The following is a 57671-nucleotide window of genomic DNA, read 5'->3' as shown; positions in this document are numbered from 1 at the left end:
ATTCTCTAGCAAGCCTCAAATATTGCTGTCGTCAAGCCGTACCAGTATTTGAGGTGAGCGTTTTCTACTGAGTCTGCCGTATAACGGCTGAAGTGAGGTGGAACAGAGATAACTGGCGCAGAGAGTGCAGTAGGATAGATGGAGCGTATTTTCTTAGCCGTTCTGGACTTTGGCTTGATACTTGTTGATAAAATCTAAAAGAATCATTTCCCCTGATATTCCAACTTTCTCAGCTTTGAAGCATTCGTATATGGCCGTCTCATGCTCGGCGATTAATCGGAAACTGTCGGTTTCTATTCTGGCTTCATCAGCCCAGTCACGATATTTCTTCTCGTAAGGTTCAACCCAGTTGACTAGGGTATCGACTAGCTCTGCCCATGGTAGATGGCACCATTTCTGGGCATCACTGTTGCCCTTGTTGATCATTGCACCGTTATTACAATCGTACTCAAATTGATGCTCAGCTAATGTATTTTCGAGGAGGTTAGCGGTTAGCGTCTCAACTTGAATTAAGGTTTTCCACAATGTTTTTGAGGATGCTTTGAACTGATAGTTGTTGTCTAAATAGCTGAAAAAAGAGATGCCATAAATTTCGCCATCGTAAGCATTTTGGATGCGCTCTATCATAAGTTAGGTTTCTTCAGCTTCTTAGTGGGTATGATAGTAAATGTTTAAGCTTAGGGATAAAAGCGCTTTTTATGGGCTTAGTGGACAATGATGAGTAGGTAATAATGAGTGGGTAATGATGAATGGCTTAAACTCAAGAGCGACTCCATCATGTGAGTCACCTTTACCCGTGTTGTCGCTGCTTTATAACAATAAAAAACGCAGCTTTTATTAAGCTGCGTTTTATTTACTCGCTCTATCAAATTGCACTTTAGGCTTGTTTTATCGGCTCGCTTTATCGAACGGCTTGTCGTTAAAAGCTCATCTCTGGCACATATTCTGGCACCACAAGCCTACCGGCTATTAATTGGCCTGTTAACTACAATGTAATTAGACGCTTAAAGTATTAATCAGTATAGATTTTTAAATTATCAGGTAAACTTTCTAATCCATTCTTATCTAACAGTTGGCACTCTTTAATCTCTAAAGTTCGGAGTTTTTGTAAATTCATTATTGCCGTCAAGTCAGTAACATTAGTATTGTTAATGCAAAGGCTCGTAAGCTCTATTAAGTTTGTCAAAGGCTTTAAGTCAGAAATAATCGTATTATTGAGCCAAAGCACACCGAGTTTTTTTAATCTTGCAATTGGGCCTAGCTCTGCAATTTCAGTCCCGTCTAAATCTAGGTACTCTAGTTGTGTCAAATTACTGAGTGGACTAAGGTCTGAAACTAACGTATAGCTAGCGAAAAGAGAATCTAATTCTACTAGTTTAGCTAATGGAGTTAAGTCCTTCACTGAAGTTTGCCCAAAATCCAAATATTTTAATCTTGTCATTCCTTCCAAAACCGCCAAGTCGGAAACTCCTGAATTTTTAAGTGTTAAGTTTTCAATATTTTTTAACCTTTCCAAAGGAGCCAAGTCTGTAACATTAGTATTGTTCAAATAGAGTGATCGCAATTTTAATAATTTAGCTATGGGCTCCAAATCTACCAGAGGAGTGTTTGAAATCGCTAGAAGTCGAAGATTTTTTAAATTTGCTAATGGCGAAAAATCAGACACATGAATGTTAGTTAGCTCTAAAATCCCTAAGTGTTTTAAACATGCTAGTGGGCGTAAGCTATTAATCAGAATGTTGTTCAATTTTAATTGAAATAATTCTGGAAAGAGCTTCAATGGCCGTAGGTCTGCAGATTTCTCACCAGTTAAATCCAGAGTAATTAAATTTTGTTTATCATACAGTTTGATAGCAGTATCGACTGCTCTACGACTAAAGCTGTCATGATTGTTGAAGTCTTTGCTAAGTTCTGGCCACAATGTAGAGATGGAAGTTGATCCATGATTAGAGTCAAGGTTGAGGTTAAATAACCATAAGTTAGAGAGCTGTTCTTGACGGTAGTTTGGAGGTAGTTTTACTGCTGGATTAAGTATTATTTTACTTAATAGGTGAACAGCATAATCTTGTTTTTCTCGATAAGTTACACCTGTATAACCTAATTTTTGAGTAAGCTTGTCAACAGGACCAAATAATTGATCCAAAAAACGAGTGTGTTGTTGGCGGTTATTACCATTGTGTGAAAAGTCTTCAAATACTAACTGCCAGCATTCAAACCAGCTTTGAGTATCGCAGCTTTGTGTTAATGAATTCACCAGCTTGTCATTTATACTCAGTTGCGACCACTGTTGGCTAATGAAGTGTGCTGCAAAGTATTCTTGAAATGATAAATGGCTGAATGCAAATAGGGTTTCATTGTCGTGCTCGGCATCTTGTCCTCTGTCAATCAAAAATCCAGTGCGGCGCTTGATGTAATCAATCAGTTTTTCGGCGGTGTATTGGCACTTATTTTTGTCTTCATAGACTTCTTCTAGTTCACGTGAAAAGAAGGTCAATAGCTGAGACTCTGTTAGGCTAGTACTGCGGGAAGCCTGAGTTTCAAATAGCAGGTCTTCAATTTGAGAAGTACTATCAGCATTACTCAGTAATACAGCAAGCTTACCTAATTGCATTGCATAGGCTAATTTAGCAAGCCAGTTGCGAATATCTGTATAATCGAAGTCTTCACTGTCAATAAAGTTATTATCGATGCCTCTTGCTCTGTCCATGCTGACCAAGTAGGTTTCGATGATCTTTTGATACAGCTCAGCACGACCATTCGGAAGACGGCCTCGACGGTGCTGAATAAAGCAAATCATGTTCAGTAATACAGGAGTTCGGGACAAGTTGTTGAGTGAATTATTATCGCTGAAAGCAGCTTGTAGATCCTCGAGAAATCTAGCTTGATCGTCGTTGTTTTTTACATAAATACGGCACCATTTCTGACTGAATTGCAGTCGTTGCTCGTTATTAAGCGGTTGAATGAAATAGGTTGAAAAATCATGTAGTTGTGACGAATGGTCTTTATGAAAGTACAAATCTGAACAGGCCGTATTATCTTTATAAGTACTGTTTAATTCACTTGGCTCATTCGTTAGTTTGATTTCTATTTTTTTCTTAGCATGTTCTTCATCTGGCCAAAGCAGAGCGGCATCAAAGCCTACTACTCTAGCTGTCATAATACATTTTATGGAAGGAAATCGGTTAAATAGCGTTGCAAGCGAACGTCCTAAATTTTGGATCTCTGTGTTACCGATTTCATCAAGTCCATCGACTAAAAGCAAAACTTGACCATTATCCATAGCTTGGGTCAATAGTTCTAGTTTTAGTAACTCACCTAAGGAGCCAAGATAGTGCTTAAGGTTGGCTATAAATTGCTCTGAATCGCATGCTGTCGCTAGGTAAGATTTAAAGTCTCTGACGCGCAATAATATCGGTAGTAACGGCCCTATGGACTGCTTGACATAATTGCTTCTATGATGAGCTAGACTAATCGCTAACCAATGCAGATAAGTTGTTTTACCGATCCCTGGATCACCTAATATGAACTGTCGAGGTCTACTGGCTAACAGTTTAGCCACACTGATATTATTCTTTATCTGTAATGCTTGCTGCTCTGTATCGTAGTTCTCGGCACTTGTACCACTGGTGTTAAAGCTCGGTAGAATGAATAGGTCATCGATGAAGGCACTATCTTGTTCGATATCTGCATCATCATCGAGCAGCGCAAGACCTTGGTTATTTAAACAACCATAATGTTCTGCTAATTTTCGGCAGTAACGCTCAAAGCCTTGACGGTAGAGGTCTATGTAAATGGAGTCTTCTGTAGCTTTGTACTCTGGAAAGTACTTCATTCTGCTTGTCCTCGGCCCTCAGGGGGAATCGGTGAATTATAGAATTGAATGAGCTGATGTAAATAGTCCCCCCAAGCCGTTAATTTGTCATTTTTTTCCATTTCAATTAGTAGTTCTGCACAGCGGAACTCTGAGATTTTATTAGGGTGTACAAATATACCCTGTGCTTCGGTATTTTTGGTTGTTAAGCTTTGCAAAGCAGGGATGTCAGATTTTCCATTTTCAGCAAACTTAAATAAATCGTTAATCGCTTCAGGACATACACTTATCATTTCATACACTTCCCGGTAGCTGACATAAGTGCTTGCGAGGAAAAGTAATGACTGAGCATGATATTGGTCTTGCTCTTTGCTAGATGTCTTTCTGATAAAAGAAGCTAGGCGGTTGCATATCATCTTTAGACGACGTGGGTTTGCTGGCAGGTAGCTTTGTCGTTCAAGTTCAGTTTTAATCAATGCGATTATGTCTATATATTTTTGATGTTCATCCTGAAAAATTTTATTAAGACTTTTACTTATAAAATCAGCAATATGCTGCTGGCTAGCAATGGGGAGCCTATGCGCATCTTGGCAAAGCTTCTCAAGATATTCTGTTGCGTGATGGCAGGATTGATCTTGATTTTTTGCAGAATTGACAAGTTGTGCGTGATCGAGTTTAAAGCTTGATTCAAGCTGTTCAGGGTCGATAGCGATGACAAAAATACAGTTCTCCAGATTTAGGTGAACCTTGATACCTTCTAGAAGCTTTTTTGCCGTTTTTGCATCACAGCGGTCGAGATCGTCAATGAAAATAATACATTTTCTGTCGATCTCATTAAATTTTACTTTGTTTGTAAGCATATGGTCGATAGCAGTGCTGAGAGCATTATTGATTTGATCGGTAGACAATTGACTCAGTAGATTATCTTTTTCATATTTTTCGCCAATTTTTTGAATTTTATCTAAGCCAGAAACAGTACCTGCGCTGAGTGTTTTTATCACACCGTCGAATATACTGAGACCTGCGACAGTACTGACATTAAGAATTTTTCCGGTTTGGTCAAAAAGCTTTCTTTTTTGGCTGAAGGACTGACGCATGGTATGCATAAGAGCAATAATGGGCTGAGATTCATGTTGATAGCGCCATGCTTCAAACCACACACCTTGATAGTTTTTGTTAATAGTATCTTTCTTACCATCAGTTGACTTATTGAAAATAGGCGGGTGTTCACCTAGTAGGCTTGTATATATCTGGGCTAATACGCTAGTTTTTCCACTGCCCCAATATCCAGTAACTGCAATGGTTTTTGGAGCTTGGCTGTGGCGTATATCCTCAACGATACTTTCGACGAAAGTTGTGTAGAGGTCTAAGTCGTCAATTAAGACCGGAGAGTCATTTAAACTTTTATAAGCCATGTGGTATCCGTATCGGGCGATGTGATTTAGCCGTGTAAGTGGTGATATATTACGGCTTTTTTAGTTTACTTTCTATTGCCTTATTATCAATTTAGGGGAATCTGTTTTTGATAGACTCCAAAGTCGCAATACTAAGTTTTTGGGATAAGACATTCGAAAATTATATGGTGCAAGCGACCATCGGAAAAAGGGACTTTTTCGTTAAGTCCCCATGGATGGGTTAATGGCGAGTCGCCTGAACTATAAAATTTTAAAGATGAGGAAGATATAGGCTCGCGTACAAAAAGCCCAGATAATGCTTCTGGGATATCAAAAGATTTAAATCAAATATGTACAGTATCTTTAAAGGATTAAAAGCTCATCTCTGGCACATATTCTGGCACCACAAGCCTACCAGCCGTTTTAGAGACAATCTCCTCTACCGATACGCCGGGTGCACGCTCTAGTAGATGAAAGGCGCCATCTTTGATTTCTAGAAAGGCTAAGTCAGTCAATACCCGCTTGATACAGCCATAGCCAGTTAATGGCAGCTCGCACTTAGGCAATAGTTTAGAATTACCTTTCTTATCGGCGTGCATCATGGTGACGATGATATTGTCAGCGCCAGCCACCAAGTCCATTGCGCCGCCCATGCCTTTAATCAGCTTAGCGGGGATCATCCATGAAGCGATAGAGCCTTGCTCGTCCACTTCAAATGCGCCCAATACAGTGAGATCCACATGACCGCCACGGATCATGGCAAAGCTCTCGCTTGATGAGAAAAATGATGCGCCATCGACCGCGGTAACCGTTTGTTTACCGGCGTTAATTAGGTCGGCGTCGATGGTCTCTTCGGTGGGGAACTCGCCCATGCCCAGTAAACCATTTTCTGACTGCAACATGACATCAATGCCTTCAGGGATATAGTTGGCCACTAAGGTTGGAATACCGATACCTAAGTTGACGTAAAAGCCATCTTGGAGCTCTTGAGCGACACGTTGTGCCAGTTGTTCTCTTGATAATGCCATCGTGCTGCCTCCTTAAGCTTTGTCTGTTGCAGTGGTTGGTTTAACTGTGCGTTGCTCGATACGTTTCTCGAACTTGCCTTGAATCACACGGTTAACGTAAATGCCTGGTGTGTGAATATGGTCAGGATCCAGCTCTCCAGGCTGGACGATATGCTCAGCTTCTACCACGGTGATTTTACCTGCGGTTGCCATCATAGGGTTGAAGTTAGCTGCAGTCTTACGGAACACCAAGTTACCCATGGTGTCGGCTTTCCATGCACGAATCAGTGCAAAGTCTGCTTTGAGTGCAGGTTCTAATACATAGTGACGACCATCAATTTCACGGGTTTCCTTGTCTTCCGCTACTGGCGTGCCGTAACCCGTTGCGGTAAAGAACGCGGGGATACCTGCACCACCGGCGCGAATTTTCTCGGCCAAGGTGCCTTGCGGGGTCAAGATAACGTTAAGCTCACCGGATAACATTTGCTGTTCAAAGGTGGCGTTTTCACCTACGTACGAGGCGATCATGGTATCGATTTGACGGCTCTTTAATAACAGGCCTAAACCAAAGTCATCGACGCCGGCATTATTCGAGATTGCGGTTAACCCCGTGACACCAGTTTTGACCATCTGCGCAATTAAGCCTTCAGGTATACCACATAAACCGAAACCACCGACCATGACGGTCATATCATTACTTAGGCCTGCGAGTGCCTCATCGTAACTTGTGACGACCTTATTTAGTCCTGCCATTATTGTTATCTCCTTATTCCTATATTTAGGAGTGAGTTAAGCCTGTTCTAATCAGTTAGAAGCTAAACGCAGACCTAAGGGGGATCACATCTGCGTTTACAGGCTTATGTTTTGTCCATTGTTAAATCATGCTAGAACCTAGAACCTAGAACCTAGAACCTAGAACCTAGAACCTAGAACCTTCTTTTATTCGCTGAGGGCTCTTTATTCGCTGAGGGCTCTAGCTACTTTAGAGCCCGACTGGCGGCCGAGTGCGTGGCTTATCTTATTGCCTGCATTAACGAGTTTAGTTAAGTCGATACCCGTTTCGATGCCAAGCCCGTGTAACATATAAACTAAGTCTTCGGTGGCTAAGTTACCGGATGCGCCTTTGGCGTAGGGGCAACCGCCAAGGCCTGCGACCGATGAGTCAATTACGCTGACACCAGTTTCTAAGCAGGCCAGAATGTTGACCAGTGCTTGGCCATAGGTATCGTGAAAATGCAGTGCCAGTTTGTCTTTTGGCACCACTTCTGCTACCGCTTCAACCATTCTACGGGCATTAAGTGGCGTGCCAACGCCTATGGTGTCGCCAAGGGAGATCTCATAACAGCCCATTTTGTAAAGTAATTCAGACACCCGAGCCACTTCACTAACGGCTATCTCCCCCTCATAAGGGCAGCCTAAAGTACAAGATACATAACCTCTAACCGGGACATTCTTGGCCTTAGCTAGCTCCATTACTGGGATAAAGCGCTCAATCGATTCCTCTATCGAGCAGTTGATATTCTTCAGGCTAAAGCTTTCTGAGGCGGCACCAAAAATGGCGACTTCATCGGCGCCAGCGTCAAGTGCGAGTTCCAAACCTTTTAAATTTGGAGTGAGCGCACTGTAGGTTACGCCCTTGTGACGAGTGATCCCCGCGAGCACATCAGCTGAATCTGCCATTTGTGGCACCCATTTAGGTGACACAAAGCTGGCGGCTTCAATTCGCTTAACTCCCGCCGCCGCTAAGTCCTCTATCAAGACTATTTTATCTTGGGTCGTGACCGGTTTTTCGTTCTGTAGACCATCACGGGCGCCGACTTCAAAGATACTGACTTGTTGTGGGTAAGAGATTGCCATTTATGCGCTTTCCTCCGCAGCCACAGTTGCTGTTGGCTCAACTTCAGCTTCAACTTCAGCCTCAACCTCGGCTAACAGCTCGCCATCACTAACGAGTTCGCCGGGTTTGAAGAAGAATGCACTGACAACACCGTCAAAGGGGGACTCTATGGTGTATTCCATTTTCATCGCTTCCATCACCATAATGCCTTGGCCCGCTTTTACCACATCGCCAACGCTGACAAGTTGAGTGACGATAGTGCCGTTCATTGGTGCTTTGAGCTTATCTTCAAGATTGTCTTGCTCTTCAATCACTTCTGATTCTAGGGCGCGATAGTGGTAGCTTTTTGAGTTGATAAACAGGGTAAAGTCATCGCCGACTTGGCTAACTGGGAGCTTGATTTTATGGCCGTTAGCTTTACTGGCTTGCTCAGTTTGGCTATCGCTCAGCTTGTGTTGAACAATTTCAGCATGCAGGATCTCGTCAATTAGCTCGCCAGAAAGGGTGAGTAAGTTTTCACTCAGCTGCAGCTGATATTGTGGCTTTCCAGCGACTTGCGTCTCGATTAGCTCAAGGTGATTAATCTCATGATTATCATCGAGTAACGCCACTTGATGTTGGCTAGCACTGTTGAGCCTAAAGCCGCTCACTTCGCCCCAAGGTGAGTAGGGATCATGGCTGGTCAATGTGTCGTTTTTAGCTTGTTGTTTACGGGCACATAGCTGGTACAGCGCGGCTAAGGCTAAAGCGGTTTTGCACTCATCTGATTGGTCATCACTGAGGCCTTGTTGAATTAGCGCATCACCATAACGCTCAATAAAATCGGTGCTAAAGTTGGCATCCTTAAAAGCAGGGTGCTTAGCAATATTAGCGAGGAACTCGATATTATGTTTAAGGCCACTGATCTGATAATCCTCTAATGCATGCACTAAGCGTTGCAGTGCTCGAGGGCGTGATTCATCCCAAGTGATAAGCTTTGAGATCATCGGGTCGTAAAAATTACTGATCACGTCATTTTCACGTACGCCTGAGTCGATACGTACAAATTGGCTCTGCGTGGGTTCGCGTAAAAAATCGAGCTTACCACTGGCGGGCAGAAAATCATTGTGCGGATCTTCAGCATAAATTCGTACTTCAAAAGCATGACCTTTAATCGTCACTTCATCCTGTTTAAGGGGTAACGGACTGCCACTGGCAACCATCAGTTGCCATTTGACTAAGTCTTGGCCCGTGACTAACTCTGTGACCGGGTGCTCTACCTGCAGACGAGTGTTCATCTCCATAAAGTAGAAGCTGTCATCGGTATCAAGCAAAAACTCAACTGTCCCCGCGCCTTCATAGTTAATCGCTTTAGCTGCGGCAACGGCGGCTTCGCCCATCTTGACTCTAAGTGCATCGCTAAGTCCTGGTGCAGGCGCTTCCTCAACCACCTTTTGATGACGGCGTTGAATTGAGCAGTCCCTGTCAGAGAGATAGATGCAGTTGCCATGGCTATCGGCAAAGACTTGGACCTCAACATGACGAGGTTGACGCAGGTAGCGCTCCATTAACAACTTATCGTTACCAAATGAGCTAATGGCTTCACGTCTGGCTGAATTAATTGCATCGAGCACTTCGCTGCTATTTTCAACGATGCGCATGCCTTTACCACCGCCACCAAAGGCGGCCTTAATCAGCAGAGGAAAGCCCATCTTGTTGGCTTCACTGACAAGTAAATTATCGTCTTGAGCATCACCATGATAGCCCGGCACTAGTGGTACATGAGCCGCGCCCATGATCTCTTTGGCGGCACTCTTGCTGCCCATCGAATCAATTGCAGCGGCGCTTGGGCCAACGAAGGCAATATTGGCCTGCTCGCATTTGAGGGCAAAATCGGCATTTTCCGATAGGAAACCATAACCCGGGTGTATCGCCTGAGCGCCAGATTGTTTGGCGATCTCGATAATCAAATCGCCCTTAAGGTAGGAGTCGGCAGGCGCGCTGCCACCTAAATAAAATGCCTCATCGGCCATGGCGACATGGCGAGCATCGATATCGGCATCGGAATATAGAGCAACGGTACGAACGCCCATGGCCTTGGCAGTGTTGATGATGCGGCAGGCGATTTCACCGCGATTGGCAATTAGCAATTTAGTAAACATGTTATTTGGCTCCTTGCCCGCTGGCGTCATTATTATTTTTGTTAGTACGAGAGTGACTCGTTCTGGGCCATTGTGGGCTGCGTTTTTCGAAGAAGGCGTTGAGACCCTCTTGGCCTTCATCTGATACGCGAATACGCGCGATGCGCTCGCTGGTATAGTCCAAGGTGCTTTGGTCTATTACGCCACCTTCGAGCGAGGACAGTAAGGTTTTAACCCAAGCCATTCCCTGTGGGCTGTTGCTGAGCAGCGCATCTATGATTGGCTGAGCCGCAGCCTCTAGATCGTCATGTACCTCGTGGACTATCTGTAGTTGCAGCGCCTTTTGAACATCGAAGCGTTCAGCGGTCAGCATGTAGCGGCGAGCCGCTCGCTGCCCCATAGCGCGAGTGACATAAGGACTAATAACGGCAGGAATAAGCCCGAGTTTGACTTCACTTAAACAAAAGCTGGCGCGCTGATTAGCGATGGCGATATCACTACAGCAGATAAGCCCGAGTGCGCCGCCAAATGCCGCCCCTTGCACCAAGGCAATGGTTGGTTTTGAGAATTTATCCAGCATTGACATCAGCTTAGCAAGCTCGTTGGCATCACTCAGGTTTTGCTCAAAGTCCATCTTGGCTTGCTTGCGCATCCAGTTAAGATCGGCGCCAGCGCTGAAGTTTTTACCGTTGGCTTTTAGTACTAACACTTGGCACTGAATATTGGCACTGAAATGTTCCAGCACCTTAATCATCTCGCTTATCATCACTTCATCGAAGGCGTTGTGCTTGTCGGCTCGGTCCAGCACCATCTGGGCTACGCCGCCATCGAGTGTACAACTCACGTATTGTAATTGTTGAGATAGCTGTTCTATCTCGGTTGTGGCTGAATTATTCATTGTTGTCGATCCATTGTGTTATCTAAGTCGATGTTCCATTTTTAATGCCTTTAGGCATCACATTCGGAATACACCAAACTTAGTCTCTTCAATCGGGGCGTTCAGCGCGGCAGATAGCGCTAAACCAACAACGTCACGAGTTTGAGCCGGATCGATAATGCCGTCATCCCATAACCGGGCGCTGGCGTGGTAGGGGTGTCCCTCCTGCTCATACTTATCGACAATCGGCTGACGGAAATCCTGCTCCTCATCCGCTGACCACTCTATGCCTTTGCGAGCTAAGCCATCGCGCTTAACTGTCGCCAATACACCAGCAGCTTGCTCTCCGCCCATCACAGAAATGCGGGCATTGGGCCACATCCACATCATAGTGGGCTCGAATGCGCGGCCGCACATACCATAGTTACCTGCGCCATAACTGCCGCCAATAATCACGGTGAACTTAGGTACATTGGCACAAGAAACAGCCGTTACCATCTTAGCGCCGTGTTTGGCTATGCCTTCATGTTCGTACTTTTTACCAACCATAAAGCCGGTGATATTTTGTAGGAACAGTAGTGGGATTTTGCGTTGGCAGCACAGCTCGATGAAGTGAGCGCCTTTTTGCGCCGATTCAGAGAACAAAATACCATTGTTGGCCACAATCCCAACGGGATAGCCATGAATACGGGCAAAGCCACACACCAAGGTGTTACCGTAGTTAGCTTTAAACTCATCGAAATCAGAGTCATCGACTAGGCGGGCAATCACCTCTTTCACATCGAACGGTTTTTTAAGGTCGGTGCCCACAATGCCGTAAAGCTCGTTGATATCAAATTTTGGTGGTTTTACAGGGCTAAGTTGAGCGCGAATCTCTTTTTGGTGATTAAGGCGTGTCACGGCTTTGCGGGCAAGCTCTAGTGCGTGCTCATCATTTTGCGCCATATGATCGGCTACGCCGGAAATTTTGGTGTGCACCTCGGCGCCGCCGAGCTCCTCAGCTGTGACCTCTTCACCGGTTGCAGCTTTGACCAATGGCGGACCCGCTAAGAAGATGGTGCCTTGCTCTTTTACGATAATCGACTCATCGGCCATCGCTGGTACATACGCGCCACCTGCGGTGCAAAGCCCCATTACTACGGCAATCTGTGGGATACCTTTGGCAGACATCTGCGCCTGGTTATAGAAGATGCGACCAAAATGATCTCTATCGGGGAAGACTTCATCTTGGCGAGGTAGGTTTGCGCCGCCAGAGTCCACCAAATAGATACAGGGCAGGTGGCAACGGCTGGCAATATCTTGAGCGCGTAGATGCTTTTTAACGGTAACCGGGTAGTAGGTACCGCCTTTTACCGTGGCATCGTTAGCGATAATCATGCATTCGACGCCACTGACACGACCAATGCCGGCGATAACACCTGCTGCGGGTACTACATCTTCATACAACTCGAAGGCGGCAAACTGTGAAATTTCAAGAAAAGGTGAGCCGGGATCAAGTAGCTTTTCGACACGCTGGCGTGGCAGCAACTTGCCCCTTGAAAGATGACGGTTACGAGCAACTTCTCCGCCGCCTTGTTCAATCTGATGTAATTTTAATTTTAAGTCTTGAACCACGGTAGCCATGTCATCAAATTTAGCTTTAAACTCATCGCTACGTGCATTAATACGGCTGCTTAGTTGCGTCACAATTTCAATCCTTTTGAAGCGGTCAGAGTGAGGCGGCTAATGGCGGGCCGCCTTTATGCATTGCTTATAACCCTGAGAGACGGGTATAGGCTTTACTTTGATTCGTTAAACAGCTCGCGGCCAATCAGCATGCGGCGAATTTCAGATGTGCCAGCACCAATTTCATAGAGTTTGGCATCACGCAGTAGTCGGCCTGTGGCGTATTCGTTGACATAACCGTTACCGCCAAGAAGTTGAATCGCATCGAGAGCCATCTTGGTGGCAAGTTCAGCTGAATAGAGGATGGCGCCGGCTGCATCTTTACGGGTGGTTTCCCCACGGTCACAAGATTTAGCCACGTTGTAGATATAAGATTTAGCAGCGTTCATGCCAGTATACATGTCAGCAAGCTTGCCCTGTACGAGCTGGAATTGACCGATAGATTTACCAAACTGCTCACGCTCATGAATATAAGGGACGACGATATCCATACAGGCGGTCATGATCCCAAGTGGGCCACCTGAGAGCACGACACGCTCGTAATCTAGGCCACTCATCAACACCTTTACACCATTGTTGAGGCCGCCAAGAATGTTCTCTTCTGGTACTTCGCAATCTTCAAACACCAGCTCACAGGTGTTGGAGCCACGCATACCTAGCTTGTCGAGCTTCTGAGCTGTACTAAAGCCTTTAGAACCGCGCTCAACAATAAATGCAGTAATGCCGTGGGCACCCTTATCGAGATCGGTTTTGGCGTAAATCACATAGGTGTGAGCGTCAGGCCCGTTGGTGATCCACATCTTGTTGCCGTTGAGTATGTATCTGTCGCCCTCTTTACGAGCGTGCAACTTCATCGATACCACATCTGAGCCCGCATTAGGCTCACTCATGGCAAGTGCGCCAATGTGCTCGCCACTGATAAGCTTTGGTAAGTATTTGGCTTTTTGCTCACTGTTACCGTTGCGGTTGATTTGGTTAACACACAGATTAGAGTGGGCGCCATAACTTAGACCTATGGACGCCGAAGCTCGTGAGATCTCCTCCATGGCGACCACATGGGCAAGGTAGCCCATATCGGCTCCACCATACTCCTCTGAAACCGTTACGCCCAGCAGCCCCATGTCACCAAGTACCGGCCAGAGTTCGTTGGGAAAGGCATTATCGAGATCGGTTTTTGCGGCGATAGGCGCGATTTCGTTGGCGGCGAAGCTTTGAACCGCATCGCGTAACATATCGACCTCTTCACCGAGGCCGAAGTTTAGAGAGCTGTAGAGTTGAGTCATCTGCTTGTGTCCTGTCAATTTTATTTGTATTCAAGTTCAGCGATCTTTGCCGTGATACTTGGGAAGTCCGTTTAATTATCTGTCTAAGTTCTACTTTTTAAATCAGTGCTTAACCTTATTGCTGGGGAGATGTTTTATTGTGCAGTGCTCTATTGTGCATTGTTGGCTAACGCATCGCGGCATTGCTGCTCCGCCGAGTTAAGCTCCATCAGCACGACCTTGATGTCATCCATCTGTTGCTGAAGCGATACCTTTTTCTCTTCGACTAGCTCAAGCATGGTGTGCAGTTGGCTACTACTGTTCTTATCGGCATCGTAAAGCTCGAATAAGCGCCTTGTTTCGGCCAGTGAAAAGCCTAAACGCTTGCCACGCAGAATAAGCTTGAGCCTGACTCTGTCTTTAAGGCTGTATATACGTGTTTGGCCACGGCGCTTAGGTTTTAAAAGCCCCTGGTCTTCATAGAAACGAATACTTCGAGTCGTGATATCAAACTCTTTAGAGAGATCACTGATTGAGTATGTCGTCTGTGGGAGTTGATTCTCTACCATCAAAAAACACCAAAATTGTTCACATTTACTGCACGATATATGAAGTTTACGTAAAGGTAAAGTTTGCAGCCCTCGCCGATAATGACTTTTATGTCAATCGCGCTTGCCACTAGGGCCAATTCAGCTAGGGCAATAAAGAGGCTTGCTCTATCTATATTCCTTTAAAACAATTAGTTAACTCATTTGGCTTCAGTGTTAGCTCTGCAGATTAATCACAGCTTGCTACCTATTCTAAGGTCTAATGGGGATTTTTTGTGCGCGGTAGCATAATGCGCTTAAGAAAGAAGTGAACAAAATATGCTCGTATTTAGGGCTGTTAGGCAGAGTTTTAGCAAATGGAGTCAGCATTGTGATCGATAAAAATAAGCAGCTACATGCCAAATCCATCGCTCAACCCGAAAGCTTTTGGGCCGAGGCGGCAAGCAAAATTGATTGGTGCTCGTCATGGGATAAGGTCTTAGATGACAGTGAAGCGCCTTTTTACCATTGGTTTAAAGGCGGCAAAATGAACACCTGTTATAACGCCGTAGACAGGCATGTTGAAGCCGGACGTGGCGATCAAATCGCTTTGCAATACGTTAGCCCCGTTACCGAGAGTGAGTACGGGATCTCCTATCGTGAGCTGCAAGCGCAAGTGAGTAGGCTCGCAGGCTACATGGACTCCGTCGGAGTAAAGAAAGGTGACAGGGTGGTGATCTATATGCCAATGGTGCCGGAAACAGCATTTGCTATGTTGGCCTGTGCGCGTATTGGCGCGATTCACTCTGTGGTATTTGGTGGTTTTGCGGCAAATGAGCTAGCCACCCGCATTAACGATGCTAAACCTAAGCTTGTGCTTTCCGCCTCTTGTGGCATCGAGCCTTCAGGCGTTATCGCTTACAAGCCTTTGCTCGATGATGCGCTTGAGCAAGCGACTCATAAGGTGGATCGCTGCTTAATATTAAACAGGAGTCAGTTAGAGGCTAAGTTACAGCCTGAACGTGATTATGACTGGCAGTCGGCAATGGCTACAGCGCCTAATATCGATTGCCTGCCCGTCGATGCTACCGATCCACTCTATGTGCTGTATACCTCGGGAACCACGGGTCAGCCTAAAGGGGTGGTGCGTGATAACGGCGGTCATGCGGTGGCACTCGCTTGGTCGATGAAGCATATCTATGACATTAATGCTGGAGATACATTTTGGGCGGCATCAGATGTTGGTTGGGTGGTGGGGCACTCCTATATCGTTTATGGCCCATTGCTGGTGGGTGCGACCAGTATTCTGTATGAAGGCAAGCCTGTTGGCACACCTGATCCCGGGGCATTTTGGCGCACCATTGCTAAATATAGGGTGAAGAGTTTCTTCACAGCCCCTACGGCCATACGTGCAATTAAGCGTGATGATCCCGATGGTGACTATTTACAGAATGTTGACCTCGCTTGCCTAAAGAACGTGTTCTTGGCTGGTGAGCGCTGCGATCCCGACACTTTGCACTGGGCTGAAGACAAGCTACAAAAGCCAGTTATCGATCACTGGTGGCAGACAGAAACGGGCTGGCCAGTGGCGGCTAATTTGATGGGATATGCTCCGGTTGTGGTCAAAGCGGGTTCGCCCGCTTTAGCGGTGCCCGGTTATCAAATTGATGTAGTCGATGTCATGGGAGATGAAGTCGAGCCTAACGAGTCCGGCAATGTGGTGATTAAATTGCCATTGCCACCGGGAACATTAACCACCCTTTGGCAAAATGAGCAGCGTTTTCAAGATAGCTACCTTTCTATGTATCCCGGGTATTACCTGACGGGTGATGCAGGCTATAAGGATGAAGATGGTTATCTTTATATTATGAGTCGCATCGATGACATTATTAATGTGGCGGGGCACAGACTCTCAACAGGTCGTTTTGAAGAGGTGCTCTGCCAACATGAGGCAGTTGCTGAAGCTGCGGTAATTGGCGTTAAAGACGTACTTAAGGGGCAAGTGCCTTTAGGGCTGGTGGTATTGAAGAAAGGCGCTAACTTAAGTGATGATGAACTTAACAGCGAGCTGATGAGCTTAGTACGTCAAGAGATAGGGCCGGTGGCATCTTTCAGGCTGGTAAGCGCGGTGCAGAAGCTGCCTAAAACACGAAGCGGCAAAATTTTGCGCGGTACCATGCGCAATATCGCCGACAATCAAAGCTACAAGGTGCCAGCAACCATCGAAGATCCTGCCACACTCGATATCGTACGTAACACCTTAACCCGTATGGGCTATGCCGATGCGCATGTTTGAAGAAGGTCCTAGGAAAAGCAGGTTCTAGGAACGAGGAAAGCTAAGACGATACAGGCAGGAAAAGCAAAGCTGAGACGGTATAAGCAGGAAAACCAAAGCCAGGTTCTAGGAAAAATAGGTCCTAGGGACGAGGGAAGCTGAGACGATACAAGCTGCAAAAGCAAAGGTAGAGATTTATGCCGTCAGGGGGAGCATGCTTGTTGAAGGGCTATTTCTATCAAAGAGCCATACCGATTGATATAACTGCAAGCGTAGAGAAAAAGCTGAAGCTTAGGTTTCAGCTTTTTTGTTTTTGAACTAAATTTATTGTTCATTATTAATAGCTAATTGTTAACTCATTTGGCTTTTTCTAGTAATTAAGTTACCAAAGTCTGTATAATCACTAACAAAATTAAACCTGTCATCCCAATAAGCAGCACCAGTTATTGTTGCCTATATAAAATAATAGACGGGTAATTCTCTGTGACCTACGGAAGAAATCTACATGAATAACCAATCAAATCTTTACGATATCGGCGTTATTGGCTTAGGTGTAATGGGTAAGAACCTTGCACTTAATATAGCCGACAATCAATATCGTGTAGCAGCATTCGATCTTGATGAACTCAAGGTACAAGACACTGTTCTGCAAGAAGAACTAGAACGTAAGCGATACTTAAAAAAGATAACTGAGCCACGAATAGAAGGCTGTAACAATTTTTCTGAAATGTTATCTAAATTAGAAAAACCGCGTGTATTACTTCTTTCTGTCCCCGCAGGTGCTCCCGTTGATGGGGTGTGTCAGTCGCTGATTGAAGCCGGGATCGACAGTGATGATATCGTGATTGATACTGGCAACAGTTTATGGACCGATACGGTTGAGCGCGAGCAGCGCTACGCTAATGATTTCCTTTTCTTTAGCTGCGCGGTCTCTGGTGGTGAAGTCGGTGCTCGTTTTGGTCCATCTTTGATGCCTAGTGGTAGCTTAAAAGCCTGGAATAGAATTGAACCAATCTGGCAAGCGATCGCAGCTAAAGTTGATGCTAAAACGGGTCTACCTATCGAACGTTTCGAGCCGGGCAACCCGGTGAAAGAGGGCGAGCCTTGCACCACCTATATTGGCCCAGCGGGTTCTGGCCATTACGTTAAGATGGTGCATAACGGTATCGAATATGCCGATATGCAACTTATCTGCGAGGCGTACCAGCTATTGACTCAAGGTTTAGGCTTAACGGCCAGTGAAGTCGGGGAGGTATTTGAACGCTGGAACAAAGGCAGTTTGAATAGTTACCTAATGGAGATCAGTGCCGATATCCTTAAACAGGCCGATCCATTAACGGGGGCGCCGTTAGTGGAGATGATTCTTGATAAGGCGGGGCAGAAGGGCACGGGTCTTTGGACGGCAGTAAGCAGTCTGCAAATAGGTTGTCCTGCTCCTACCATTGCTGAAGCGGTATATGCTAGAGCGCTCAGTACTCAAAAGACTCAGCGTCAGCAGCTAAGTCAGCGGTTATTAGGGCCGACTAAGAACCTAGTCAGTATCGATAAACAAGCTTTTATCGAACAGCTGGAAAGTGCACTCTATTGTGCCAAAGTGTCTTGTTACGCCCAAGGTTTTCAGCTCATGACGATGCAAGCTAAAGAGCAAGGCTGGCAGTTAGATTTTGCCGAGATAGCTAAGATCTGGCGCGCAGGCTGTATTATTCGCGCGAAATTTCTGCAGTCGATTACTCAGGCTTATCAGCAAGATGGTGAACTTGAAAACCTGCTGATGGCCGATACTTTTGCTAAAGCTTTGTCTGAAAAGCAGCAAGATTGGCGAGTGGCTGTCTCGCAAGCGGTTCTGAGTGGTATACCTGCACCCTGTATCAGTTCGGCTTTGGCTTATTACGACAGTTATCGCTGTAAAACCTTGCCAGCGAGTTTACTACAAGGGCAGCGAGACTATTTTGGCGCCCATACCTTTGAGCGCATAGATAAGCCTGTAGGTGAGAAGTATCACCTGAACTGGAGCGGCGATCGCAGCTTAAACAAGGTGTAGCCGACCCCTGCTAGCTGATGTGTATTGTCTATTTATCTCAAGGCTATTTATCTCAAGAGTCTTATTTCAAGATTATTATTTAAAAATAGGCACTCAAAACGAGATGCACAGGACAATACCCGAAAACAAAAAAGCCTATCAATTTTGATAGGCTTTTTTGCTTGTTAGAGTTTAGCAAGTGGCAAGACTAGGACACTAACAGATAGGTATCGATAAGCAGACCAAGGCTGAACAGCGCGCTGAAAATCATGGTCAGCTTAGCGGTGCGACCAAGTAATGGGTTGAGAGCTACGCCTGTTACCTCATTAAAATCACGGCTTAACTTTCTTGCCATAATAAATGCGAGTCCAGCCAAAAGCACCGGCAGACCAGGTAGTGCACCCATAAAGAAACCAGCAATGATGATGGCAAACGGAAGGAACACAAAGCTTTGGTAGAAAATACGCGATTGCTCTAACCCCATACGAACCGCTAGTGTCTTTTTCCCAGCTTTGATGTCTGTTTCCATATCACGGGTGTTATTCACTAGCATAATTGCTGCATTCAAAAAGCCGATAGCACAGCCTAGCAACCAAGCACTGGTTGCGGTTTCACCCGCTTGTAAAAAATAACTTCCCACAACCGCCACAAGGCCGAAGAACACGAATGCAGCCACTTCGCCAAGGCCGTGAGAGGCGAGTGGGTATGGGCCGCCGCTATAACCTAAGGCGCCAAGAACCGCAGCCAAGGCTAAAAAGGCGATAGGTAGACCACCATGATAGATAAGGAACGAGCCGACAAGCAGGGCTAACACTAGACATAAGATCATGGCGTTACGCACTGCTGTTGGACTTAACATACCACTTTGGGTGACACGAACAGGCCCTAGGCGTTCTTCGGTATCGACACCACTTTTAAAGTCAAAATAATCATTAGCTAGGTTTACGGCAATTTGCAGTAGCAGGGCACAGAGCATTGAAACAGCCGCGATGAATAGGCTGAACTGCTCAAGTTGCAGTGCGAGTACGTTACCGACCAGCAGTGGTCCAATCGCCGCGGGCAAGGTGCGAGGGCGGATGGCAAGTATCCAAGGATTCATGGTTTATATTTACTTACAGAGGTTTACGTCAGAGAAAACAGACATAAAGGTAAAAAAAGTTGGCATAGCATAGCAAATTTAACAACTTCTAAAAAGTGGATTTTATAGCAGCAAAAGTGGTTAGCTTAACACTTTGCTAAGCATTACTATTTTTCAGTTTGGCTTATTGAATAAGTTTGAACTAGCGCACAACTGTTAGGCAGGAGTGTATGCAATATTACACCTCTAAAGTGAACCCAGAATATGAGCGATTGTTTTCGCTTTAGATTCGAAACTGCTGTATTAGCAGTTAACGACTACATTTGTATTGAACGAATTTGCTTAGGGGTCAAAAACTATGCGTTTTGAGGGACAAGTCGCAGTAGTGACAGGCGCGGCATCAGGCTTAGGTAGAGCCTATGCAATCGCCTTAGCTGAGCGAGGAGCAAGGGTCGTTTTGGTGGATAATGAAACGAGTCAAACAAAGGATGTTAGCTCCAGCATGACAAACATAGAACCCGATTCTGGCCTGCAAGCCTGTGGCGCTGCAATAAATGCCTTAGGAGGGGAGTTTAAGTCCTACATCCTGGACGTCACCAGTGTTGATGACATCAATGCGATGGTTGATGATCTGGTGCAAAGTTGGGGCCGAGTCGATATTTTAATTAATAATGCGGGTATTCATAAGCCCTGTCCATTTGAGCAGATGAGTGCCTCGAGTTGGAAGCATCATCTGGATGTGGATCTCAACGGTACTTTTTACATGACTAAGGCCGTTTGGCCCTTGATGAAGCGCCAGAGCTATGGTCGGATCGTGATGAGCAGTGCTAGCTCCATCTATGGCGATATGTACGAGACCAGCTTTAGTGCCAGCAAGATGGCAGTGATGGGCCTCGTTAACAGCCTTCACCATGAGGGCGCAGAGCACGGGATTAAAGTTAACAGTATTATTCCCCATGCTGTCACATCAATGACCGCAGATCATTTAGCCCCAACAGTTAGGCCACTTTTTACCAAAACAACCGTTACCGCCACTATGTTGTACCTGTGTAGCTCTAAAAGCCCATCGGGTGAACACTTGCTCGCGGCGGCTGGCGGAATTAGTCATGCGGCCTTAGTCGAGTTTAATCCTAGGCGGTTTAAAGCCGAAGAGTGCACTCCTGAGGTGATCACCGAGCGCTGGCATGAACTCTACCACGCAAAACCCGTTACTGCTCACCGAAGTGGTGAGGCACAGGTGCTTGCTTGGGCAAAGGCGTCGGCAAATCAGCGTCGTATCGTGTTGGAATAGCACTGAATAGCGTAGAACTGGCGAGACTAGGGGATCTTGAGTTAAGCTTATGGCTTTACTGTCAGAGTTTTAAGTTGTAATGAGCCAAGTATTAGATGATCTTTTAGCATTACTTTCTTTAGAGCGGATCGAAGAAGGGCTGTTTCGTGGCCAAAGCCAAGATCTAGGTTTTGGACATGTCTTTGGTGGTCAAGTCATGGGGCAAGCCTTAAGTGCGGCAAAACAGACCGTCTGCCCAGACCGTAAAGTGCACTCTTTACACTCCTACTTTTTACGCGCCGGTGATGAGAAGTTGCCGATTGTGTATGACGTTGAAATCATGCGTGATGGTGGTAGTTTCAGTGCCCGCAGAGTAAAGGCTATTCAGAAAGGCCGTCCCATCTTCTATATGACTTGTTCTTTTCAAACTGCTGAAGAGGGCTATGACCATCAAGCGGTGATGCCTGATGTGCCAGGGCCTGATGGTCTGCTAAACCAACAAGAACTAGCGATGACATTAAGAGATAAAGTGCCATCTAAAGTGCTAGAAAAGTTTATGGCAGATACACCAATTGAGATGCGCTTGGTCAACCCAAGCGATCCTATCGCACCTAAAGCCCGTGAACCGATTCGTCACGTGTGGATCCGTGCTAATGGCCAAGTGCCAGATAATTTCTGTGTTCATGATTACTTGCTCGCTTATGCGTCAGATTTTAACTTCTTAGTCACTGCGGCGCAGCCACATGGAGTCTCATTTTTGACGCCGGGCATGCGTATGGCCACTATCGATCATGCGATGTGGTTCCACCGCCCGTTCGACTTGAGTCAGTGGCTTTTGTATAGCATAGACAGTCCTAATGCCAGTGGCGGAAGAGGTTTTGTAAGGGGCCAATTCTTCAATCAGCAAGGTGAGCTGGTGGCGTCTGCAACCCAAGAAGGACTTATTCGCATGACTAAAAAATCATAGTCAGCGTTGATAACCATTACTATTTGATACTCAGGATTAGAATCATGATCTCATTGATGAAAAAAAGCATTGTTCTCGTATGCATGTTGCTATTAACGGCATGTGTGACCGTGGAAGAGAAGCCACCTGTGGTGGTTAATGGCGCGGCGGGTTATTTAGAGAAGTTACCTTTGCCTCAAGGTAGCTCGATTACGATTGCGATTATCGACCTCGATACACCGGGCGTGATTGTGGCACAAAAGAGCTTCAATATAGTCAGAGCGCCCGTGCCGTTTAAGTTTTTGCTACCGGCCGATAGCATAGATAGCAGCATCAATTATGGCGTGGTGGCGATGATCCAATATCAAGGACAGGTAATATTTCAGACCTATGATCGCTTTGCGGTGATTAACAATAACAAGTACACCACCGAAGTGCTGATGAAAGCCGTGCCAGCACCAAGATAGAAGAAAAGATTGATAGAAAGGAGCTTCGGCTCCTTTTTTACTGCCCGGTATAAGCCATATATTTGGGAGCGATATAGGATGAATAAATCCGAGAACGACTCTTTACCCGCGCAAATAGATTATCAAGAGCTGTTGAAGCGGTGGTTACTCGAAGATGAGTACCGACTTCAAGCCCTGTTAGCCGCCCAGCAGTTAAACCTTAACGATTGGATGCTAGCGGCAGGTTTTGTGCGTAACTTAGTTTGGGATAAGTTACATGGTCTGCAAACGCCGCTTAATGATATCGACCTTATCTATTTTGACTCGAGTGACCTGTCTGTTGATAGGGATGTGGCAATCGAAGCGGAGTTAAATCGGATCGCCCCAATCTACCCTTGGTCTGTTAAGAATCAAGCGAGAATGCATCTGCGTAATCAGCATCAAGGATATATATCAAGCCTAGATGCCATGAGTTACTGGCCTGAGAAACAAACGGCAGTGGGGGTGAGCAGTGTGTTAGCAGTAAAATCAACTCGCTCAATAGGGTCTAGCTCTTTGATTTTACATAGTCCGTTCGATTTAGCTTGCCTGTTTGATCTAACGCTACAACGTAATCCCAAGGTAAAGTGTGCGTTGTTTGAGCAGAGAGTGAAAAGTAAGCGGTGGTTGCAAACCTACCCTAAGCTACGAGATAATGGTGGTTGATGAACTTTTGAGCAGGATTTTCCAAAACGTTAGAACCTAGCTAGAGAACGATGATGCTATCGCTCGCTGGCGTTTTTCGTGTTGATTGCTGTCGATTGTTATAAATTTATTTTGTTGTTAAATGGTGGCTTAGTCGATGGAACCTTATCTTGATGCGATAAAAGAGATTAAAGAGTTAGCGAAGGCAGAGGAGATCCATCGAGTCGATGATGTGTCGATCTATCTAGAGCGCTTTACTGATCTTGATTTAATCGCTACAGGCATCTACGCCGAGGTGTACGAACTGCCTGGAGAGCCAGACAAAGTCGTTAAGCTGTGTAACAGTAAGATCGATGGTTACTACCTGTTTGCCCGCTGGTGCATGCGCCCAGAAAATCAAGACAACCCCCATGTTCCAACAATCCACCGTGAAGACTCGATTGAATTGAGTAGCGGTCGGGTGGTGCGCTTTTATGTGATGGAGCGGCTTGAAGATATCACCGATGACGGTAAAGAACCAACTCGCCCCAGCCATTTTCACGATTATGACTTTGGTAAACTCTGGGGCACCTTGCGTACCATGACCTTACCCTTTGCCGATCCTGAGAAGCCTTTTAGCGATGAGGTCCAAAGTGTTGATGAGTTTGTCGAGCAGATCCAAGAACCTCGAGCGCACTTCTATATGAATGCCGCTGAACGTAAGCCTGTGGTGATTGATGATGAGATTATCGATGAGCATGAAGAGCTGCTGAAAACCTTGTTCAAAGTACTGAGTTTTATTGATGACCATGGGGTGATGGACTTGCATGGCGGTAACTATATGCTTCGGGGGGATACCATAGTGATTACCGATCCTATCTCCCACAAATACGCCAATTGATACATCAATAAGGCTCGATGCAGTTAAAGAAAAAGGGCTGAAAAACAGCCCTTTTTGATGTTAATAAACATTGGATTATTGAGCTTTCACTATACAGGTGTGGGCTGAATGCCATCACTCGCTGCATTTGGCTGTTCATCAAATCCTTCATGGTATTTATGATTACTTGCGATATACGTGTACATCACTGGTAGAACAAACAGGGTGAACAGTGTCCCAACCGCAAGGCCTGCAACAATCACTAAACCGATATTGTAGCGCGAAGCGGCGCCCGCTCCACTTGCAAATAATAATGGAATAAGTCCTGCTATCATCGCAGAGGTTGTCATCAGAATTGGGCGAAGTCTGACTGTGGCGGCTTCAACGATGGCATCATGTTTTGAAGCCCCTTTTAATATCTGCTCCTCTTTGGCGACCTCACACATTAAAATACCGTGTTTGGTTATCAGCCCCACTAGCGTAATTAACCCTACCTGTGAGTATATATTTAGTGATGTCTCACCAGAGACATGTGTCCAACCAAGAGCGATTAACGCACCGCTAATAGCCAGAGGCACGGTGAACATGATCACTAATGGATCGCGTACACTCTCAAATTGACTGGCTAATACCAAAAAGATGATGGCAAGCGCGAGAGCAAAGGTGACATACAATGAGCTGCCTTCCTCAACAAATTGACGAGCCTCCCCCATAAATGTGTATGTAAATCCTGGAGGTAAATCTGTTTTCGCGAGTTGCTCGAAATAAGCTATAGCATCTCCCATTGCGACGTTGGGAGCTGGTACTGCCTCAACCGATATGGAGTTCATTTGATTGAAATGGGGTAAGGATTTAGCGTTACCATTGACGCTATAGCTGACTAGGCTAGACAAAGGGATAGCGGTGCCATTTTGCGCAGTAACATAAAACTGGTCAATTAACTTAGGGTTAGCTCTATAGACGCGTTCCACTTGGGGGATGACCTCGTAAGAGCGGCCATCAATATTAACTCTATTGATGTAGCCTCCTCCCATCATGGTGCCGAGTGTCGAGCCGATTTCTTGCATAGTTACACCATAAGCACCAGCAGCCTCACGATCTATTTTTAGCTGTACCAAACCAGAATCATATTTAAGGTTCAAATCGGTATAAACGAGCAGTGGGCTCTTCTTTGCTTTTTCCAGTAACTTATTACCAATACTATAAAGGGTTTCAAAGCTTGCAGGGCTAGTGATAACAAACTGAATAGGTAAGCCTCCTGATGCGCCAGGAAGTGATGGCATTTGGTAAGCGGTTGCAGTAATACCGGGGATTTTTTTAGCTTGTTTATTCACGTTTGCAGAGATCTGTTTTTGGCTGAGGTCTCTATCACTCCAAGGGACTAGGGGAGCGATGGCAAGGCCTTGGTTGCTTGTTGGCACACCAATCAAGGCGAGTGACGCTTCTACTTGCGGTTGCTTAGAGACAATCTGAGTAATGAGCTCCATGTTGGCTTGGATATAGTCATTATTCGATGTTGATGGCGTAGTACCTATCACGACCACAACCCCTTGGTCTTCATCGGGCGCGAGTTGAGAAGGAATAAAACTAAAAATGATGGGGAGCGATACGAGTACGATGACCGCAAATAAAACGATGGCCCGCTTATGATCGAGTACAGTAAGAAGCATTTTGTGATAGCGGGCAGTTAAGCCGCCGAGAACACGTTCAACTGTCTCTTCAAACTTACTAGGTTGAGTGTGGGGTTTGAGCATCTTTGAACACATCATTGGAGACAGAGTCAGTGCGACAAAGCCTGATATAACCACCGAACCTGCGAGCGTAAGGGCAAACTCTTTGAATAGTGATCCTGTAATGCCTCCCATTAATGCTATCGGGGCATAGACGGCCGCTAACGTGATGGTCATCGATATGACAGGGACGGCAATTTCACGGGTCGCAACCAATGCCGCTTCTAACGGTTTGCTGCCCATTTTGATATGCCGATCGACATTTTCGACCACCACAATCGCATCATCAACCACTAAACCAATTGCTAAAACCATGGCAAGCAAGGTCATCAGGTTAAGGGTAAAGCCGAAAACTTGCATAACGGCTATCACGCCAATTAATGAAAGTGGGATAGTGATAATAGGAATGATGACCGCTCGAAAGGAACCAAGAAATAGCAAGATCACTACAATGACAATGACTGCAGCTTCAGCAATGGTCTTCACCACTTCCTCAATGGAGTCTGTAATGGCTAAGGTAGAGTCATAGATGAGGGTTGATTGAACGGTGGTTGGAAGATTCTTCTCTATCAAAGCAAACTTGGCACGTATCCCCTTTGCCACATCGAGTGGGTTGGCCGTTGGAGTGGCATTAATACCGATAATAACCGCTTCTCGGCCGTTAGCCAGAGCTCGAGTGCTGTCACTGCTTTTTCCGAGGCTAATATCTGCCACATCTTGCAGCTGAACCACTTGGCCGTTGTCACTTTTAATGACTAACTTTTTGAGCCCGTCAACTGTGTCTACCTGACTGTTAATTGTGCCGTTAAGAATGGTTAAACTGCTATTAAACTGACCGACTGCAGACTGATAGTTATTTTGTTGTAACACACTGATTAAATCGGCAGTGGTTAGATTATATTGCCCTAACTTTAAAGGATTAGGCCATATGCGTAGCGCGAAAGGGGTACCGCCCATCATTTGAATGTTGGAGACGCCGTTAACAGTTGATAATTGGGGGTTAACCACTCTTTCAAGGTAATCGACGATTTGACTGGAGTCGAGTTCTTTACTGAAAAAAGAGATATACATGATGGATGTTGTCGCCCCTGTCGATGAGGTGACTGATGGATTATATGCTTCTTTAGGTAGCTGGTTTGTCACAGAGTTTATTTGAGATAATACGTTTGCTAGCGCCTCCTCAGGATTAGTATTGAGTCGCATGTTTAAGATGATCGTCGAGGTGCCAAGTTGGCTTGATGAAGTCATAAAATCAAGGTTGTCTACTTGGGACAAGGCTTGCTCTAAGGGTTGAGTGATGAATCCCTCAATTAATTCTGCATCGGCGCCAGGGTAGGGTGTCGTTACGGTAATGACCGTATTGGTCATCTCTGGATATTGTCTGACCTGCAGATCTTTCATCGCATTGAGGCCAAGAATAAAAAGTAAAATACTCAGTGAAGCGGCCATGACTGGACGATGAATAAACGTGTCGGTGAAATTCATATATCGCTCCTACAGCTTCGGCATTTTATCTGAGGGCGTAATCGGGTTCGGTGTCACGCTGACTTTAGTGTTGTTACCAAGATTGAGAATACCGGTTGTGACCACTTCCTGACCAAACTTTAAGTCACCTTTTATTAACGCGTAGTTACCATTTCTTTGTAATATGTCAACGGTTACCTGATCAACTCGTGTGTCATCACCTTGTTTATCGATCACAAATACAGAGTTGCCATATAAAGCAAATACAATGGCTGTTTGCGGTACTACAAATTGCTGCTCTAGGCTACTTAAGGCAACACTGACCTCAGCAAACATACCACCGCGCAATGTTTGATCATCATTAGGTAGCTCTGCTTGAAGCATCACTAAGCCCGTTTTGTAATTTATCACAGGCTCAATGGCGTTAATTTTTCCTGGGTATACTCGATCAGGGTAGGGGTCAACGGTTAATGAAATAGGCTGACCAACACTCAGTTTACCTATTTGAGATTGGGGGACGCTGAAACGCACTCGCATTACTGACAAGTCTTCTAGACGAACAATATTAGTGCCTGCTGAAAGGAATTGTCCAAGGTTGATATTTCTAATACCAAGTACGCCGTTAAATGGGGCTTTGATTTGGCGAAGATCGATATTTGCTTGAAGGCTTTCTATGTTGGCCTGTAACGCTTCGTATTTCGCCTGGGCTGCCTGTAAACTTTGCTGTGAAATGGATTTGTCACGATAAAGCCTAAGCTGTCTGTTGTAATCATCTCTTACTGCTGGTAATTGTACTTCTTGCTCTTTAAGCTGTGCGGCTTGCACGGATGAGTTGATATTGACTAAGGTTGTATTGGCTTTGGCTACATCACCATTTTCAAAATTAATCGCAGTAACCAAGCCAGCCACTTCATTAGAGATATTGACCCCTTGATTAGGTTCAATATAACCAATGGCTTTAATGTTTTGGTCCCAAGTATTAGGGGTTAATTTCTCAACTGTCACGGGATACACAGGTTCAGGGAGGTTGGCGAGGGTGGTCGCTATTTTCTTATTAACAAAAAGGTTAAAACCAATCACGCTTCCAAAGGCGAGTACAGCAACAGTTACTATCCCTATGCCCCATTTGTTCATATCCCAATCTCCAGTAGTAAAGTGTTTTTCTTAACAATAAATATAGTGATTCATATAAAACATAGGATTAATTGATACGACCAGCAAGAATATAACGATGATTTAAGTTAGAGAGCCTTATGGAATGCCTTTGGCTTAAATTTTTACCTTACTCTCACTCACCATATCCCGTTCAACATAATGAGTCCGACGATTTATTCACTTCCCGTTACAAGCCTTTATTACGGACTATCTACAGGTGTTCATCTGTGACCGAGATAGCGAATCTAAAGAAATGATTAAACCTTATTGGTTGTTGTATCGGATGTTGCGAACAATCTTGCTACTCCTAATTTACTCGGCGGATTTAAGGCATAAAAATCCGCGGATAAGTCGATTAGTCTTTATCATCCCTCTTTACTTTTATGTCGGATTATTAAATGTGCTAAGCGTGCATTTATCACAAAATTCAAAGGTGTAACATCAATGAATGTTCTGTAGGTGTGATCTAGATCGCTTTTAGCTATCACTAAATAGGTATTCGACTCCCGCATTGATCTGGATCAAAATTTAACCTTGTTAGATCAGGCAGGATGCGTTCAATTGTAAGGATATTGATAATAAAAGCAGCGTTAAGTGTTGTATTAATGGAGTAGTATGATGAACAAAAAAATCGTTTCTAGCTTAATTGCCACCGCCCTTCTAACAACAGGTTTCACCTCTTCTGCATTAGCTCACCAAGCAGGCGATATCATCGTCCGTGCAGGTGTTGCTGTTGTTGCACCAAATGAATCTAGCCAAGATGTTCTTGGGCTCGGTGAATTCGGTGTAGAGGATAATACCCAGCTAGGTTTAAATTTTGGCTATATGCTGACTGACAACATTGGTATCGAATTGTTAGCAGCTACGCCATTTTCTCACGATATTACATTGGGCGAACTCGGTAAGATTGCTGAAACTAAGCACTTGCCGCCAACGCTAGTTGCACAGTACTACTTCGGTGACGCACAATCTAAACTCCGCCCTTATATCGGTGCAGGTGTTAACTTCACTAATTTCTTCGATAACGAATTCACCAATGACTTAAATGGTGCTTTGACTGATCTGAGCATGAGTAACTCATGGGGCTTAGCAGCACAAGTAGGTTTAGATTATCAAATCAATGATAGCTGGTTGGTTAACGCATCTGTTTGGTATGCACAGATCAGTACAGACGTTAAGTTTAACTTTGTTGGCGATGCTCAGAAAGTTGAAACAGATATCGACCCATGGGTTTATATGATTAGCGTAGGTTATACCTTCTAATCTTCGACAGATAAGTTGGACCGTTCCCACCCATAAAAAAGGAGCCGTTTGGCTCCTTTTTTATGTTTGTATAATACAATGACTCTAGGCGTTCTATTTAGACGCTTTCTTTGCTGCACGCTCAGCTTTCTTCTGCGCTTTAGTTTTCCAGTGGCGAGTATTGTAAACAAATTCAGGTAAGCCTTTAGTTAGCCATGCCACTAGACGCCAGCGCTTAGTCACGTAAGCTCGACGCTTACCCGCTTTCATCGCTTTAATAATTTGACCAGCTACGACCGGAAGTGGCGATAACCACAGACGGTTTTGCTGCATAGCCGCTTTATCTAGCATGCCTAACTGAATATCGGTGATAGTGATTGGCAACTTCAAACGCTGGGCATGCATGCTCAAACCTTCGAAGTAGTTCTGCGCATAAGCTTTTGAAGCATGATAGGCCACACTTGGGCCGCCTCGCAGACCGGCAATAGAGTTAATCGCGGCTAATTGACCATAGCCTTGATCACGAAATAGTCTAAAGGCCGTATTGCAAATGGCCGAAAAGCCTTGCACATTAACTGTGATGATATCTTGCTCTGGCTGCCAAGGCAGTTCTGGATCGTAATGGGTTAACCCAGTATTGACCAAAATAAGGTGAGCACCGCCAAGGGATTGCCAAACGGCATTCAGGGTACTGATAATGGCTTCTGGCTCATCGATTTGTAGTGGGAAAACTTGCGCCTTAGTGGGCAAGGATTGGCTAAACTCGATAAGAGATTGTGGATCTTGTGCTAATAGGGCCAGTTCAACGCCTTCATCTGCAAGTTGTTTTGCAATTTCACGGCTAAGTAATGAGCTAGCGCCCACAATTATTGCAGTTGCTTGTGTCATATGGGTATTCGACTTCGAATAGGTAACTTATCATAGAAAGATAAGTGTATTAGAACAAGATTAATTGTCTGTTGCTGTGATGCGGATAGTGAGAATGCACTTTCTTGATTAAGCATCTGTGTGGATGCGTGAAAGACTTTTTGATCAACTGATATAAAATTCAAGTACGGACATATAGACTTCTAGAAGTCTTAATGTATTATTAGGAGCGTAAATATGAAACAGTGGTTTAAGCCTTTATTACCTTTAGCGGTAGCAGCAAGCATGTTGACTGGTTGTGCAACATCCAATGCTGTGGTGGAGATCCATGGTGAGGTTTGGTACAAGGAGCGAATGGCGCTACCAGAAGATGCAGTGATCAGCGTTCAGGTTCAAGATGTGTCGCGAATGGATGCACCTGCTGAAGTGATTGCCGAATTCGAGCGTAATGATGTTAGTACCCCGATTCCATTCCAGTTTTTAATTAATAGAGATCAATTTGAAGATGGCCACACCTACAACATAGGTGCCCGTATCACGCTAGATGACAAATTGATGTTTATTAATACCCAGGCTTACCGAATCGATCTGGACTCGAGTGAGCCAATGTCTGTATTAGTACAGAGGGTGGCACGTTAACTAAATTAGCTGTGAGTTAGTCTAGCTGGCGCGTCTCTTTCTGATAGGTTAAATAATTAGAATAAAGAGGCGCGTTATGCCGGTTAAAATCCCCGACGATCTGCCCGCTGCAGAGATCTTGGAGTCAGAGAATATCTTCGTTATGTCCGAAACTCGGGCGGCGCATCAAGATATTCGTCCAATGAAGGTATTAATCCTTAACTTAATGCCTAATAAGATTGAGACCGAAACCCAACTGCTACGCCTCTTAGGTAATACTCCCCTGCAAGTCGATGTGGATCTGCTACGTATTCACGATAAAGCCTCCAAGCATACTTCTATCGATCATATGAATAACTTCTATCGAGACTTTGAGCAGGTCAGGCAGAAAAATTACGATGGCCTGATCATTACCGGCGCCCCTCTCGGGCAGATAGAATTTGAAGAGGTATCGTACTGGGACCATATCCGCGAGATCATCGATTGGTCGCAGCAGCATGTTACCTCGGTACTGTTTTTGTGCTGGGCGGCGCATGCGGCGCTGTACCACCTATTCGGTCTAAACCGCTCACTGCTAACAACAAAACGCTCTGGAGTATTTACCCATAAGCGCACCTGTGAGCATTATCCCCTGCTGCGTGGCTTCGATGATGAATTTTTTGCGCCGCATTCCCGCTTTGCTGAGATGGATATCGAAAAGCTAAAGGCGCACCCAGAGCTTCAGGTTTTGACCGAGTCAGAGGCCGCTGGTGCCTATATGGTGCTCAGCAAAAGCAATCGTAACCTGTTCGTGATGGGGCATCCCGAGTATCAGAAATCGACCTTAAAAGATGAGTACCTGCGGGATTTAGCCCAAGGGTTAACGCCGGAAATACCACAAAACTATTTTACAAATGACGATCCCGAGCAAGCGCCAATAGCCCGTTGGCATAGCCATGGCAGTTTATTAGTGAGTAACTGGCTTAACTACTATGTCTATCAGCTGACGCCCTATAATCTCGATGATATGACGGGCATAACCCCTTGGGAGTCCAAGGAGTTATAGCTTTAGTCATCACTAATAAGCCGATACAGCAACAGCGTATCGGCTTTTTTGTTTCTGACAACCGTGACTCAATACCTCTGTCATTACTTAGTCGATACTGCTCATCTTTGTGTAAATTCTATGTGACATCTCAACCCTATACTTTGGTAGATATTTGACCAATAACTGCTTGCTTTACGTTCGCGTAAACGTCAGAGTGTTAAATGTTGAGCAAGATCACACTTATGTTAGCTAGGCGATAGCCTGAGAACGGTCAACAAACTATGTCGCACAATCCTACACCCGCGCGACTTTGGACGGTTTCTAATAGAGGTTAACTAGCGTATTACCGGAGTAATTATGAGTTCAGTTCAGTCAAACCAAGATATTGTTATTGTTGCAGCAAAGCGTACCCCCATGGGGGGATTCCAAGGCGCGTTGTCCACTGTTAGCTCTCCTAAATTAGCGGCGACGGCAATTCAGGGCGTGATTGCGCAAACAGAACTTGCCGGTGAGTTGGTAGATGAAGTCTTGATGGGCTGTGTATTGCCAGCAGGTCTAGGTCAGGCACCAGCAAGGCAAGCGACACTGGGGGCAGAGCTGCCACTATCGGTAGGTGCAACCACAGTCAATAAGGTATGTGGCTCGGGTATGAAAACCGTGATGCTAGCCCATGACTTAATTAAAGCGGGCAGTGCAAATATTGTGATTGCTGGTGGCATGGAAAGCATGAGTCAAGCGCCTTATTTGCTTGATAAAGCCCGTGGCGGTATGCGCATGGGCCATGGCAAGGTGATGGACCATATGTTCCTTGACGGTCTCGAAGATGCCTATACGGGGGGGGCCATGGGGACATTCGCACAAAATACTGCCGATGACTTTAAACTTACCCGCGAGCAGATGGACAGCTTCGCGCTGAGTTCACTGGAAAAAGCTAATGCTGCTATCGGCTCGGGGGCGTTTAGCAATGAAATTACCCCTGTTACCGTATCGAACCGCCGCGGCGATGTCGTGGTCGATATCGATGAGCAACCCGGTAATGCACGCCCTGATAAAATTCCTACCCTGCGACCAGCCTTTGCTAAAGACGGCACGATTACCGCCGCGAACTCAAGCTCTATCTCCGACGGCGCAGCCGCATTGATGCTAATGACTCGTGGCCAAGCAAATGACTTAGGGCTTGATGTGCTAGCCACGATTAAGGGCCACACCACCCATGCACAAGAGCCATCAATGTTCACTACTGCGCCAGTGGGCGCCATGAATAAACTGCTTGAAAAAGTGAGTTGGAGTAAGGATGAGGTAGATCTTTACGAGATCAACGAAGCCTTCGCCATGGTGACCATGTTGGCTATTTCCGAACTTGGGCTCGATGCCGGCAAAGTCAATGTGAATGGTGGTGCCTGCGCACTGGGTCATCCTATTGGTTGCTCGGGGGCACGTCTACTCGTCACCTTGATTTACGCCCTAAAAGCCCGTGGCCTTAAGCGCGGTGTAGCGTCACTTTGTATTGGCGGCGGTGAAGCAACGGCGATGGCTCTTGAGCTATAGGGCTTCTTATTAAAGGTAAACAAGCGATAAGCGACAGTATTCAACAAGACTAATTCAACAAGACAGGGTCGAACTTAGGACCAAGGCCTTAACGGCAGTATTGCAGTTAAGGCCAATATAAAAATCTGGCCAAGTTTAATCATCATTTTGCAATAGCCCTAAAAACGGCATTGCCAAAGTAGGAAGCGATATGACAACTCAAGTGAAGCATTACATCGACGGTGAATGGGTATTAGGCCAAGGCGAAAAGCAGATAGCGGTAACCAATCCAGCTAATAATGAAACCATTGCAGTGGTTAATGCTGCAGTCGATGCCGAAGTATTAACGGCTGTTGCTAGCGCAAAACAGGCCTTTCAAACTTGGAAAGAGGTGCCAGTTTCTGAGCGTGCTCGGGTCATGCTGAGATACCAGTACTTGCTAAAAGAACATCACGATGAGATAGCAACTATTCTTGCCCAAGAAACCGGTAAGACATTCGATGATGCCAAAGGGGATGTTTGGCGTGGTATTGAAGTTGCTGAGCATGCCTGCAATATCGCCTCGATGATGATGGGCGAAACTGTTGAAAATGTCGCTCGTTCAATCGACACCTACAGCTACACTCAGCCACTTGGTGTATGCGCGGGTATTACCCCGTTTAATTTCCCGGCGATGATTCCGTTGTGGATGTTCCCTCTAGCCATTGCTTGCGGTAACACCTTCGTGCTTAAACCGTCAGAGCAAGATCCTATGACGCCGCAGCGCCTGATTGAATTGTTTGAAGAGGCCGGCGCGCCAAAAGGTGTAGTACAGCTGATTCATGGTGATAAAACTGCGGTGGATATTCTGCTTTCTCATCCAGATATCAAAGCCATCTCATTCGTCGGCTCGGTGAATGTGGGTCAATACATTTATAAAACCGGTACCGATAACCTAAAGCGTGTACAGGCCTTTGCAGGCGCGAAAAACCACTGCGTGATCATGCCAGATGCCAACAAGCAGCAGGTGATCAATAACTTAGTTGGTGCTTCTGTTGGCGCGGCGGGTCAACGCTGTATGGCGCTGTCTGTTGCAGTATTTGTCGGCGCGGCGAAAGAGTGGATCCCAGAGCTTAAAGACGCGATTGCTAAGGTAAAACCTGGTCTTTGGAATGATAAAGATGCCGCCTACGGTCCTGTGATCAGCCCCGCAGCTAAGCAGCGTATCCTTGGCCTAATCGCTAGAGGTAAGCAAGAGGGGGCAGATTGCCTACTCGATGGCACAGACTTTACCGTTGAAGGTTATGAGTCGGGTAACTGGGTTGGCCCGACTATGTTCGATAAGGTCACTACCGACATGAGCATCTATCAAGAGGAGATCTTCGGCCCCGTGCTTTGCTGTATGAATGCCGAGTCTCTTGAAGAAGCGATTGCAATTGTAAATGACAGCCCTTACGGCAATGGTACCTCTATCTTTACTGCCAGCGGCGCTGCGGCGCGTAAATATCAGCATGAAATAGAGGTGGGGCAGGTTGGGATTAACGTGCCAATTCCTGTACCGCTACCTTTCTTCTCATTTACTGGCTGGAAAGGCAGCTTCTATGGCGATCAGCACGCCTACGGAAAGCAAGCGGTGCGTTTTTATACCGAGACGAAAACCATCACAGCCCGTTGGTTTGAGTCCGATATTGCAGTGGCTTCCGCGCCGAATATGACAATCGAGCTTAAGTAAGGCATTAGACGGTTTACGCTCCGGCAACCTCTTTGAAGAGGGAGATTGTTGGAGTGCAAAATCTCATTCAAAAATTAATAGAGGTCAGCAGCAATAGATGCCTGCTTAAGACCCACAGTCTGCAGACCTAGAACCTAGGCTGAGGCAATAGATAGCACAACAGGAGTACCCAGATGGATTTCAACCTGAATGAAGACCAACGCCAATTTAGCGATCTTGCGCAGCAGTTTGCTGCAGAAGAGTTAGCACCGTTTGCTGGCAAGTGGGATGAAGAGCATCACTTTCCAAAAGATGTGATCCAAAAGGCGGGAGAGCTAGGTTTTTGCTCACTGTATTCGCCAGAATCTGAAGGTGGAATGGGACTATCGCGTTTAGATTCATCGATTATTTTTGAGCAGCTGTCCATGGGCTGTACAGCAACCACAGCCATGCTCACTATTCATAATATGGCCACTTGGATGGTGACCAGCTTTGGTGGTGAAACATTGCGTCAAGAGTGGTCAGAGTCACTGACCACAGGAGAGAAGTTAGCATCATATTGCTTAACAGAGCCAGGGGCGGGTAGTGATGCCGCCGCGCTGCAGACCAAGGCGGTACGTGATGGTGATGAGTACGTGATTTCTGGCTCAAAAGTCTTTATCTCTGGCGCCGGAGCTACCGAGCTATTAGTGGTGATGTGCCGCACCGGAGGCGCAGGAGCTAAAGGGATCTCGGCGATTGCGGTTCCAGCCGATGCAGCAGGCATTATCTATGGCAAGGCGGAAGATAAGATGGGCTGGAACGCTCAGCCAACTCGTGAAATTACCTTTGAAAATGTGCGTGTTCCAGTCGCTTATCTATTAGGTGAAGAGGGACAAGGTTTTACCTTCGCCATGAAAGGGCTTGATGGCGGCCGCATTAATATCGCCACCTGTTCAATCGGTACCGCTCAAGCGGCACTCGAACGTGCGACTCAATATATGAATGAGCGTAAGCAGTTCGGTAAGCCTTTGGCGGCATTTCAGGCGCTGCAGTTTAAGCTTGCCGATATGGCAACCGAGCTGGTAGCCGCCCGTCAGCTAGTGCGTCTAGCCGCTTTTAAACTCGATCAACAAGATCCAGAAGCCACCGCATACTGCGCCATGGCAAAACGCTTTGCCACCGATATCGGATTCCAAGTCTGTGATGCGGCACTGCAAATTCATGGCGGCTATGGTTACATTCGAGAGTACCCACTAGAGCGCCACGTGCGTGATGTGCGAGTACACCAAATATTAGAGGGAACCAACGAAATCATGCGATTGATTATCTCTCGCCGTTTATTGGATGAAAATGCGGGCACGATTCTTTAGGCCGTTTTCGTCAGCTTTAAATTGATTTTAGCTTTATAAAAGGAGTTATCTATGTCTCTTGAGAATGACAACACGTTAGCGACAGAGAAGTCTCTGTTAATTGAACAGATTGTTGGTCACACAGCAGTGATTAGCATGAACAATCCACCTGCCAATACTTGGACCGCACAAAGCCTGCAGGAGCTAAAGCAAAAAGTCATCGCCCTCAATGAAAACAAAGAGGTATATGCCTTAGTGATCACCGCCGAAGGTGACAAGTTCTTCTCAGCGGGTGCGGATCTAAAACTGTTTGCCGACGGTGATAAGCAAAATGCCGCCGATATGGCGCGATATTTTGGTGAAGCCTTTGAAACCTTGAGTACCTTTCGCGGCGTTTCTATCGCGGCCATTAACGGTTACGCCATGGGCGGTGGCTTAGAGGTGGCGTTAGCTTGTGACCTACGTATTTGTGAAGAGCAGGCGCAAATGGCACTACCAGAGGCCACCGTTGGCCTACTGCCTTGTGCGGGCGGCACCCAAAATCTCACCGCGCTGGTGGGGGAGGGCTGGGCTAAGCGGATGATTCTATGTGGTGAGCGTATTAGTGCAGAAAAAGCTGAGCAGATAGGCCTAGTCGAAGAGGTAGTTGTGCAGGGCAATGCCTTTAACGCAGCTATGGCGCTGGCTGAGAAAGTGGCGAATCAGAGTCCAAGCAGTGTTAAGGCGTGTAAGCAGTTGGTTCAAGCGGGCCGCAGCATGCCAAGATCGCAAGTGCTACCATTAGAGCGAGAATATTTCGTCAATCTATTTGATACGCAAGATCAGGCCGAAGGGGTGAATGCCTTCTTAAACAAGCGTAAAGCGAATTGGAAGAATGGTTAATGAGTGGAGCTAATTTGAACGCTGCAGTGATAAATGCTGCAGCCGAACAAGTGCTATTTAGCACTTTAGCGACTGACAGTGGCAAGCGAGTCGGTGTTGCGACACTCAATATTGAAAAGGCCCTCAATGCGCTAAATCTAAACATGGTGCAGCTGTTAACCGCTCAGCTCACGGCGTGGCGTGATGATGACAATATTGTTGCCGTGGTACTCGATGGTGCGGGCGAGAAAGCCTTTTGTGCTGGCGGTGATGTGCGCGCTATTTATCAAGCGTCAGTGACGACACAGGGGGAAGTAACCGAGGCGGCAACAGAATTCTTTAAGCAGGAGTACGAGCTAGATTATTTGCTGCATCGCTTTGGTAAACCTGTGGCTGTTTGGGGCGATGGTATCGTCATGGGCGGCGGCTTAGGTTTGATGATAGGTGCGAGCCACCGCATTGTTACCGAATGCTCGCGTATCGCCATGCCTGAAGTGACGATAGGTTTATATCCTGATGTGGGCGGTAGTTATTTCCTCAATCGCATGCCAGGTAAGAGTGGCCAATTTTTGGGGATGACGGCCTATAACATGAGCGGCGCCGATGCACTTTATGTGGGCATAGGTAATCACTACCTCAACCATGATGATAGAGCGGCATTTTTTGATGCATTAGTTGGCGTTAATTGGTGCGATAGCCAAGCGGGTAACCATCAAGCCTTACATGACGTGCTCGATAAGATGCGAAACCAATGTAGCGTGCCTGTCGCTGTGAGCGTGATCGAGCAAAACCAAGGGCTTATCGATGAGCTAATGGCAGGCTCGCTCGATGAGATCATGTCTCAGGTGAGTAGTTTAGATGAGCAAATAACGACAACACATCCTTGGTTAGCGAAAGCGATTAAGACCCTATTAGCAGGCAGTCCAATCAGCTTAAGTCTGGTGCATCTGCAGTCAGGACTGGGTGAAGATCTGAGCCTAGCCGATTGTTTTAAGCTAGAGCTTGGCTTAAGCGTTAACTGCTGTGCTAAAGCCGACTTTGCCGAAGGGGTTCGTGCGCTGCTTATCGATAAAGACCGTAATCCACAGTGGCGCTTTGCCGATATTGCATCGATCCCACAGGGCTATGCACAAGAGCTGCTGCAGTCGCCTTGGGATGATAAAAATCACCCGCTTAAGGCTATGGGCTAACGAATAGATTAACTCTGTGCAGAGGCGATGCCTCGATAGAAGATAAACGCGAGCGGTGAGTCATATTGCCGCTATAAGGGATTAAGTACCAAGCACTCACAGGGTGAGTTGGAGCGAATAATGAGTACTGTTGCATTTATTGGTTTGGGAAACATGGGCGGCCCGATGGCAGCCAATCTAATTAAAGCGGGCTTTACCGTTAAAGTATTCGATCTGGTGTCAGCAGCAATGCAGGCATTAGCCGAGCAAGGTGCGCTCACGGCGACAAGTGCCTGCGGCGCAGCAGCCGGGGCTGACATCGTGGTGACCATGCTACCAGCAGGTAAGCATGTGCGTAGTCTTTACGTGACTGATGCTACAAGCACTGATGACACAAATAAAGGCCTTATCGATGTGGTAGCGCCAGGAACCTTGCTTATCGATTGCTCAACCATAGATGCAGACAGTGCACGCTTTGTGGCAGAGCATGCGGCCAACAAGGGTCTTGAGTTTATCGATGCGCCAGTTTCAGGGGGCACCGCAGGTGCGGCCGCTGGCACACTGACCTTTATTTGTGGCGGCAGCGATAAGGCATTTGAGCAGGCGCAGGGCGCACTGAATGCTATGGGGGCGAATATCTTCCATGCAGGCGGCCCCGGTGCTGGGCAAGTTGCTAAAATATGTAATAATATGCTGCTTTCGGTCTTGATGGTTGCCACATCGGAATCGCTACAGATGGGAGTCGATCATGGACTCGATCCTAAGGTGTTATCCGATATCATGAAAGTCAGTAGTGGTGGCAATTGGACGTTAGATAAATATAATCCTTGTCCAGGAGTGATGGAATCGGTTCCTTCTTCAAACGATTATCAAGGCGGCTTTATGGTCGACTTGATGGTGAAAGATTTAGGGCTTTCACAAGAGGCGGCATTGTTATCTAATTCAAGCACACCTATGGGCGCATTAGCGCGTAGCCTCTATGTGAATCATGCGAAGCAGGGTAACGGTAAACGAGATTTTTCGAGTATTTTTGAGCAGTTTGCTCAGTCAAAGCAGATAAAAAAATAAAGGGTGTTCCAATGGATTTAAAAGATAAGGTTGTTGTTATTACTGGTGGTGCAGGTGGACTAGGTTACGCCATGGCGGAGAATTTAGCGGCTGCAGGAGCCAAACTAGCACTTATCGACGTTGACCAAGAGAAGTTGGAAAAAGCCTGTGCCAATATAGGCGCAACTACCGAAGTTCAAGGCTACGCCGTTGATATTACCGATGAAGAAGATGTGTTTGCCACTTTCCAATTCATTAAAGAAGATTTTGGTCAGGTTAATGTGTTGGTGAACAATGCGGGTATTTTGCGTGATGGTCTGCTGCTAAAGGCAAAAGAGGGTCAGGTATTCGACCGTATGTCGTTCGATCAATTCCAATCGGTGATCAACGTTAACCTAACGGGGTCATTCCTATGTGGTCGTGAAGCGGCTGCGGCTATGATTGAGACCAAGCAGGAAGGGGTGATTATTAACATCTCTAGCCTTGCTAAAGCGGGCAACGTGGGTCAGACCAACTACGCAGCATCGAAAGCGGGCGTGGCGGCAATGAGCGTGGGTTGGGCGAAAGAGCTTGCCCGTTATAATATCCGTAGCGCGGCAGTGGCACCGGGTGTGATTGAAACTGAGATGACGGCGGCGATGAAGCCTGAAGCACTCGAGCGTCTAGAAAAAATGGTACCAGTAGGACGTTTAGGCCAAGCAGAAGAGATCGCATCGACGGTTCGTTTTATCATTGAAAATGACTATGTTAACGGCCGCGTCTTTGAAATCGATGGTGGCATTCGCTTGTAGGTTTAGGTTTGGTGCAAGAGATCGTATCGACAGTACGTTCGTTTGTAAGCACTGACTGAAAACGACAAATAACGGGCTTAGGCCCGTTTTTTTATGTGAGAATACAGCGATTTGAACAATCGCTTAGCAATAGGTCATAATAGCTTCATTGTAGAAGGAGTATGGCAGTAAAATGGATAAGCTAGAAAGAGCGACAAAATTGATGATGCTGGTCGTAGGTTGTGTCGGTCTATTGGTGATCTATTTTGGTTTTTTTTATCTTCTTTTTACGGGCAGAAGCACAGCGGCTACTCCTTGGTATATCCTGTTATCACCTTGGGTTTGTATCTTTTTTGGTTTAAGCCAGAAAAAGCAGTTGGCTGTTATTCGATGGTTTGTGAGTAAATGGAGCCGAAAGTGAGCCGTTTGCTTCATGTGCCATCATTGAGTTCGTCGAGTGAATTTGAGTTTTTAGGGACGCAATTTTTAGGTATAAAAATGAAAGCCATTAAAACTACATTGTTAGCGTTAGCCAGTCTATTAAGCCTAATAGGCTGTGACAATGCACCTAAACAGAGTGAAGCCATTACTCCAAAAACGGCTATTGAAGGGGGGCGTGTAGCCGAATTCGGTAGCTGGGCTTCTCCGGTAACACCGGAAGATGTGTATGATCTCACCGATGATATCACTGATGTGCGCGCGACATCTCAAGGCATTTATTTCGTTCAATCTAATGCCAATAATGAAGATAAGAAAGGCGTATATCGGTTAGAGCTCGATGGCAGTGCCAGTAAGGTGATATCGTCAAACTTCGATATCCGTAGTCGTGTCCATGAGTATGGGGGCTCGCCCTTTGCCGCAATAGGAAATAGCTTGTTTGCGACAAAGTTTTCTGACCAAATTTTATATCGAATTGCGCCGAATCAAGCGCCCTTTCCCCTAACACCCAATGGCACTCGCCATGCTGGCTGTATCTCAAACCCAAAAGCCTCACGACTCATCTGTATTCGTGAAGACCATCGCGGCAAAGGTGAGCCGGTAAATAGCTTAGTTGGTATTAACTTAAGCTATGCCGATGAAGGCGTCACACTGGTGTCTGGCGCCGATTTTTACTCTATGCCAGTGCTCTCTCCCGACCAAAGTCAGCTGGCGTGGGTATCGTGGCAGCACCCGAATATGCAATGGGACCAAACTCAGTTGTGGATCGCCGATATCGATGCTAAAGGGGCGATTCAAAATCCTCGGCAGATAAAAACCGAGCAGAAAGGGGCCATTACACAACCTCTATATAGCCCGACAGGTCAGCTCTACTTTATCGCCGATTTCAATAATTGGTGGAATATTTATCGGTTAGATGAGGCGCTTGAGGTTGAGATTGTTTTAGAGAAGCAAGCCGAGTTTGCCGATGCAGACTGGCGAGTCGGCAAGTATAGCTACGCCTTTGAAAATGAACACTCACTAGTGGCAAGTTTTAGTCATGAAGGCCAAGCAAACCTAGTTCGTATCGATACCATGAGTGGCACAATCGACCCGATAGCGGTGGACTTTGCCGAGATAGGTTACGTAACTCAGCATGAAAGTGAAGTGTTGTTTGTCGGTGCCAAGGAGACGCCAGAGAAGGGCATTTATAAGATTCAGGGCCGGTCTGCACAGCTTGTTTATGCTCCAGAACTGCCGGTGATGGATCCTAACTTTATCTCAAGAGCCCAGAGTTTGAGTTTTAAAACCGCGGGTGGGCAGACAGCCTATGGCTACCTTTATCAGCCCAAGAACCCAAACTTTCAAGGCCCTCGAAATCAAGAACCGCCATTGGTGATGATGATGCATCCTGGTCCGACGGCAAAAGCAAGCCGCGCCTTTAGACGGGATATTCAGTACTGGACTAGCCGAGGTTTTGCGGTATTTGATGTGAATTACCGTGGCAGTACTGGTTTTGGTCGGGATTATCGCAACAGCCTCTATGGTAATTGGGGCAAGTCAGATGTCGAAGATGCGGTACGAGCCGCAGGCTTCTTGGTCAACAGTGGCTATGTCGATGGCCGTAAGCTGGCGATAAGAGGTAACCGTGCTGGTGGCTTTACCGCACTGTCGGCTGTGGCCTTTTATAGTACCTTCGGCGCGGGCGTGAGTTACTCTGGGATCAGCGATATGGAGGAGTTTAAGCGCCACTCCCATAAGTTTGAGTCGCACTACTTAATGCGATTGCTTGGCAATATGGACAAATATCATCAGCGCTCAGCCATGTCCAACATTAAAGGCGTGAACGAGCCTTTACTGCTAATTCAGGGGGTGAATGACTCGCTTATTCCTGCCGAACAGTCATTGATAATTTATCAAGCGGTAAAAAACAAAGGTGTGCCTGTTGCCTATCTTGAGTTTAATGAAGATGCAGCAAATAGGGTTTCTGCCAAGAGTAAGAAGCGAGCACTGGAAGCCGAACTCTCTTTCTATGGCCAGATCTTTGGCTTTACTCCCGCAGGCAGCTTGCCGGCTTTAGCGATAGAGAATATCGATAATTTACGTCGCCGATAGTTTGTAAATAGTTTGAGGTAGGTAGTGGGTAGGTTCGGCTGTGAGTATGGACACTGCAAACCGACCATAACGATAGAGAATATCGACAGTATTGAGAAACTTACGTCGTAGATAGGTTCGGCAGTGAGTATGGGCACTGCAAGCTGACCATGGCGATAAAGAGTTTTGTATTGAATGACTTACGTTACAGATGGCTTAGGCTGTGAGTATGCTACAGCCAGCCGACCTTAGCGATAGATAAGCTCGGCAGCATTGATTACTCGTGTCCTAGGTAAGCGACGATAGCGAGAGATATTAGTCTGTTCTGTGATGACTCAGACCTGTAAGAATGGCGCAATCGGGCTGTTCTCCACCATGGCAATCATGGATTAACTGTGAGAGTTGTTCTTGTAACACGGTGAGTTTGTTAATGCGTAACTCGATATCCTGCAGGTGATGTGAGACGAGCTCTTTTACATCTTCTGCATTACGATGGGTGTTATTTTGAAGTTTAAGTAGGGTTTTGCAATCTTCGAGTGTAAAACCTAATTCTCGACAGTGTTGAATAAACTGCAACGCGTCAACTGCACTGGCACTGTATTCTCGATAGCCATTCTCTCCTCTGTTAGCTACGACTAAATCAATATCATGGTAGTAACGGATGCTCTTTACCGATAAACCTGTGAGCTTTGCCACTTCACCTATTTTCATCAATATATTCCTGATAATAAAAAATATTAATAAACTTTCCCTTTGACTCTCCCCTTATGGGAGACATTACTCTTAGTTTCATCAAGAAACAAATCGGGGAATACTCATGGCTAATATTAATCTATACGTGCCAAAAATGAGCTGTGCTAGTTGCGTCGCAAAGATTGAATCAGCATTCGATAAGGTTAATAAAGATCTGCCAGATGGCAAAAGTCATCACTTATCGGCGCGGGTGAATTTAGCCGATAAGCTCGTATTAGTGTCGGGTGAAATCACAGCAAAACAAGCGATAGCAATCGTCAGTAGTGTTGGCTACGACAGTGAGCTCGTTATTGATGCTCAAACTGCCGCGATGCAAAAAAATGATGATGAACATAAAGAGTATCGACTTAGATTAATACAAGCTGCCATTGGCCTAGGGCTTGGTGTGCCGTTAATGTTGTGGGGCTTACTCGGTGGTGAAATGATGGTGAACAATGCCACGCAACAATTTGCGTGGGGCATTGTGGGAATTATTACCTTGTTGGTGATGGTGCTGACCGGCCGACATTTTTTTCAAGGCATGTGGCGTGCGATTAAAGCCAAAACAGCCAATATGGATACGCTTATAGCTTTAGGTACGAGCGCTGCTTGGATCTACTCGATGATGGTAGTGATTGAGCCGCAGTGGTTCCCTGCCGATACGCGCCATGTGTACTTTGAGGCCAGTGTGATGATTTTAGGTTTAATCAACCTCGGTCACGCATTAGAGCTGCGCGCGCGGGGCAAAACCAGTGAAGCCGTTCAGCGTCTGCTGGGGCTGCAGGCCACAACCGCAATCCGAGTCTCGGACAGGGGGGATGAAGAGGTTGAGATCAATCAGTTAAAAGTTGGCGATCGTTTACGTCTACGTCCGGGCGACAGAGTTGCGCTAGATGGTGAAGTACTCAACGGCGAGACCTTTATTAATGAGTCGATGTTGACCGGTGAGCCTATTCCTGTTCATAAAGTCGTTGGTGACATCATTAACGCGGGAACCGTCAACGGTAACGGCGCACTTATCTACAGAGCTACCGCGAGCGCTCAAGATACTAAGCTATCCAAGATCATCGAATTAGTGCAGCAGGCTCAGACCTCAAAGATGCCCATAGGCCGCCTGACCGATAAGATCTCTGCTTACTTTGTACCAGTAGTTGTCGTTATTGCGTTGCTAAGCTCATCACTTTGGTATCTGTTTGGCCCTGAGCCTGCGTTATCTCACGCATTAGTGGTGTTAACCAGTGTGCTGATTATTGCCTGCCCTTGTGCTTTGGGTCTGGCTACGCCGATGTCGATCATGGTATCTGTTGGCCGTGCGGCGCAGATGGGAGTATTAATTAGAAACGGTGAAGCGCTGCAAACCGCCAGTAAAGTCACAACTGTGGTACTCGACAAAACGGGCACTATTACGGCGGGTAAACCCGAAGTCAGCAAGGTTGTGATGCTACAATCTGAGCTTAATGAACTCAGCCTGCTTACTGATATTGCCGCTTTGGAACAACACTCTGAGCATCCCCTTGCTAGTGCGATTATTGAAAAGGCGAAGGCGGTAGCGGTTAAGTTTGTTGAGCCAGAAAGTTTCACCAATATACAAGGAAAAGGGATCGTCGGTAGCGTTAACGGTAAGTACTATAGCATTGGTAACTTGAGTCTAATGCACCAAGCTGGTATCGATAACCTTGCTGATTATCAACAGCAGATCTCAGAGTTTGCAAATCAAGGCCAGACTCCCGTATTTGTGGCTAGCGATAAGCAGTTATTGGCTATTATTGCCATTGCCGACCCAATCAAAGACGATGCAGTGCAAGCTGTACAAAAGATGCTGCAAGCTGGGTTTAAGCTGGTGTTATTGACCGGAGACAACCAACAGACGGCAAGAGCGGTTGCCGATAAAGTGGGGATCACAACCGTATTTGCCGAGGTGTTACCGGAAGATAAACAATCGAAAGTGATTGAGCTGCAGCAAGCAGGCGAAGTGGTCGCTATGGTAGGGGATGGTATTAACGATGCCCCCGCATTGATGAGTGCGGATGTAGGCCTTGCCATGGGTAGTGGCACTGAAATCGCTATCGAGAGTGCTGACTTTACTCTGCTATCAACACGATTATTGGTGATTGCCGATACACTTTTACTTGCTAAGGCGAGTATGAGAAATATAAAGCAAAATCTGTTTGGTGCATTTATTTACAATACTTTAGGGATCCCTATCGCTGCAGGCGTGTTATTTCCCTTTACAGGACTCTTATTAAGCCCTGTGATTGCGGGGGCGGCCATGGCGTTGTCGTCGCTAACAGTGGTGAGTAATGCCAACCGATTACGGGGCGTGGCCCTTAGCTAGGTAACGCTGCACAAGCTGTAGGACCAACATAGGGATGCTAACAGCGCTCATTAGACTGCAGAGTTTATTGGGCGTAATTAGTACTTTATTCTACAGACAAAACAGTGGGAGCTAAATTCATCTAAATGTCACCTCAAATGGCTATTGGCAGTTGATAAATTAGCCTAAAATGCTATAGTATCGCGCTTAATTTTACAGGCTTGGTGCTTTGCAGCGCCAACCTTCGGCCAGTAGGTTAGTATCGAGTCAAGTCGCGGTGCTGGTCTACTGGTTTTTGTTTTATCTATGATGACGTTAATCATATAACCAAGAGCGGAATTGTCACTTTGATTACTACAGCTAATATCACCAGGTTGGTTACTCGCTAACCGAGGCTTTTATCTGTTGTTAATTAATTTTAGTTGTTAGAGCTAATGTTCAAAGCGCAATAATTCACATTACGACAAATTTGCCTAAGTTGCGAAATACTGGGAAGATAGTTGAAATTAACGTCTAATTAAGTAAAGTGGCCGATTCAACTAGACCACTTTGATATGTAGATATGAATAGTTACAAGAATTTTTCAGCTAATGTACGTTTGCCATTTGGGTCGCTAGATTGTAAGAGATCTTTTTTAGGATAGAAAAACCTGACACACATAGGTCATAATCTCCGATCATAACTCGCACAGAAAGTTCATCACCGTCATTCCATGTGTCCCTAATCTCCGCTTTACAGGTTTCTCCCCGCAGTTCAAACTCAAAATTATTACAACTTTTTTCCCAACAGTTAATTGCGGTACGAATTAGGGTTTCACTAATTGCTTTTCTCTTTTTCTCCGAGAGCATTTCTAATGACCATTCTCTAATTGGACCATACATACCACTATTATTTAATGCTTCTAGAATTTTCCGCATGTGTCCCCCTGTATGCTGATTTACAAGCAATGACGAACGAGAGCCGTGTGGATGTCCTAATATACATGATCTCATACTCCACCACGTTTCTGCGACTTCCGCGTTTTGCGCATTCTTTACTAAGTGTTGTGTGCACCATGCAAGTGCATCACGGCTTCGGATCGTACCATCAGCTTCTAGCTCAATATCTGATGCCTGAATTACCACTGGGTACGCATAATCACTATATAAAGGGGTTTGTAAGCGTTCAGCAAAAAGGCCTTGAATTGCATTTACAGACTTTACCAGTTGATTTGCTTCATCCTCAGAGTAAGGACATGTTACAAAACCTTTTACAAATAGAACTGTATGATCAATTCCGGCATAGGCTTTTAACTCTGATATAGATGAAGCTGTTTTCTGATGCTTATGCGGTGGTAGCGTCAAAATAGGGTGCCAATTTGGGTATCTTTCAACTGAGTTACCCAACTCGATTAAAATTTTATTAAAAACTTCCCGACCAGCCTCTGAGTCGTTTAAGTTTTTCGTAAGAGTGTTTAAGGCTCTTGTATTTGCTTCTGCAACTGCTACTGGATATCTGAATTCCATATTCCACCTTTACGTAGTATTGTGTTTTACGTAAGCTGTATAGAATGCGTAATGTTCTGTCAATGCGTTGTTGGTTAGTTTTAGATCTTATTAAATGAGAACTAGAACTAATAGAAACCGAAGTGTGCTAAAGCAAATAGCATGAACTTCTATGTCCAATATTTGGATTCAGTCAACCATAATATGATTCTCTCTCCTCTTTGATCCTGAAGACAGTTGGTTTCTGGCAAGCGTATTCGTGGTATCATATGCGCAATATTTTTAAGTAAGTGCTTTTTACGGGAATAAACCTTTGATACAAACAGCGAATATCACCATGCAGTTTGGCGCTAAGCCACTGTTTGAAAACATCTCAATTAAGTTTGGCGGCGGAAACAGATACGGTCTGATCGGCGCGAACGGTTGTGGTAAATCAACCTTTATGAAGATCCTTGCTGGTGATTTAGAGCCAACAGCGGGTAACGTTTCACTCGATGTGAACGAGCGCTTAGGTAAGCTAAGTCAGAACCAGTTTGGTTACGAAGAGTTCAGTGTTGTTGACACCGTAATCATGGGCCACGCTGAACTTTGGAAGGTAAAGCAAGAGCGTGATCGTATTTACTCGCTTCCTGAAATGTCTGAAGAAGACGGTATCAAGGTTGCTGAGCTTGAGATGGAATTCGCTGAGATGGACGGTTATACCGCTGAATCTCGTGCGGGTGAACTGTTAATGGGCGTAGGTATCGGTGTTGAGCAGCACTTCGGTCTTATGAGCGAAATCGCACCGGGCTTCAAGCTACGTGTGCTTTTGGCTCAGGCACTATTTAGCGACCCAGATGTACTGCTACTTGACGAACCAACCAACAACTTGGACATCGACACCATTCGCTGGTTGCAAGAGATGCTAAACCAACGTAACAGCACCATGATTATCATCTCGCACGATAGATATTTCTTGAACTCTGTTTGTACCCATATGGCTGACTTGGATTACGGCGAGCTTCGTGTATTCCCTGGTAACTACGATGAGTACATGATGGCGGCACAGCAGGCGCGTGAGCGTTTGATGTCTGATAACGCTAAGAAGAAGGCACAGATTGCTGAGCTTCAAGGCTTCGTTGCACGTTTCTCTGCTAACGCTTCTAAAGCTAAGCAAGCAACGTCACGTGCTAAGCTAATCGATAAGATCAAGCTTGATGAAGTTAAAGCGTCTAGCCGTGTTAACCCATTCATCCGTTTCGAACAAGAGAAGAAATTGTTCCGTAACGCGCTAGTGGTTGAAGATTTGTCTAAAGGCTTCGATAAGCCGTTATTTAAAGATTTAAACATTATTGCCGAAGTGGGCGAGCGTATCGCTATCTTGGGTGACAATGGTGTGGGTAAGACCACCTTGCTACGTACCCTAGTACACGATATCCCACAAGATTCGGGCACGATTCAGTGGTCTGAAAACTCTGCGATTGGTTACTATGCACAGGACCACGAGTCTGATTTCGCTAACGACATGACGTTGTTTGACTGGATGAGTCAGTGGCGCAAACCAGAAGATGACGATCAATCAGTACGTGGTTACTTAGGTCGTATGCTGTTTGGTTCAGACGACATTAAGAAGTCTGTTAAAGTTCTATCTGGTGGTGAGAAGGGCCGTATGTTGTTTGGTAAGCTAATCATGCAAAAGCCAAACATCTTGCTACTCGATGAACCAACCAACCACATGGATATGGAATCCATTGAGTCATTGAACAACGCGTTAGAGATGTACGAAGGTACACTACTATTCGTCAGTCATGACCGTGCATTCGTATCATCACTAGCGAACCGTATCATTGAAATCACACCAAATGGCGTGAATGATTTCAAAGGAACTTATGATGAGTTCCTAGCGAGTAAAGGTATCGAAGGTTAATTTTTATAGACCTTGTCTCTTATCTAATTGAGAGACTTAACTGATAGAGCTTGTTTATCGCTTTATGAAAGAAAAAGCCCGAGAAATCGGGCTTTTTTGTGCCTGGAGCACTTATGTCTTTTGTTTACTAGAGTGCCATGGATGGCAGCTTTTGTTGAAGCAAGAATCAGACGTTGTGGCTGAAAAAGTTTCTTAGCCTCAAATGAAGGCTGGTCATATTTTGTCTGAGCGATTGCTACAGGAAAGAGTGTTTGAACTTGTCACTTCATGGTTGTGAATAATCTATTCGTGACGATAAACGAGGGGAGTCTTAGACAATGCCAATTTACAACGCTTTCATTAGGTCGCCTTTAGCAGGTCTTTAGGATGCAAGGATAGAGGCGAACTTTGTCTTACAGAGGCATTGTTCAATAAAGAGGGATTCTGCAACGTATTTACCTGTCGCTTATGATTTTTGGTAGATAAATATATCATAATCATTTGACAGTTTAGTCAAAATGGTGATGATGTCTGCTGGAAAATAGATAACACTGCTGGAAACTCCCTTGTATAAAGTACCTAATAATGTGAGTCATTTGATGAAACGCCCCTTTAAGTCTGGCGTATCCTATGTGCTCTTCACCTTAATACTCGCAATCTACTTCTCATTGGTTGTCAATATTCCTATCTATGCTGATTTGTACGCAATATTCAATAATATTGATGCAGTTAAAATTGGCTTTGTACTATCAATTCCAATATTTTTTGGGGCTACATTAAATTTTCTTTTTAATTTATTTAGTTGGCCTGTTATAGCTAAACCTTTTTTTATCATCTTGCTGATTCTTTCCAGCATTGTGAGTTATGCCGGTTATAATTATGGAACACTCTTTGACTACAATATGATTACTAATATTGTGGAAACGGATTCGGGTGAAGCGGGATCTTATCTAAGTAGTTATTCTGTTCTGTGGGTTGTGTTAATGGGCATCATCCCCGCATTGATTGTGTTCATGATCCCCATAGGAATTAAACAGAGTCCGGCTAAAATGCTTTCGATGAAGCTAGTTTCGATGGCACTATCATTGGTTGTAATCGCGGTGATTGCAGCACTATATTATCAAGACTACTCATCGGTTGGTCGTAACAATCGTTATTTGAAAAAAGCAATTATTCCCACTCAGTTTGTCTACAGCACTACTGATTATATTTGGAAAACCTTTCTTTCGGTTCCGCTTGAATATCGCCAAATTGGATTGGATGCAAAACAGACGGATTCAACTCTCGCAGCATCCAAAAAGAAACCAACGTTAATGGTACTTGTTGTAGGTGAAACAGCACGTTCACAAAACTACGAATTAAATGGCTACCCTAGAGATACCAATGAATACACCCGCGATCTCGGTATCATTTCATTTAAAAACGTAAGCTCATGCGGCACGGCCACTGCAGTCTCAGTTCCCTGTATGTTTTCATCGATGACGAAAAATGAATTCAATCGAGATGTTGCTGATAATCAAGATAATTTATTGGATATCTTAAAACGTGCCAATATCGCATTACTGTGGAAAGAAAATGATGGCGGAGATAAGAATGTCGCTGCTCGCATCGATAAAGTAACCATTGAACGTTCAAATAAAAATGAGTTTTGTGATGGTACGACATGCTACGACATGGCTTTACTGGACAACCTTGAGCAAGATATTGATTCTCTTGAAGGGAATAGAATGATTATTCTTCATATTATGGGAAGCCATGGGCCGACATATTATAAGCGCTACCCTGCAGAGATGACAAAATTTAAACCAGATTGTCCTAGAAGTGATATAGAAAATTGCTCCATAGAAGAGATTGTTAATACATACGACAATACAATTTTGTATACCGATTATGTGGTCAGCAATGTTATCTCAAAGTTAGAGAAACTTGAAGATAAGTACAATACATCACTTATTTACATATCTGATCATGGTGAATCTCTTGGTGAGAATGGCATGTTTTTGCATGGTATGCCTTATAGTTTTGCCCCTGACTACCAAACGAAAGTACCATTGATGGTATGGATGTCAGAAGGTTTCAAAGAAACGAGAAACATTAACCGTGAGTGTATTAAAAAGGAAGCCGATAATAATCAATATTCGCATGACAATATCTTCCACTCTATATTAGGCGTGATGGAAGTTGAAACGAGTGATTATAAAAACAGTTTAGACATATTCAGTTCTTGTAAAGGGCAGAATAGCTAATAAGAATGAAGAATATAGGATGAGCATGGATGCTCAACAGCCTCTTAGATATGGATATCGAACCCTGTCTGACCTCCATCCATGGAGGTCAGACGTGCTTGCAGCGAGTCTCAGAAGTGTCTGCACATACGGTCGTTGACTCACACCCTTGTGATCACGACATTTGCACATCCATATGCTGCAGCTGGTGCAGGCCATTGGAACCACTTTTGTTGGATGCCACTCTCAGCAAAAAATATATCGAGTCTTTGTGGACTTTGTTATCAAACGAAGTTTGATTTCCCTTTAAGAGGTAGTCGAGCTGCAAACTCCAACTTACTTTTGTCCAAAAGTGAGTTAAGCGAGTCTTATTGATTTTGTCATAGGCTAGTAGGCTCACAGAAACCCTCATCTCACCATCGAAGTGGCTTTACGTTTACAAAACAGTAAGGATGAGTAAGCTGAAGAGAGTTCATAATAAAAAATTATCATATGGATAAGTATTGATAATTTAATATTTTTAAACCCTCGCCTTATACTTTCTCCATCGAAATGAGTAACCAATATAACTTTTGAATGTGGAGCAAAATGATGAAAATGAGTCACGTTGGGATCATGGTCGGCGATATGGATAAAGCGGTTGAGTTTTACACTAAAGCACTCGGCTTAAAAGTGGTTATGGGTAACACGCCTGTTGTTGAAGAGCGTGAGACCGCCATTGGCAGAATGTGTATCGCTGTTTTTGGGGAAGGTTTTAAAGGTTTTAATATTGCTCACTTGGTGACAACTGATGGGATCGGCGTTGAGCTGTTCGAGATGGTTGATCGTCAAGAGCGCCATGAAGTGGATTTCTCTCGTATCGGTATTTTCCATTTCTGTCTTCAAACTGATGACTTTGAAGGCGTGATTAAGCGTACTGAAGAGTTTGGTGGCAAAGTGCGTATGGATATTATGCGTTACCACCCTGAAGATGATAACAAACAAGCAAAAATGGTTTATCTAGAAGATCCATTTGGAAACTTGTTTGAGCTTTACTCGCACACTTACGAAGAAACTTACGCTTCTGACTACGAGTAATTGATTCTGTAGTGAACAATTCGCAACGAACAAACAGCAGTGAAAAATGAACAAGGGTTAGCTGCAGTGCTAATCCTTTTTTGTATTACTGAAAAGTAAACTCAACTCACTCAACTCAACTCCTTACCCCTCTATAGCAACTGACTCTCTAAGCTTGAATGTAGAGCAATCTTTCGCTCTGACAAGAGTCGTGCAAATTGTAGCAGCCTCGCTCAGCTTAAAAGCATATAGATGGATAGCGAACCCTATTCAACGGACTCTACCTATTTAGCCTTAATTTATACTTCATATTTTACACTGCATATTTCACTCTCAGATTGGCAAATTTTCCTGTGTAGAACAATACTTGAAAGGATCTGTTGCGTTTAGCAGTGTTTTTCATCGCTAGCAATAAACAAAGCGAGACATTTTAAAACTCAACGCCAGTCCTTAACCTGCTCCATATCACGGAGGTAGAGATGAAAGTCTTTAAGAAAATATTATTTGTTAGTCAGGGATTGCCTAGTGACAGTGACTCCATAGGGCAAGCGTTGCGACTGTCTCAGGCCAATAATGCACAGGTGAAAGGCTTGATTGTTTGCCCTGCATTTTCACCGAGTTCACACAAAATAAATACGCAATATCAAGACACCTATGAAAATGCGCTGCGACAAACAGTCAATCAACAGATAGATAAAAGCAGGCAAGAAAATCATATTGCAGAGGCGGATGTTCCCCTGCCTCTGGAAGTCTTTAGTGGCGAAAAACCTGCGGTAAACATCATAAAAAATATCCTACAGCATGAGCATGATCTGTTGATTAAGGATGCCGAACCATTGGATGGTTCCGGTGAAGGCTTCAAGGCTCTCGATATGACATTGCTGCGCAAATGCCCATGCCCAGTTTGGCTTAATCGTTTAGCCCATCAACCGCTGGACAAAAGGCAGGTTGCAGTAGCGATAGATCCTATAAGTACCAGCCTTGAAGAAAACGCACTCTCAATTAGAATGCTTCAGTTAGCCCGCGATATAGCCAACAGATGTGACTATCGCCTACATATTTTATCCTGTTGGGAATATAAACTAGAAAGCTACTTGAGAAACAGCCTCTGGATTAAAATTGACCAAGATGAACTTGATGCTGAACTCGATGCCTCAAGAGTCAATCATCGCAAAGCATTAGACAGCCTTATCGAACAATCTGGCATTGGTGGTGATATTGTTATTCACCATCTGCAAGGCGCTGCAGATGTCCAAATCCCTCAGTTCATCAACGAGAAAGAGATCGATATCTTAGTCATGGGCACTTTGGCAAGGACGGGGATCCCCGGCTTTGTTATCGGCAATACCGCTGAGAATATATTGCAATCAATTAAGTGCTCATTAGTGGCATTAAAGCCTGAGGGCTTTAAGTCACCGATAAGCTAGTCTTGAGTGCACCTGCTATAGCCTGCTCTTCAAAATAGCAGGTGCTCAAAATAGCCAATGTTCAAAATAGTGATGTTCACACAATGACCGGATGCTGTCGCATCCGCTCATATCAATGCATGCTCTTAACACTTTCATCCATTATCAATGGCATATCGATGAAGTTTGTGCTTCTGTTAAGAGGTTTAAACGTGCTTCTCGTCTAGCACAAGCATAATATCCCACGACTAATGGAGGCTACTCTCGGCTTTGAGACTCAAAACGGTAGCGACTTAGCTGGCTGTTTGTGAGCCTGAATAGATCATCTAAATCACCAAATAGGAGTTTAAACTGTAGAGCGGCAGAATATGGATAAAAATTAACTTAAATAAGCTGATTTTAATAATAAAAAAACCGTTTATACTCCCCGCATTATAATCACCAGTTTGCTTAGCTCTCAGCTTGCTTCTCTGCTTGATGTTTTATGTTGAATGAAGATAGATATGTTTAAATACACACCACGAGTTGATTTCCCTTTATTACTTGCTATTTCATTGTTGATTCTGCTTGGCTCACTCACAGTGTGGAGCGCGAGTGGTTTCAGTGAATCAATATTAGAGCGACACCTTATCCGAGCCTTTATTGCGATCGGCGCTATTGTTGTCATGTCAGTTATCTCACCGCTAAGTTATAAACGAGTGACCCCTTATCTATATGCTTCAGCGGTACTTCTCCTGCTCGGAGTCATTTTTGCAGGTGATAGCACTAACGGTTCTCAACGCTGGTTGGTTATTGGTCCAATTCGATTCCAGCCATCAGAGTTGGTCAAAGTGGCTATCCCTTTGATGGTAGCGTGGATTTTAGTTGCCGAAGGTGGACGTCCAGACATTAAAAAAATCATCATCTGTCTACTGGTCACTTCAATTCCTGCAGGCTTGATATTTATTCAGCCAGACTTAGATGGAGCGATATTCACCGTTATCTACGCGCTATTTGTTTTGTATTTTGCAGGAATGAGCTGGAAAATTATCGGTTCGTTTCTCGGTGGTGTTGCGATCACTATCCCTATGTTGTGGTTTTTTGTCATGGAAGCCTACCAAAAAAAGCGTGTGACTCAGTTTTTGGATCCTGAATCCGATCCCCTTGGTGCGGGTTACCAGATTATTCAATCATTGATTGCAATTGGTTCTGGGGGAATGCATGGCAAAGGTTGGACGAATGCAACGCAGGGGCAACTTGGATTCATTCCGGAAAGTCACACAGATTTTATTTTCTCAACCTATGCTGAGCAGTGGGGCTTTATTGGATGCTTACTCTTAGTCGGACTCTATTTGTTTATTACCGGACGAGTGATCTGGTTAGCTTACCAATGTAAATCGTCATTCAATCGATTAGTCAGCGCCGCTTTTGCGCTCAGCTTCTTCCTATATGCCTTTATCAATATGGGGATGGTGAGCGGATTACTGCCAGTAATGGGGAGTCCATTACCCTTCTTTAGTTATGGTGGCACAGCCATGATCACTCAAGGAATTTGTTTCGGCATCATTATGTCCCTTTGCCTACGAAAACCTTATAAACCCTAACAGAGGAGCACTCGCTCCGAGAGCCGTTTTAAATCAAGAATGTTGCTCGCTTACGTGATCGAGATCTCGTTATCTTCGCAGGCTGATCGCTTGGGCAGCACATTCTGTAATTAAATTAGATTAACTGCTTTTAATCTTTATCTTGGTTCGTATAATTCCGTTCCGGCTAGAACGTCTCGTTCACTGCCAGCTTATACTAATCAATATAAAGATTTGGTCACTCAGCGAGAGTTTAGCGGTTATGAGGCAAGGTAATTAAATGCTCCTGCATTAATGACATTCACCACATCCATGTGGTTTGCAACGAGTGAAGAGCATCGTTGAACTAGGGTTAAGCTCCCTCTTGTTCCTTAAGAGTCACAGCATCGGAACTGCTAAAACTCGCCATTCTGGAGCGTTTTTGGCTGCCGACTTCTGCGTTGAACAGCTTTACAAGAGAATAACCATTCTTTCAGTTATTCGCCTTGAATTAGTTTGCCAAAAAACGCCCTGAGTAGAGCAACTTCTTATACTGATTGGTATTAATACAAGCCGCTACATGGAAAGTGATTAACCCACGGAGTTGGACCGGCAAAACTTTTGTAAGTTTTTAGGTGCTTCATTCTTGTATCAATGGCCGGACACTCAAATCGCTCGACGCTAAAAAGCTGGGTTTATTCCTACGCTTGTTAGTCGACGTCAAATGTCGCTTTCATTAAAGCATTCCCCATATTCTATACAATTGCGACCGCCTGCTACTTAACTCTTTCTATTAAAAATTGAGATAAATTATGCAGTTGTTGATCAGTTTAGTCGGAATTTCTTTTCTCATTTTCTGTGGTTGGATTTTCTCTGAAAATCGCCATGCCATTAAGTGGCGCACTGTGCTGGGCGCATTTACCTTGCAAGCTTCTTTAGCAGCCCTAGTGCTGTATGTACCTATGGGGCAAAACATTCTAGGCTCTGTGAGTCAGGGTGTTGCTTCTGTATTAAGCTTTGCCGATGAGGGGATTAATTTCCTGTTTGGCGATCTTGCTACCAATAGCTTTGTGTTCGCTATTCGCGTACTTCCTCTCGTTATCTTTATCAGCGCGCTGATCTCGATGCTGTATTACTTCGGCATTATGCAGTGGGTGATAAAAATCATTGGTGGTGGTTTGCAAAAGCTACTTGGCATAAGCCGCGCAGAATCACTGGTCACTACGGGCAACATCTTCTTAAGCCAAGGTGAATCGCCACTGCTAGTGAAGCCATTTTTACCTAAAATGACTCGCTCAGAGCTATTTACGGTGATGACGGGCGGTATGGCATCGGTGGCAGGCAGTGTATTAGGTGGCTATGCAGGGCTTGGCGTTGAGCTTAAATACCTGATTGCGGCGAGCTTTATGGCAGCGCCAGCTAGTTTGATGATGGCAAAGCTGTTGGTACCTGAGACTAGCAATATTGAGCATCAACAAGAAGTAAATATGAGCAAGAGTGAACACGGCAATGTGATTGATGCGCTTGCCTCTGGCGCGATGAATGGTATGCGTGTAGCGGTTGCTATTGGTACTATGCTATTGGCCTTTATCAGTGTGATCGCCATGTTTAACGCAGGCCTTGAGCAAGTGGGTAACTGGTTTAATATTGAAGGCATGACCATGCAAAGCTTGCTGGGTTATATCTTTGCGCCAGTGGCATTTCTAATTGGTGTGCCAGTCAACGAGATGATGCAGGCGGGTAGCTTTATCGGCCAAAAACTGATCTTAAATGAGTTTGTCGCCTTTATGGACTTTACCGAAGTTAAAGAGCAGCTATCGATGCACTCTCAGGTGATCATTACCTTCGCGCTTTGCGGTTTTGCCAACATAGGCTCGATTGCTATTCAGCTTGGTAGTATCGGTGTTATGGCGCCAGAGCGTCGTGGTGAAGTGGCAAATC

43 protein-coding genes (1 of these 43 cut by a window edge) are annotated in these 57671 nt (G+C 45.2%); 26 read left to right on the top strand and 17 right to left on the bottom strand.

Features of this window, described 5'->3' with window-relative positions; all coding sequences use genetic code 11:
• Positions 1-153: 153 nt before the first annotated feature.
• From JMA39_RS09435 to JMA39_RS09385, 11 genes are all read right to left on the bottom strand, one after another.
• Positions 154-627 (bottom strand): hypothetical protein, encoded by a 474-nt coding sequence (locus JMA39_RS09435; protein ID WP_202721621.1) that lies wholly within the window; start codon positions 625-627, stop codon positions 154-156.
• Between the two features lie 385 nt (positions 628-1012).
• On the bottom strand, positions 1013-3832 hold the full coding sequence (locus tag JMA39_RS09430) for an NACHT domain-containing protein (protein WP_202721620.1): 2820 nt from the start codon (positions 3830-3832) through the stop codon (positions 1013-1015).
• Complete coding sequence (locus JMA39_RS09425) at positions 3829-5226, bottom strand: KAP family P-loop NTPase fold protein (protein ID WP_202721619.1); 1398 nt, start codon at positions 5224-5226, stop codon at positions 3829-3831. Before JMA39_RS09425 ends, JMA39_RS09430 begins: the two co-directional genes overlap by 4 nt.
• A gap of 350 nt (positions 5227-5576) precedes the next feature.
• Positions 5577-6233, bottom strand: a complete 657-nt coding sequence (locus tag JMA39_RS09420) for a 3-oxoacid CoA-transferase subunit B (protein WP_202721618.1) — start codon at positions 6231-6233, stop codon at positions 5577-5579.
• A 12-nt stretch (positions 6234-6245) separates the two neighbouring features.
• Complete coding sequence (locus JMA39_RS09415) at positions 6246-6965, bottom strand: CoA transferase subunit A (protein ID WP_202721617.1); 720 nt, start codon at positions 6963-6965, stop codon at positions 6246-6248.
• A gap of 204 nt (positions 6966-7169) precedes the next feature.
• The gene (locus JMA39_RS09410; RefSeq protein ID WP_237732744.1) at positions 7170-8069 is read right to left on the bottom strand and encodes a hydroxymethylglutaryl-CoA lyase; all 900 of its coding nucleotides are present in this window, start codon (positions 8067-8069) and stop codon (positions 7170-7172) included.
• Positions 8070-10190, bottom strand: a complete 2121-nt coding sequence (locus JMA39_RS09405) for an acetyl/propionyl/methylcrotonyl-CoA carboxylase subunit alpha (RefSeq protein ID WP_202721616.1) — start codon at positions 10188-10190, stop codon at positions 8070-8072. It lies immediately after the preceding gene.
• Between the two features lies 1 nt (position 10191).
• Positions 10192-11067, bottom strand: coding sequence for an enoyl-CoA hydratase-related protein (locus JMA39_RS09400; protein ID WP_202721615.1), 876 nt, complete (start codon positions 11065-11067; stop codon positions 10192-10194).
• A gap of 57 nt (positions 11068-11124) precedes the next feature.
• Entirely contained in the window at positions 11125-12732 is a 1608-nt protein-coding gene (locus tag JMA39_RS09395; RefSeq protein ID WP_202721614.1) for a carboxyl transferase domain-containing protein, read from the bottom strand.
• Positions 12733-12824: 92 nt separating this feature from the next.
• Positions 12825-13994, bottom strand: a complete 1170-nt coding sequence (locus JMA39_RS09390) for an isovaleryl-CoA dehydrogenase (protein ID WP_202721613.1) — start codon at positions 13992-13994, stop codon at positions 12825-12827.
• Positions 13995-14143: 149 nt separating this feature from the next.
• A complete protein-coding gene (locus tag JMA39_RS09385; RefSeq protein ID WP_202721612.1) occupies positions 14144-14542 on the bottom strand; it encodes a MerR family transcriptional regulator in 399 nt (132 codons plus the stop codon).
• A 349-nt stretch (positions 14543-14891) separates the two neighbouring features.
• Between JMA39_RS09385 and JMA39_RS09380 the strand changes: the two genes are divergently transcribed.
• Complete coding sequence (locus JMA39_RS09380; protein WP_202721611.1) at positions 14892-16796, top strand: propionyl-CoA synthetase; 1905 nt, start codon at positions 14892-14894, stop codon at positions 16794-16796.
• A 484-nt stretch (positions 16797-17280) separates the two neighbouring features.
• A complete protein-coding gene (gndA, locus tag JMA39_RS09375) occupies positions 17281-18816 on the top strand; it encodes an NADP-dependent phosphogluconate dehydrogenase (RefSeq protein ID WP_202721610.1) in 1536 nt (511 codons plus the stop codon).
• A gap of 187 nt (positions 18817-19003) precedes the next feature.
• Here the strand turns inward: gndA and JMA39_RS09370 are convergent, their stop codons facing one another.
• A complete protein-coding gene (locus JMA39_RS09370) occupies positions 19004-19894 on the bottom strand; it encodes a 1,4-dihydroxy-2-naphthoate polyprenyltransferase (RefSeq protein ID WP_202721609.1) in 891 nt (296 codons plus the stop codon).
• 337 nt (positions 19895-20231) lie between these two features.
• Between JMA39_RS09370 and JMA39_RS09365 the strand changes: the two genes are divergently transcribed.
• The 5 genes from JMA39_RS09365 to JMA39_RS09345 all read left to right on the top strand — a co-directional run bounded on the left by JMA39_RS09365 (position 20232) and on the right by JMA39_RS09345 (position 24099).
• Positions 20232-21164 carry an SDR family NAD(P)-dependent oxidoreductase gene (locus tag JMA39_RS09365; protein WP_202721608.1) on the top strand — a complete coding sequence of 311 codons (933 nt, stop codon included), beginning with the start codon at positions 20232-20234 and terminating at the stop codon, positions 21162-21164.
• 79 nt (positions 21165-21243) lie between these two features.
• Entirely contained in the window at positions 21244-22110 is an 867-nt protein-coding gene (tesB, locus tag JMA39_RS09360) for an acyl-CoA thioesterase II (protein ID WP_202721607.1), read from the top strand.
• Between the two features lie 44 nt (positions 22111-22154).
• Positions 22155-22556, top strand: coding sequence for a YbaY family lipoprotein (locus tag JMA39_RS09355; protein ID WP_202721606.1), 402 nt, complete (start codon positions 22155-22157; stop codon positions 22554-22556).
• A gap of 78 nt (positions 22557-22634) precedes the next feature.
• Positions 22635-23240 carry a nucleotidyltransferase family protein gene (locus JMA39_RS09350; protein ID WP_202721605.1) on the top strand — a complete coding sequence of 202 codons (606 nt, stop codon included), beginning with the start codon at positions 22635-22637 and terminating at the stop codon, positions 23238-23240.
• Positions 23241-23376: 136 nt separating this feature from the next.
• Complete coding sequence (locus JMA39_RS09345) at positions 23377-24099, top strand: hypothetical protein (protein ID WP_202721604.1); 723 nt, start codon at positions 23377-23379, stop codon at positions 24097-24099.
• 89 nt (positions 24100-24188) lie between these two features.
• Here JMA39_RS09345 and JMA39_RS09340 read toward each other — a convergent pair whose 3' ends face one another.
• Positions 24189-27293 carry an efflux RND transporter permease subunit gene (locus JMA39_RS09340; RefSeq protein ID WP_202721603.1) on the bottom strand — a complete coding sequence of 1035 codons (3105 nt, stop codon included), beginning with the start codon at positions 27291-27293 and terminating at the stop codon, positions 24189-24191.
• 9 nt (positions 27294-27302) lie between these two features.
• Positions 27303-28406, bottom strand: coding sequence for an efflux RND transporter periplasmic adaptor subunit (locus tag JMA39_RS09335; protein ID WP_202721602.1), 1104 nt, complete (start codon positions 28404-28406; stop codon positions 27303-27305).
• A gap of 636 nt (positions 28407-29042) precedes the next feature.
• Between JMA39_RS09335 and ompW the strand changes: the two genes are divergently transcribed.
• Positions 29043-29690 (top strand): outer membrane protein OmpW, encoded by a 648-nt coding sequence (gene ompW / locus JMA39_RS09330; protein ID WP_202721601.1) that lies wholly within the window; start codon positions 29043-29045, stop codon positions 29688-29690.
• A gap of 93 nt (positions 29691-29783) precedes the next feature.
• Here ompW and JMA39_RS09325 read toward each other — a convergent pair whose 3' ends face one another.
• Positions 29784-30557 carry an SDR family NAD(P)-dependent oxidoreductase gene (locus JMA39_RS09325; RefSeq protein WP_202721600.1) on the bottom strand — a complete coding sequence of 258 codons (774 nt, stop codon included), beginning with the start codon at positions 30555-30557 and terminating at the stop codon, positions 29784-29786.
• A gap of 216 nt (positions 30558-30773) precedes the next feature.
• Here JMA39_RS09325 and JMA39_RS09320 point away from each other — a divergent pair, with 216 nt between their 5' ends.
• The 11 genes from JMA39_RS09320 (at position 30774) to JMA39_RS09270 (ending at position 43108) form a co-directional block, all read left to right on the top strand.
• Complete coding sequence (locus JMA39_RS09320) at positions 30774-31175, top strand: YbaY family lipoprotein (RefSeq protein WP_202721599.1); 402 nt, start codon at positions 30774-30776, stop codon at positions 31173-31175.
• A 76-nt stretch (positions 31176-31251) separates the two neighbouring features.
• Positions 31252-32199 carry a homoserine O-acetyltransferase MetA gene (gene metA / locus JMA39_RS09315; RefSeq protein ID WP_202721598.1) on the top strand — a complete coding sequence of 316 codons (948 nt, stop codon included), beginning with the start codon at positions 31252-31254 and terminating at the stop codon, positions 32197-32199.
• A gap of 339 nt (positions 32200-32538) precedes the next feature.
• Positions 32539-33729 carry an acetyl-CoA C-acyltransferase gene (locus JMA39_RS09310; protein ID WP_202721597.1) on the top strand — a complete coding sequence of 397 codons (1191 nt, stop codon included), beginning with the start codon at positions 32539-32541 and terminating at the stop codon, positions 33727-33729.
• Positions 33730-33919: 190 nt separating this feature from the next.
• Positions 33920-35419: a CoA-acylating methylmalonate-semialdehyde dehydrogenase gene (locus tag JMA39_RS09305; RefSeq protein WP_202721596.1), complete on the top strand. Its 1500-nt coding sequence runs from the start codon at positions 33920-33922 to the stop codon at positions 35417-35419.
• 173 nt (positions 35420-35592) lie between these two features.
• Positions 35593-36750 (top strand): acyl-CoA dehydrogenase family protein, encoded by a 1158-nt coding sequence (locus tag JMA39_RS09300; RefSeq protein ID WP_202721595.1) that lies wholly within the window; start codon positions 35593-35595, stop codon positions 36748-36750.
• 51 nt (positions 36751-36801) lie between these two features.
• The gene (locus tag JMA39_RS09295; protein WP_202721594.1) at positions 36802-37611 is read left to right on the top strand and encodes an enoyl-CoA hydratase; all 810 of its coding nucleotides are present in this window, start codon (positions 36802-36804) and stop codon (positions 37609-37611) included.
• Positions 37611-38780 carry an enoyl-CoA hydratase/isomerase family protein gene (locus JMA39_RS09290; protein ID WP_202721593.1) on the top strand — a complete coding sequence of 390 codons (1170 nt, stop codon included), beginning with the start codon at positions 37611-37613 and terminating at the stop codon, positions 38778-38780. Before JMA39_RS09295 ends, JMA39_RS09290 begins: the two co-directional genes overlap by 1 nt.
• Positions 38781-38900: 120 nt before the next feature.
• Positions 38901-39827: a 3-hydroxyisobutyrate dehydrogenase gene (mmsB, locus tag JMA39_RS09285; RefSeq protein WP_202721592.1), complete on the top strand. Its 927-nt coding sequence runs from the start codon at positions 38901-38903 to the stop codon at positions 39825-39827.
• Between the two features lie 11 nt (positions 39828-39838).
• Positions 39839-40597: an SDR family oxidoreductase gene (locus tag JMA39_RS09280; protein WP_202721591.1), complete on the top strand. Its 759-nt coding sequence runs from the start codon at positions 39839-39841 to the stop codon at positions 40595-40597.
• Positions 40598-40769: 172 nt separating this feature from the next.
• Entirely contained in the window at positions 40770-40997 is a 228-nt protein-coding gene (locus JMA39_RS09275) for a hypothetical protein (protein ID WP_202721590.1), read from the top strand.
• Positions 40998-41074: 77 nt separating this feature from the next.
• Positions 41075-43108: a S9 family peptidase gene (locus JMA39_RS09270; RefSeq protein WP_202721589.1), complete on the top strand. Its 2034-nt coding sequence runs from the start codon at positions 41075-41077 to the stop codon at positions 43106-43108.
• Between the two features lie 294 nt (positions 43109-43402).
• On the opposite strand, the gene JMA39_RS09265 is transcribed toward JMA39_RS09270, so the two are convergent.
• Complete coding sequence (locus JMA39_RS09265; protein WP_202721588.1) at positions 43403-43798, bottom strand: MerR family DNA-binding protein; 396 nt, start codon at positions 43796-43798, stop codon at positions 43403-43405.
• 106 nt (positions 43799-43904) lie between these two features.
• Here JMA39_RS09265 and JMA39_RS09260 point away from each other — a divergent pair, with 106 nt between their 5' ends.
• Entirely contained in the window at positions 43905-46154 is a 2250-nt protein-coding gene (locus JMA39_RS09260) for a heavy metal translocating P-type ATPase (protein WP_202721587.1), read from the top strand.
• Positions 46155-46720: 566 nt separating this feature from the next.
• Here JMA39_RS09260 and JMA39_RS09255 read toward each other — a convergent pair.
• Positions 46721-47638 carry a hypothetical protein gene (locus tag JMA39_RS09255; RefSeq protein ID WP_202721586.1) on the bottom strand — a complete coding sequence of 306 codons (918 nt, stop codon included), beginning with the start codon at positions 47636-47638 and terminating at the stop codon, positions 46721-46723.
• Positions 47639-47930: 292 nt separating this feature from the next.
• Between JMA39_RS09255 and JMA39_RS09250 the strand changes: the two genes are divergently transcribed.
• The 6 genes from JMA39_RS09250 to JMA39_RS09225 form a co-directional block, all read left to right on the top strand.
• Positions 47931-49523, top strand: coding sequence for an ABC-F family ATPase (locus JMA39_RS09250; RefSeq protein WP_202721585.1), 1593 nt, complete (start codon positions 47931-47933; stop codon positions 49521-49523).
• 578 nt (positions 49524-50101) lie between these two features.
• Entirely contained in the window at positions 50102-51748 is a 1647-nt protein-coding gene (locus tag JMA39_RS09245; RefSeq protein ID WP_237732743.1) for a phosphoethanolamine transferase, read from the top strand.
• Between the two features lie 570 nt (positions 51749-52318).
• Positions 52319-52804, top strand: coding sequence for a VOC family protein (locus tag JMA39_RS09240; protein WP_202721654.1), 486 nt, complete (start codon positions 52319-52321; stop codon positions 52802-52804).
• 458 nt (positions 52805-53262) lie between these two features.
• Positions 53263-54210, top strand: coding sequence for a universal stress protein (locus JMA39_RS09235; RefSeq protein ID WP_202721584.1), 948 nt, complete (start codon positions 53263-53265; stop codon positions 54208-54210).
• 482 nt (positions 54211-54692) lie between these two features.
• On the top strand, positions 54693-55772 hold the full coding sequence (gene rodA, locus JMA39_RS09230; RefSeq protein ID WP_237732742.1) for a rod shape-determining protein RodA: 1080 nt from the start codon (positions 54693-54695) through the stop codon (positions 55770-55772).
• 770 nt (positions 55773-56542) lie between these two features.
• Positions 56543-57671, top strand: the 5' portion of a protein-coding gene (locus tag JMA39_RS09225; protein ID WP_202721582.1) for a NupC/NupG family nucleoside CNT transporter. 80 nt of this gene lie beyond the right edge of the window; 1129 of the gene's 1209 nt are visible here — the first part of the coding sequence; its start codon is at positions 56543-56545; its stop codon lies off the right edge, out of view.

The sequence above is a fragment of the Shewanella schlegeliana genome, assembly GCF_016765635.1.
GTDB classification, from domain to species: domain Bacteria; phylum Pseudomonadota; class Gammaproteobacteria; order Enterobacterales; family Shewanellaceae; genus Shewanella; species Shewanella schlegeliana.
Note: the sequence above shows the minus strand (reverse complement) of the source record. Positions and strands in the feature narration are given on the sequence as shown.

What these genes read in the sequence shown, in the direction of transcription:
- JMA39_RS09400 (WP_202721615.1), bottom strand. Translation starts at nt 11,067, where the DNA reads ATGAATAATTCAGCCACAACCGAGATAGAACAGCTATCTCAACAATTA.
- JMA39_RS09240 (WP_202721654.1), top strand. Translation starts at nt 52,319, where the DNA reads ATGAAAATGAGTCACGTTGGGATCATGGTCGGCGATATGGATAAAGCG.
- mmsB (WP_202721592.1), top strand. Translation starts at nt 38,901, where the DNA reads ATGAGTACTGTTGCATTTATTGGTTTGGGAAACATGGGCGGCCCGATG.
- JMA39_RS09235 (WP_202721584.1), top strand. Translation starts at nt 53,263, where the DNA reads ATGAAAGTCTTTAAGAAAATATTATTTGTTAGTCAGGGATTGCCTAGT.
- JMA39_RS09245 (WP_237732743.1), top strand. Translation starts at nt 50,102, where the DNA reads ATGAAACGCCCCTTTAAGTCTGGCGTATCCTATGTGCTCTTCACCTTA.
- JMA39_RS09295 (WP_202721594.1), top strand. Translation starts at nt 36,802, where the DNA reads ATGTCTCTTGAGAATGACAACACGTTAGCGACAGAGAAGTCTCTGTTA.
- JMA39_RS09405 (WP_202721616.1), bottom strand. Translation starts at nt 10,190, where the DNA reads ATGTTTACTAAATTGCTAATTGCCAATCGCGGTGAAATCGCCTGCCGC.
- JMA39_RS09275 (WP_202721590.1), top strand. Translation starts at nt 40,770, where the DNA reads ATGGATAAGCTAGAAAGAGCGACAAAATTGATGATGCTGGTCGTAGGT.
- JMA39_RS09385 (WP_202721612.1), bottom strand. Translation starts at nt 14,542, where the DNA reads ATGGTAGAGAATCAACTCCCACAGACGACATACTCAATCAGTGATCTC.
- JMA39_RS09350 (WP_202721605.1), top strand. Translation starts at nt 22,635, where the DNA reads ATGAATAAATCCGAGAACGACTCTTTACCCGCGCAAATAGATTATCAA.
- JMA39_RS09265 (WP_202721588.1), bottom strand. Translation starts at nt 43,798, where the DNA reads ATGAAAATAGGTGAAGTGGCAAAGCTCACAGGTTTATCGGTAAAGAGC.
- JMA39_RS09435 (WP_202721621.1), bottom strand. Translation starts at nt 627, where the DNA reads ATGATAGAGCGCATCCAAAATGCTTACGATGGCGAAATTTATGGCATC.
- JMA39_RS09410 (WP_237732744.1), bottom strand. Translation starts at nt 8,069, where the DNA reads ATGGCAATCTCTTACCCACAACAAGTCAGTATCTTTGAAGTCGGCGCC.
- JMA39_RS09320 (WP_202721599.1), top strand. Translation starts at nt 30,774, where the DNA reads ATGAAACAGTGGTTTAAGCCTTTATTACCTTTAGCGGTAGCAGCAAGC.
- JMA39_RS09345 (WP_202721604.1), top strand. Translation starts at nt 23,377, where the DNA reads ATGGAACCTTATCTTGATGCGATAAAAGAGATTAAAGAGTTAGCGAAG.
- JMA39_RS09270 (WP_202721589.1), top strand. Translation starts at nt 41,075, where the DNA reads ATGAAAGCCATTAAAACTACATTGTTAGCGTTAGCCAGTCTATTAAGC.
- tesB (WP_202721607.1), top strand. Translation starts at nt 21,244, where the DNA reads ATGAGCCAAGTATTAGATGATCTTTTAGCATTACTTTCTTTAGAGCGG.
- JMA39_RS09425 (WP_202721619.1), bottom strand. Translation starts at nt 5,226, where the DNA reads ATGGCTTATAAAAGTTTAAATGACTCTCCGGTCTTAATTGACGACTTA.
- JMA39_RS09280 (WP_202721591.1), top strand. Translation starts at nt 39,839, where the DNA reads ATGGATTTAAAAGATAAGGTTGTTGTTATTACTGGTGGTGCAGGTGGA.
- JMA39_RS09415 (WP_202721617.1), bottom strand. Translation starts at nt 6,965, where the DNA reads ATGGCAGGACTAAATAAGGTCGTCACAAGTTACGATGAGGCACTCGCA.
- JMA39_RS09340 (WP_202721603.1), bottom strand. Translation starts at nt 27,293, where the DNA reads ATGAATTTCACCGACACGTTTATTCATCGTCCAGTCATGGCCGCTTCA.
- JMA39_RS09255 (WP_202721586.1), bottom strand. Translation starts at nt 47,638, where the DNA reads ATGGAATTCAGATATCCAGTAGCAGTTGCAGAAGCAAATACAAGAGCC.
- ompW (WP_202721601.1), top strand. Translation starts at nt 29,043, where the DNA reads ATGATGAACAAAAAAATCGTTTCTAGCTTAATTGCCACCGCCCTTCTA.
- JMA39_RS09430 (WP_202721620.1), bottom strand. Translation starts at nt 3,832, where the DNA reads ATGAAGTACTTTCCAGAGTACAAAGCTACAGAAGACTCCATTTACATA.
- gndA (WP_202721610.1), top strand. Translation starts at nt 17,281, where the DNA reads ATGAATAACCAATCAAATCTTTACGATATCGGCGTTATTGGCTTAGGT.
- JMA39_RS09305 (WP_202721596.1), top strand. Translation starts at nt 33,920, where the DNA reads ATGACAACTCAAGTGAAGCATTACATCGACGGTGAATGGGTATTAGGC.
- JMA39_RS09420 (WP_202721618.1), bottom strand. Translation starts at nt 6,233, where the DNA reads ATGGCATTATCAAGAGAACAACTGGCACAACGTGTCGCTCAAGAGCTC.
- JMA39_RS09325 (WP_202721600.1), bottom strand. Translation starts at nt 30,557, where the DNA reads ATGACACAAGCAACTGCAATAATTGTGGGCGCTAGCTCATTACTTAGC.
- JMA39_RS09355 (WP_202721606.1), top strand. Translation starts at nt 22,155, where the DNA reads ATGATCTCATTGATGAAAAAAAGCATTGTTCTCGTATGCATGTTGCTA.
- JMA39_RS09365 (WP_202721608.1), top strand. Translation starts at nt 20,232, where the DNA reads ATGCGTTTTGAGGGACAAGTCGCAGTAGTGACAGGCGCGGCATCAGGC.
- JMA39_RS09390 (WP_202721613.1), bottom strand. Translation starts at nt 13,994, where the DNA reads ATGACTCAACTCTACAGCTCTCTAAACTTCGGCCTCGGTGAAGAGGTC.
- rodA (WP_237732742.1), top strand. Translation starts at nt 54,693, where the DNA reads ATGTTTAAATACACACCACGAGTTGATTTCCCTTTATTACTTGCTATT.
- metA (WP_202721598.1), top strand. Translation starts at nt 31,252, where the DNA reads ATGCCGGTTAAAATCCCCGACGATCTGCCCGCTGCAGAGATCTTGGAG.
- JMA39_RS09260 (WP_202721587.1), top strand. Translation starts at nt 43,905, where the DNA reads ATGGCTAATATTAATCTATACGTGCCAAAAATGAGCTGTGCTAGTTGC.
- JMA39_RS09335 (WP_202721602.1), bottom strand. Translation starts at nt 28,406, where the DNA reads ATGAACAAATGGGGCATAGGGATAGTAACTGTTGCTGTACTCGCCTTT.
- JMA39_RS09300 (WP_202721595.1), top strand. Translation starts at nt 35,593, where the DNA reads ATGGATTTCAACCTGAATGAAGACCAACGCCAATTTAGCGATCTTGCG.
- JMA39_RS09290 (WP_202721593.1), top strand. Translation starts at nt 37,611, where the DNA reads ATGAGTGGAGCTAATTTGAACGCTGCAGTGATAAATGCTGCAGCCGAA.
- JMA39_RS09310 (WP_202721597.1), top strand. Translation starts at nt 32,539, where the DNA reads ATGAGTTCAGTTCAGTCAAACCAAGATATTGTTATTGTTGCAGCAAAG.
- JMA39_RS09370 (WP_202721609.1), bottom strand. Translation starts at nt 19,894, where the DNA reads ATGAATCCTTGGATACTTGCCATCCGCCCTCGCACCTTGCCCGCGGCG.